This is a genomic window from Streptomyces sp. NPDC057099 (assembly GCF_042671245.1).
Lineage (GTDB): Bacteria > Actinomycetota > Actinomycetes > Streptomycetales > Streptomycetaceae > Streptomyces > Streptomyces purpurascens.
In genome coordinates, this window is the sequence record NZ_JBHUTX010000001.1 from 54,884 (window position 1) to 111,802 (window position 56,919).

Here is a 56,919-nt window from a genome sequence, read left to right on the forward strand (position 1 = left end):
GCCTTCAGCCAGCGCCCGCGTAGCAGCGGCCGCAGGGCGTCCTGGCCGAGCGCCCGGCCCAGGCAGAAGGCGATGCCGGCACCGAGCACCGTGCCCGCCAGGGCCGTGCCGGTGCCCAGCTGGGAACCGAACAGCGCGCCCGCCGCGAGGTTCAGCAGCGGCCTCGGCACGAACGCCACGGTGCACACGCCGTACGCCACCGCGAACACCACCGCCGCCGCGGCTCCGCCGAGCTGCGGTGGCCAGCCCTCCGTCAGCAGCCGCTGCGGCTCGAACAGCAGCACCGCGCAGGCGCCTCCGGCGAGCAGGGCGACGAGCAGGGACAGCCGCGACCAGGGGGAGAGCAGAACTCTCGTGCAGCGAGCGGCGAAACGGGTCGGTGTGACGGGCGAGGCGGTCGTTGCCGGGGAAGCGGCGACGGCGAGCTCCGCGGTGCTGGCCCGGGGAGAGGCCGTGGCGGTGCCCCCAGAGCGGGTGGTGGCATCGAGCATCCGGCGACACTAACCGACATATGTGTGTGATCGCCGTATGGTTCGTCTCACCAGGGTCACAGGCAGTTGAACGCTTTCTTGCGGGCGGCCCCCCGAAAACCATTCGACGTGCGGTAAAGAGTCGGCAAGGATCGACGTCATGTTCCGGCAGGCCTTCACCCTCGCAGCATCCGTGGTCACGGATGCCCCGAAGGCTGCCGTCGTAGCTCCCACAGCCGTTGCAGACGGCGCCCGAAGCTGACCCTCTCCGGTTCGTCCGGTCGGACCCCGCAAGGGGAGGGTCGGGCAGGTCCTCGGGGTCCCACTTCATGACTAGACGCTTCGAGGTACAGCCATGCCCAAGACGGCCTACGTCCGCACGAAACCGCATCTCAACATCGGCACTATGGGTCATGTCGACCACGGCAAGACCACCCTGACCGCCGCCATCACCAAGGTCCTCGCCGACCGCGGCAACGGCGCGTTCGTGCCGTTCGACCGGATCGACCGGGCGCCCGAGGAGGCGGCGCGCGGCATCACCATCAACATCGCGCACGTGGAGTACGAGACCGACACACGGCACTACGCGCATGTCGACATGCCGGGCCATGCCGACTACGTCAAGAACATGGTCACCGGCGCCGCGCAGCTGGACGGAGCGATCCTCGTCGTCTCCGCGCTCGACGGGATCATGCCGCAGACCGCCGAACACGTACTGCTCGCCCGGCAGGTGGGCGTCGACCACATCGTCGTCGCCCTCAACAAGGCCGACGCCGGTGACGAGGAGCTGACCGACCTGGTCGAGCTGGAGGTACGCGACCTGCTCACCGCGCACGGCTACGGCGGTGACTCCGTACCCGTCGTACGCGTCTCCGGTCTGAAGGCGCTGGAGGGCGACCCACGCTGGACGGCGTCCATCGAGGCGCTGCTCGACGCGGTCGACACGTATGTGCCGATGCCGGAGCGGTATCTGGACGCGCCGTTCCTGCTGTCCGTGGAGAACGTGCTGACCATCACCGGGCGAGGGACCGTGGTGACCGGTGCGGTGGAGCGGGGCACGGTGCGGGTCGGGGACCGGGTCGAGGTGCTCGGGGCTTCCGTCGAGACGGTGGTCACCGGGCTGGAGACCTTCGGCAGGCCGATGGAGGAGGCGCAGGCCGGGGACAGTGTGGCGTTGCTGCTGCGGGGGGTGGCGCGGGATGTCGTCCGGCGGGGGCATGTGGTCGCCGCGCCGGGGAGTGTCGTGCCCAGTCGTCGGTTCACCGCGCAGGTGTATGTGCTGTCCGCGCGTGAGGGCGGGCGTACGACCGCGGTGTCCAGTGGGTATCGGCCGCAGTTCTATATCCGTACGGCGGATGTGGTGGGGGATGTCGACCTCGGTGTGGTCGGCGTCGCGCGGCCTGGTGACACGGTTGTCATGACCGTGGAGTTGGGGCGGGAGGTGCCGTTGGAGGCCGGGCTCGGGTTCGCCATTCGTGAAGGTGGCAGGACTGTGGGGGCGGGGACCGTGACCGTGGTGGGTTGAGGTGGTGGGGGACTGCGGGACCGGTTGTGGCTGGTCGCGCAGTTCCCCGCGCCCCTCAGGCTCGTTGCCCAACGGCACAATGGAGGGGTGAACGAAGCCATTCCATTTGCCCGGTCCGTCGATCACGGGTTCGCCAAGCTGATGCCCGACGTCGACCGGGCGAGGGCCTGGTTGCTGACCGTCGACGGGGCGCCTCAGTCGTATGTCGATCTGGACGAGCCGGCGCATCTGGAGTTCGAGTACACACGGCGGCTCGGGCATGTGCTGGACGTCGTGGCGGAGCCGGGGCGGGTGCTGGACGTGGTGCATCTCGGGGGTGGGGCGTTCACGTTGCCCCGGTACGTGGCCGCGACCCGGCCCGGGTCCCGGCAGGACGTCGTCGAGGCGGACAGCGGGCTGCTGGAGCTGGTGGCCGAGCATCTGCCGTTGCCGGAGGGCGCCCGGGTCACGTCGCACGCGGCCGACGCGCGGGAGTGGCTGGAGAAGGCCGCGGCGGACTCGGCCGATGTGATCGTCGCCGATGTGTTCGGAGGTTCGCGGGTGCCGGCGCACCTCACGTCCGTTCCCTATGTCCGTGAGGCCGCGCGGGTGCTGCGCGGCGACGGGGTCTATCTCGCCAACCTTCCCGACGCCGCGCCGTTCGCCTTTCTGCGGTCCCAGCTCGCCACCTTGGCCACGAAGTTCGAGGAGCTCGTGCTGATCGCCGAGCCGGGGGTGCTGCGGGGGCGGCGGTTCGGGAACGCGGTGCTCGCTGCGGGGCATCACCCGCTCGACATCGCCGCCCTGGCGCGGCTCACGGCCGCCGACGCCTTTCCGGCCCGGGTCGAACACGGCGCTTCTCTGCGGCAGTTCATCGGGGGAGCGCCGGCGGTGCGGGACGAGGACGCCGTGCCGTCACCCGAGCCCCCCGACGGGGCGTTCGGTATCGGCTGACGCGTGCTCGATGCCGCCGTGGGCCACCGAGGTGGTCCTCCGTCGGAGGTTACGTACGTCCGGTACGCACAGCGTGGCGGCCGTGACCAGGACGACCAGGCCCGCACAGCCCCACAACGCCGTCGTACGGCCGAACGCCTCCTCCGCCGGGCCCGCCCCGGCCGTGGCGAGCGGTGACAGCGCGACGGAGCCGAACCAGTCGTACGCCGAGACACGGGAGAGCTTGTCCTCGGGGATCTCCTGGTGCAGTGCCGTCATCCAGGAGACGCCGAACACCTCGACGGTCGCGCCCGCCACGAACATCACCGCGAACAGGACCCCGACGGGGACCGGGACGGCGAGTGCGGCCGCGGGCAGGGCCAGCGGGAACACGCACAGGGTGCCCGCGAGGAGCAGGCGGCGGGGTTTCCAGCGGGTCATCAGCAGGGCACCGGCGACCGTGCCCGCCCCGAACGCCGCGAGGGCGAGGCCCCAGGGGCCCGCGCCGCCGAGATGGTCGCGGGCGACGAGCGGGCCGTACACCGCTTCGGCGGCGGCCACCACGGCGTTGGCGATCGAGAACTGCAGGACGACGGCCCACAGCCAGGGCCGGCCGGCGAACTCCCGCCAGCCCTCCCGCAGATCGGCGAGCATCCCGCCGCCCGGTGCGCGCGGCGCGATGTGGCCGACGTCGAGGAAGGCGCGCAGCGCACCGGCGAGCGCGAAGGCCGCGGCGTCCGCCGCGAGCACCCAGCCGGGCCCGATCGCGGCGACCATGGCACCGCCGAGCGCGGCACCGCCGAGGGCCGCGCCCTGCATCGCCATACGAAACACCGCGAACGCGCGGCCCGCCTGCTCTCCGTCGACCGAGGACATCAGCATGCCCTCGGCGGCCGGTCCGAAGAAGGCCTGGCCGGTCCCGCCCAGGGCGGCGAGCAGCATCATCTGCCACAGCAGGGGCTCCCCGGTCAGCACGAGCGCGGCGAAGAGGGCCTGCGAAAGGCAGTTCAGGGCGTTGGCCGCGACCATCACATGGTGCCGGGGCAGCCGGTCCGCGACGGCGCCGCCGATCAGCAGGAACAGCACCAGCGGGAGTGTCCGCGCCGCCGCGACCAGGCCGACGTCACCGCTGTCACCGCCCGTTTCGAGAACGGCGAACGCCGCCGCGACCAGGGCGCCGTGGCTGCCCAGATTGGTGACGACCGCGGCGGCGGTCAGCAGGGAGTAGTTGCGGCCCGCCCAGGCGGGGCGACGAGTGGTGGTGGGCACCCGGTGACTATCGGCGGGGCCCGGTAGCCCTGCCAAGCGATTTATCGCGGCCCCCGCAAGTCACGCCCCCTGGGGGCCCTCCTTGGTCAGGCGCACGGTGCCGAGGATCTTCTGGACGGTCGCCTCGGACAGTTCGTCCTTGACGCCCTTGGCGCCGTACAGGTTCCAGGTGACGAAGTCGCCCGCGCCGTTCTTGAAGGCGAAGGTGATCGCCTTGCCGTCGCTGTCGCACTTGCCGTTCTGGGGGGTGTTCTCCGAGTGCGCCGTGGCGACGCTGCCCTTGATGCCCGACTTGGTGGTGTACGGCTTGGGCTTGGTGAACTTCACGCTCTTCTTGTCCGGCTGGGTGTAGCCGCCGAAGATCCACCACGGCACGCGGGTCTCGGCCGCCTCGTCCGTGTTCTTCGCGCCGTCCTCACCGCGGGTGCCGACGGTGGCCAGGGCGGTCTCGTCCTCGCGGCCGTCCTTGTCGTCGTCGCTCGTGCACCACTTGGACTTCAGATAGGCGGGGGCGGTGACGCTGGTGCGGTCCATCTCCCCGTCCTTCTTCTCCCACTCGAAGCCCACGCTGGTACCGGGAGTCTCGATCTCCCAGTCGGCGGGGACGTCGAACTCGGTGCCGAAGCGCGTGTTGACGACGACCTTCCAGCCGGGGATGGTCGCCTTCTCCTCCTCACCACCGCGCGGGTTGCTCCCGGAAGCGGAGGCGCTCGGCTCGTCGGAGGACTCCTTGGAGGCGGCCGGGGTCGGCTTCTTGTCGGTCTTCCCGTCAGCCGTGTCGTCCTTGTCGCCGCCCAGCACCAGGAAGCCGGTGACGCCGGCCGCCACGACCACCGCCGTGGCCGCGATGATCGCGACCAGCTTCGTCCGGTTGCCGCCGCCACCGCCCTGCGGCGGCTGGGGCGCGCCGGCCGGCGCCGGGGCGCCCCACTGCGGCTGCTGCCCGTAGGCGCCCGGCTGCTGTTGCTGATAGCCCGGCTGCTGGTACGGATTCGGTTGCTGGTACCCCGGCTGCTGGTACGGGTTGTTCGCTTGCGGGTTCTGCTCGCCCCCGGGCGGCTGCTGTCCTGGCCACATGGGCAGTCACCCTAGCCGCGCTCCGGACACGATTCGGTCACTGCCCATGGACGGAGACGTAGCAACCCGGGGACGATGCGGCGCGAACCGGCGCGTGGCGGACCGATGCGGCGGTCGTCACACGGCCTGGTCAGGGCCTGGCCAGGGGTCTCTACTCGTGAGTAACATGCGGGCATGAGCGCAGACCAGATGTCCATCGGCGAGATGCTCGCCGCCACGGTGCCCATGGCCCGGACCCTGAACCTCGAGTTTCTCGAGACCACGCCGGAGCGCGCGGTGGTGTCCTTGCCGGACCAGGGCGACTACCACAACCACGTGGGCGGGCCGCACGCCGGCGCGATGTTCACGCTCGGCGAGTCCGCGAGCGGGGCGATCGTGCTGGCCGCGTTCGGTGACCAGCTCTCGCGTGCCGTGCCGCTCGCCGTCAGTGCCGAGATCGCCTACAAGAAGCTGGCGATGGGCGCGGTCACGGCGACCGCGACCCTCGGCCGTCCGGCCGCCGAGGTCGTCGCCGAACTGGACGCGGGCGGGCGTCCCGAGTTTCCGGTGGCCATCGCCATCCAGCGGGCCGATGGTGCCGTGACCGGTGAGATGACGGTCGTCTGGACGCTGCGTCCCAACGGCTGATTCCGCTGTCGCGTGGCTGAGGCCCCGGTCGAGGGGTGAACCCCGGGCCGGGGCCCTCGCGTTGCCTCAGGCCGCGACGTGCCGGTGTGCGGGGGGTGCCGGGTGTGCGGGGTGGGCGTCGTCCAGCTCCGCGACGAACCCCTTGAGCCAGGCCACGAACTCCGGCCCCAGGTCGGGCCGGTCGCAGGCCAGCCGGACCACCGTGCGCAGGTAGTCGGCCTTGTCCCCGGTGTCGTAGCGCAGGCCCTTGAAGACGACTCCGTGCACCGTGCCGCCCGCGGCCAGCTCCTGGAGGGCGTCGGTCAGCTGGATCTCGCCGCCCCGGCCCGGCGGGGTGCGCTCCAGGACACCGAAGACGGCCGGGTCGAGGATGTAGCGCCCGATGACGGCGTAGCGGCTCGGCGCGTCCTGCCGGGCCGGCTTCTCGACCAGGCCGGTGACCCGGACGACGTCCTCCTCGCCGGTCGGTTCGACGGCGGCGCAGCCGTAGAGGTGGATCTGCTCCGGCGGGACCTCCAGCAGGGCGACCACGCTGCCGAGATGGTGGTCGCGGACATCGAGCATCCGGCTCAGCAGTGTCTCGCGCGGGTCGATCAGGTCGTCGCCGAGAAGAACGGCGAAGGGCTGGTCGCCGACGTGCCGGCGGGCGCACAGCACGGCGTGGCCGAGGCCGAGCGGGTCGCCCTGCCGGATGTGGTGGATGCTCGCCAGCCCGGCCGGGTCGCGCACCGCGTCCAGGCGCACGGTGTCGCCCTTGGCGGCGAGGGCCTGCTCCAGTTCGAAGGCGTGGTCGAAGTGGTCCTCGATGGCTCGCTTGTGCCGGCCGGTGACCATGAGGACGTCGTCGAGTCCCGCCGCTGCCGCTTCCTCGACGACGTACTGGATGGCCGGCTTGTCGACGACCGGCAGCATCTCCTTGGGCGTCGCCTTCGTGGCGGGCAGGAAGCGGGTGCCGAGGCCGGCGGCCGGGACGACCGCCTTGCGGACGGTGCGGGCGGTTCGGGCGGGGGTGACCGGGGTGGAGGGGTGGGGGGCGATCATGCGGCCCATGCTGACCCGCGGAGATGAGAGCGCGCCGAGAGTCACATGGGAGTGCGCTGTGAGTTGGAGATTTCGTGGACCAACCGCCTTTGTGTGCACACAACTTGAGGCTCGTCGCGATGCGATTTTCGAATGCCGGTGCGGATACCGCCGGTAACATATCTGAATTCCCGGCGTTTTGAACTTGGGTCATCCGAACTCCTTGTTACCTGTGAGTCGCATGTGCGAAAGTGAGCCGCCTCACACCCAAGTCCGCGACTGACGCGGCATAGGTATGCACCAATCACGCACCTGCTTTCCGACGGACGCGCAATTCGCATGCCGTCTGCGGCTGGAAGGAAATGGTTCAGTGCAATCCCCGTACCCCCCACGCCCGCCGTACCCGCCGCGCCCCGGAGCGGGGCCCGCGGAGTCCGACCGCAACCTTCTGGCCCGGGTCGGCGAACCCGGTGAAGGTCCGCGCGCCGTCGCGCTGTTGCTGTCGCGGCACTGGCGGGCCGTCCACGAGTACGCCGTGATCTGTCTGGCGTCCTCGGAGGACTCGGCGTCCATGGCGGCCGCGGCCGCCTTCCGCCGGGAACTCGCCGGGCCGGGAGGCGGTGCGCTGCGCCCGCGCCTGCTCGCGGCCGTACGGGACACGGTCCGGGAGTGGGCCGCCGACGACGGCATTTCCATCGTGCTGCCGGAACTCCGCAAACCGGTCGGGGCTCGTGGTCTGCGTGCCGCCCGGCCCACGACACCCGAAAGGCGGCGCCTCGCGGAACGTGCATTCCGGTCCCTTCCGGGGGCTTCCCAATGCCTGCTCTGGCACACGGAGGTCGAGGCCGAGCCCATATCCGTACCGGCCGGTCTGCTGGGGGTGGACCCCCGTACCGCGTCGGGCGCTCTGGAGCAGGCGCGCGAGCAATTCCGGACGGGGTGCGTACGGGCGCACCGGGAACTCGCGCCGACGCAGGAATGCCGGTACTACAACCGCTTGCTGGACGTTCCGATGCGCCGGGGCGGGGCTCTGCTGCCGGATGTGCAACGGCATCTCATGGCCTGCCGCTACTGCCGTCACGCCGCCGAGCAACTCAGCCATTTCGAGGGCGGTCTGGAGGACCTGCTCGTCGAGACCGTGCTCGGCTGGGGCGCCCGCCGCTACCTCGAATCGCGGCCGGGCCGCGACGGGGTGCCGAACGCCCTTCCCGCACACCCGGCCGGTGGCCGCCACCGCCTGCGGGCGCACGCCCTGCCTGCCGGCGGCCGGCTCGGGCCCCCCAGGAAACACACGAAGGCACTGGCCGCCGCGATCGGGCTGACCTCCCTCGTGCTGCTCGCGACCCTGCTCGCCACCCGGGGCTGGTCGGAGGAGGGCGGTAGCGCCGACCCCCAGGCCACCTGGGGAGCGGTCAGTGGACACTCCGTCGACCCGGGCGACGCGGGATCCTCGTCCGCGGAGCCCTCCCCGTCCGGCGTCCCGTCGGCCGCCTCCGCGGACCGTCCCGTCGAGATCGCCCGTGGGCGGCTGCGCAACCTCGACGCCGGACTGTGCCTCGACGTCCGGGGCGGCCGGCTCCGGGCCGACGCCCGTATCGTGCTGACCGCCTGCTCCGACGGGTCCCCGCAGTGGTCGTACCAGGACGACGGCCTGCTGCGCAGTGCCGCCGACCCGACGCTCTGCCTCGGCTCCGACGAGGGGTCGGTCGGTCTGGCCGGGTGTCTCGTGCACGCCGGAGTCGTGCGCTACGACCTGACCGTGCGCGGCGAACTCCTGCCGCGCGGCGGCAAGGGACTGGCCGTCGCGCCCGGAAAGGGTCGGCATGTGATCGTCACCGGGCGGGACGGATCCGAGGCGCAGCGCTGGGCGCTGGAACCGGCGGTCGTTCGCGAGGAGGCGGGGGAGTCCCGGCGGAAACGGCCCCAGGACTCCCGGGTCGTGCCGCCGGAGAAGCACCGGGAGAAGAAGGAGGGGCCGTACGCGGATGCCCCCTCGGCACATCCGCCCCAGCCCCCGAGGGCCAAGTCCGAGCGGCAACTCCCGCCCGACCGGTACGAGCCGCGCATCGCCCAGGTCACCTGCTGCGACGAACCCGACCCGAGCCCGGCCCCCGACACCACGGCCGCGCCCGGCCCCGACGTACTGGGGCGAGCGACCGCCGGCGTGGCAAGGACCGCACTGACGCTGCACGCCGCGACGCTTCCGTAGGGCCGGAGGGCGTCGGCCTGCTCCTGTGGCCGGGGCGTCGGGGGTCCCCGCAGGGGCGGTTGGTCCCTGGCGGGCGGGGCCTCCCGGGGCTCGGCTCCGCCCGGGTTGGGGCTTCCGGTGGGGTGGGGCCCGTGACCGGGGGCCCGTCCCGCTTCTGCGGGCCAGGGTCTTGGAGGCTACTGGCCGGGTCACCGCTGTCCGGCTCCCGTGACCGGGGCTTCGCGGGGCACCCGCGCGGTCGACCCGTCCGCCCTTTGGGCCGGGATCTCCGGGCCACCCGCCGGGTCAGCGCCCAGGGCCCGTTCCCGGTGGCCGGGGCCTCCCTGGTGCCCCGTAGCCCGTTGCCATGGGCAGGTCATGAGTCACCCGGCCGGGTGACCCGGTGTCGGTTCTCGGTGAGAGGTTCACCCGACCTGACCGTGGTGTCCGGCTAAGGGGGAAGGGGGGCCTGGCGCATAGTGCGTTCATGACCGACTCCGTCTCCCGTTTTCCCCGGCGGTCCGCCCTTCGTCTGCTCGGTGGGGCGGTCGCCGTGGTCGCGGCGGCCACCGGCGGGTTCGCCCCGGCGTCCCGTGCGCACGCGCGGGACGGACGCGGCCGGGGCGCCGGCGCACGGGTCGAGGGGCTGCTCGCCCGGCTCACCCTCGACGAGAAGATCTCCCTGCTGCACGGCGCCACCGACCCGCGTCCGCTCGGCCAGGCCGGCTACGTCCCCGGAGTGGCACGGCTCGGCATCCCGCCGCTGCGTCTCGCCGACGGCCCGGCCGGTGTCCGCGTCACCCGGCACGCCACCGCCCTGCCCGCCCCCGTCCTGCTGGCCTCCGCCTTCGACCCCGACCTGGCCAGGCGCTACGGCCAGGTCATCGGACGCGAGGGCCGCGCACTCGGCCAGGACGTGCTGCTGTCCCCGATGGTCAACCTCATCCGCACCCCGTACGCAGGCCGCAACTTCGAGACGTTCAGCGAGGACCCGCTGCTCTCCGCCCAGCTGGTCGCCGCCGAGATCGAGGGCATCCAGGGCGAGGGACTCATCGCGACCGTCAAGCACTTCGCGCTCAACAACCAGGAGCGCGACCGCACCTCCGTCGATGTGCGCGTCGACGAACGGACCCTGCACGAGACCGAGCTGCGCGGCTTCGAAGCGGCCGTGGCAGCCGGCACCGGCGCGGTGATGGGCGCGTACAACAAGGTCAACGGCACCTTCGCCTGCGAGAACGAGGAGTTGCTCACCGGCGTCCTGCGGAAGCGCTGGGGCTTCACCGGCTGGGTGATGACCGACTGGTCCGCCGCGCACAGCACGCGCCAGGCCCTCATGGCCGGCCTCGACATGGAGATGCCCGACGGCACCCACTTCGGCACGCCCCTCACCTCGGCCGTGCGGGACGGCGGCGTGTCCGAGCAGTACGTCGACCGGGCCGTGCGCCGCGTCCTGACCGTCATGGACCGCTTCGGGCTGCTCGGCGACACCGTGCCGCAACGCCCCGACCGCGACGCGAAGGCCGGAGCGGCGGTCGCACGCGAGGTCGCCGAGGCGGGCGCCACCCTGCTGCGCAACGCGGACGGCACCCTGCCCCTGACCTCCCGCGGGAGCGTGGCGGTGATCGGGCCGACCGGCGCCCGGCCCCTGGTCAGCGGCGGTGGCAGCGCCCATGTCGTGCCCGAGCACGCCGACAGCCCTCTGGACGCCATCCGGTCGCGCGCCGCCCGGGTGACCTACGCACTCGGCGAGGACGCCTTCGGCAAGCCCCTCCCGGCGAGCGCGCTCGCCCCCGCCTTCGACACCGAGGGCCGGCGCGTCGACGCCGGCCGGACCTGGACGTACGACGGCACCCTCACGGTGGCCGACGACGAAGCGGGCGAGGACTGGACGTTCGTCCTCCACTACTCCGGCACGCCCCCGCTCCGCCCGAAGGTCCTCCTCGACGACGAGGAACTGTTCCCTCTGGTCCCCGGCTGGGACGAGTACTTCATGGGCGGCCTGCTCACCCACGCGGCCGACGGCCTGTCCGTGCGCCGCAAGACCGTGAAGCCGACCAGGGGGACGCACCGGCTGAAGATCACCGCACCGGGCGGAGACACCGGCCAGCTGTTCCGGCTGCGCCGCATCACCGCCGCGACCCGGGCCCAGGACGTCGCCGAGGCGGTACGGGCCGCCCGCGCCGCCCGGGACGTCGTCCTGTTCGCCTACGAGGACGCCATCGAGGGCCAGGACCGTACGACCATCGCCCTGCCCGGCAACCAGGAACGGCTCATCGAGGCCGTGACGGCGGCCAACCCGCGCACCACCGTCGTCCTCAACACCTCTTCCGCCACCTCGATGCCGTGGCTGGAACGCACCGGCGCCGTGCTCCAGATGTACTACCCGGGCCAGGAGGGCGCGGCCGCCACCGCCGCCGTTCTCTTCGGGGAGCGCGATCCCGGCGGCCGCCTCACCCAGAGCTTCCCCGCCGACGACGACCACCACCCCGTCGCCGGGGACCCCCGCCGCTACCCCGGCGTGGACGGCACCGAGCAGTACAAGGAGGGCGTCCACGTCGGCCACCGCTGGTACGACGCCGAGGACGTGGCGCCGCTGTTCCCCTTCGGCCACGGACTGTCGTACACGTCCTTCGGCTACGAGGACCCGGAGGCGCGCTGGACGGCCGACGGTCTGGACGTCGCCTTCACGGTCCGCAACACCGGCCCGCGTGACGGTGTCGCCGTGCCGCAGGTGTACGCGGGACCGGCCCCGGACCTCCGGCTGGACCAGCCGGTACGCGTCCTGGCCGGATACCGGCGGCTCGCGCTGCGGGCGGGGGAACAGCGGCGCGTCACCGTACGCGTCGAGCCGCGCACCCTGTCCTCCTGGGACCCGAGGGTGCACGACTGGGTGCTCGGCACCGGCCGGCGCACCCTGTGGATCGGGGCGTCGTCACGGGATCCGCGGCTGCGGACGAGCGTACGCGTGGGCGGCTGAAACACGACGGGTCGCGAGCGGCACTCACCGCATGGCCGACAGGCGCCTGGCATCGAACCGGAACAAACTGGTACTCCTCCTGAGGCCGTCGCAGAACTCCCAGGGAGTCACTCATGCCCGAGGCCCCGCGCCAGGACAGCAGGACCGCACCGACCGACGAGGAGCTGCGCAGGCTGGACGCCCACTGGCGGGCCGCCAACTACCTGGCGGCCGGTCAGATCTATCTGCTGGCCAACCCCCTGCTGACCGAGCCGCTCAGGCCCGAGCACATCAAGCCCCGGCTGCTGGGCCACTGGGGCACCTCACCCGGACTCAACCTCGTCCACACGCACCTCAACCGCGTGATCAAGAACCGCGGGCTGGACGCCCTGTGCGTCTGGGGTCCGGGCCACGGCGGGCCCTCGGTGCTGGCCAACTCCTGGCTGGAGGGCAGCTACACCGAGAAGTACCCGGACGCGACGCGGGACGCGCCGGGCATGGAGCTGCTGATGCGGCAGTTCTCGTTCCCCGGCGGCGTGCCCAGCCATGTCGCCCCGGAGGTCCCCGGCTCGATCCACGAGGGCGGCGAACTCGGCTACTCCCTCACCCACGCCTACGGCGCCGCCCTCGACAACCCGGGCCTGCTGGTCGCCTGCGTGATCGGCGACGGCGAGGCGGAGACCGGACCGCTCGCCGGGTCCTGGCACGCCAACAAGTTCCTCGACCCCGTCCACGACGGTGCCGTCCTGCCGGTCCTGCATCTCAACGGCTACAAGATCGCCAACCCGACCGTGCTGTCCCGCATCCCGGAGACGGAACTCGACGCACTCCTGCGCGGCTACGGCCACGAGCCGATCCACGTCAGCGGCGACGACCCGGCCACCGTCCACCGCGCGATGGCCCACGCCCTGGACACCGCCCTCGACCGCATCGCCGAGGCACAGCGCGCCGCCCGCGAGGACGGCGTGACCGAACGCCCGCGGTGGCCGGTGATCGTGCTGCGCACCCCGAAGGGCTGGACCGGCCCGGCCGAGGTGGACGGCGAGCCGGTCGAAGGGACCTGGCGCTCCCACCAGGTGCCGCTGGCCGGTGTCCGCGACAACCCCGAACACCTGCGCCAGCTGGAGGACTGGCTGCGCTCGTACCGGCCCGAGGAGCTGTTCGACGCCGAGGGCCGCCCGGTCGCGGACGTCCTCGACTGCGTCCCCGAGGGCACCAGGCGGCTCGGCGCCACCCCGCACGCCAACGGCGGACTGCTGCTCCGCGATCTGCCGGTCCCGTCCCTGGACGACTTCGCCGTCCCGGTCGACAAGCCGGGCACGACGGCGCACGAGCCCACCCGGGTCCTGGGCGACCTCCTCGCCCGGGTCATGCGGGACACCGCCGACCGTCGTGACTTCCGCCTGGTCGGCCCGGACGAGACCGCCTCCAACCGGCTCCAGGCCGTCTTCGAGGCGAGCGGCAAGGCCTGGCAGGCCGGGACGCTGCCCGTCGACGAGGACCTGGACCGGCACGGCCGGGTGATGGAGATCCTCTCCGAACACCTCTGCCAGGGCTGGCTGGAGGGCTATCTGCTCACCGGCCGGCACGGGCTGTTCTCCTGCTACGAGGCGTTCGTGCACATCGTCGACTCGATGGTCAACCAGCACATCAAGTGGCTGCGCACCTCCCGGCGACTGCCGTGGCGCGCCCCCATCGCCTCCCTCAACTACCTGCTGACCTCACATGTGTGGCGGCAGGACCACAACGGCTTCTCCCACCAGGACCCCGGCTTCGTCGACCACATCCTCAACAAGAGCCCCGAGGTCGTCCGGGTCTACCTCCCGCCGGACGCCAACACCCTGCTGTCCGTCGCGGACCACGTCCTGCGCAGCCGCGACTACGTCAATGTCGTCGTGGCCGGCAAGCAGCCCTGCTTCGACTGGCTGTCGATGGACGAGGCCCGGGTGCACTGCGCCCGCGGCGCCGGCGTCTGGGAGTGGGCGGGCACCGAGGACGGCTCCCGGGAACCCGACGTGGTGCTGGCGTGTGCCGGTGACGTCCCCACCCAGGAGGTCCTGGCCGCCGCGCACCTGCTCCGCCGGCACCTGCCCGACCTGGCGGTCCGCGTGGTGAACGTCGTCGACCTGGCCCGGCTGGCGCCCCGCGAGGAGCATCCGCACGGTATGAGCGACTTCGAGTACGACGGTCTCTTCACCACCGACAAGCCGGTGATCTTCGCCTACCACGGCTACCCGTGGCTGATCCACCGTCTCGCCTACCGCCGCGCCGGGCACCCGCACCTGCACGTGCGCGGCTACAAGGAGTCCGGCACCACGACCACGCCCTTCGACATGGTCGTCCGCAACGACCTCGACCGCTACCGCCTGGTGATGGACGTCATCGACCGCGTCCCGGGCCTCGCGGTGCGCGCTGCGGCGGTACGCCAGCGCATGGCCGACGCCCGTACCCGCCACCACGACTGGATCCGTGAGCACGGCACCGACCTGCCCGAAGTCGCCGAGTGGACGTGGAACGCCTGAGCCGCGGAGCACGTCCTGCAACCCGGTAGGCTTCCCGTGCCCGCAGGGAAGCTCAGGGAAAGGAACCCGCGTTGCACGTCCAGGAGTGGCTCGAAACCGTACCCGCCGTCGCCGTATACGCACTGGTGGGAGTGGTCATCGGCCTGGAAAGCCTGGGCATCCCGCTGCCGGGCGAGATCATCCTGGTCTCCTCCGCGCTGCTCGCCTCCCAGCACGGCGACATCGACCCCGTCGTCCTCGGCGCCTGCGCCACGGCCGGCGCGATCATCGGTGACTCCATCGGCTACGCCATCGGCCGCAAGGGCGGGCGTCCACTGCTGGCCTGGCTGGGCAAGAAGTTCCCCAAGCACTTCAGCGAGGGCCATATCGCCACCGCCGAGCGCTCCTTCGAGAAGTGGGGCATGTGGGCGGTCTTCTTCGGCCGCTTCGTCGCCCTCCTGCGCATCTTCGCGGGCCCGCTGGCCGGTGTGCTCCGGATGCCGTACTGGAAGTTCCTCATCGCCAACGTCCTCGGCGGCATCGTCTGGGCCGGCGGCACGACGGCGGTCATCTACTACGTCGGCATCGTCGCCGAGTCCTGGCTGAAGCGCTTCTCGTGGCTGGGCCTGGTGGCGGCGGTCCTGGTGGGCCTGACGTCCATGCTGGTGATCAAGCGCAAGGCGAAGAAGGCCCAGCCCGTCGCGGCCGCCGCCGAGTAGGACGCCCTTCTCTCGCCTACGCGTGCACCTCGCGGTGCGCCTTGGCCAGCTCGGCGTACATCGTGCCGTTGAGGGTGACCCCCTGCCGCTCCTCCTCGGTCAGCTCCCGGCGGACCTTCGCGGGAACCCCCGCGACCAGGGACCCGGGCGGCACGACCATCCCCTGCGGCACCAGGGCCTGAGCGGCGACCAGGGACCCGGCCCCGATCACGGCCCCGTTCAGCACGGTCGCGCCCATGCCGATCAGACAGTCGTCCTCGACGGTCGCCCCGTGCACCACGGCGTTGTGCCCGACGGACACCCGCTCACCCACCGTCACGGGAAACCCCGGGTCGGCGTGGAGCGTGCAGTTGTCCTGGACGTTGCTGCTGGCGCCGACCGAGATCGACTCGACGTCGCCCCGCACCACGGCCCCGTACCAGACACTCGCCCCCTCACCCAGCGTCACGCCCCCGATGATCGAGGCCGTCGGTGCCACGAACGCCTCCGGATCGACCTGCGGCTCCCTGCCGCCGATCCCCGTGATCATCGCCCGCTGCGCCATGTCCGCCTCCAGAAACGTCGTAGACAACGCGCAAACCGTACGACACCCGGTGGGGCGAAGATCACAGGCCTCCGACGCCACGGGGTGAGCTACCGCTGAGTACGGTGACCTCGTGCCGAAGCGCAAGAACACGTTCTCATCCTGGCGGCGGGGCCTAGTGCAGCGCGCCGTCCACGCGGGCTGGGCCTGGGCGCAGCGCACGGGATCCGTCACGGCCGAGCACCCCGGGCGCTACCGCTTCGGCGCGATGGGAACCGGTACCAGGCTCGCCTTCCCACTCGGCACCGTCTTCGGCGAACCCTGGATCCATCTCGGCTCCCACTGCATCATCGGCGAGCAGGTCACCCTCACGGCGGGCCTGATGCCCGACCTCGATCTCGGCCCCGACCCGATCCTGCGCCTCGGCGACGGCGTCGTCCTGGGCCGCGGCAGCCATGTCATCGCGGACACGACGGTCACCATCGGCAGCGACTGCTACTTCGGTCCGTACGTCTACGTCACGTCCACGAACCATTCCTACGACGATCCGCACGAGCCCATCGGCAAGCAGTGGCCGCGGATGGAGCCGGTGGAGATCGGGCCCGGCTGCTGGATCGGCACGGGCGCGGTGATCCTGCCGGGCGCCCGGATCGGGCGGAACGTGGTGGTGGCCGCGGGCGCGGTCGTCCGGGGCGCGGTGCCCGACCACTCCGTGGTGGCGGGCGCGCCGGCCCGTGTCGTACGGCGCTGGACCCCCGCCGACGGCTGGCAGCCGCCGCTGCGCACCCCGCCGCCGGTGCCGATACCGGAAGGGGTCACGCCCGAGCAGCTGCGGGCGCTCTCCGACCTGGACGAGGAGACGGTGGCAAGGCTGGCCGAGCTGGACGAGGACGCGGCGGCCGGTCTCGCGGAGCTGGAACCGGGGTCCTGACCTCAGCCCGACGCCAGGAGGACCGTCCCCACCAGGGCCAGGCCCGCGCCCGCGGCCTGGATCGCCCGCAGCCGTTCGCGCAGGAGGCCCCGCGCGGCCACGGCGGTCACCACCGGGTAGAGAGAGGCGAGAACGGCGGCGACGGTGACCGGGCCGTGCTGCGCGGCGATCGAGTAGGTGCCGTTCGCGGCGACGTCCGCGAGGCCGACGAAGGCGAGCGCGGGCAGCGAGCGCCAGGGGAAGCCGCCCGCCGGGAGGGCCGACGATCCGCGCCGCACCGACACCAGCAGCGCGAGTCCGCCGGCGGTCACGTTGGTCACCCGCTGCACGAACAGGGCGAGGAAGAGCCCGGTGAGCGTGGTCGACGCCTCGGCGATCAGGGCCATCACCGCGCCGAAGCCGAACGCCGCGAGGAGGGTCAGGGCGATGGCCTGGCGCTGCACGGGCGCGCCGCGGAACTGGGGGCCGCCGGCGAGACAGACACCGGCGACGGCGACCAGGATGCCGACGAACTGCAGCAGGCCGGGCCGCTCGCCCAGCACCAGGCCGACGCCGACCGGCACGGCCACGCCGATCGAACCCAGCGGTGAGACCACGCCCATCGGGCCCAGCGCGAGCGCCTTGTAGAAGGCGAGCATCGCCACCGGCCCGACGAGTCCGGCCGCCACGGCGAACCACAGCTGCGGCCCCGCCTCGCTCCAGCCGCCGGTCGCCACGACGACCGCGCCGAGCACGACCACCGCGATCGACTGCGAGACCACGACCACCGTCAGCGCGGGCGTGCGCCGGGTCAGCAGCCCGCCGCCGAAGTCGGCCAGTCCCCACAGCAGGCTGGTGGCCAGGGCGAAGAGCGCTGTCATGGTGCGGAAGCCTCGCAGTACAGTTCAGTGAACGATCAGGTCAACCACACCATAGTGCAATCGGCTGCACTGTGGAATATAAAATATTGGACGGAATGTGTCGGACCTCGAGCTGCTGACCCAGTCCCTGGCGCGCAGCGTCAAGCACTGGCGCGCGGTGCGCGGCTTCACCCTGGACGTGCTCGCCGCCCGGGCGGGTGTCAGTCGGGGCATGCTCATCCAGATCGAGCAGGCCCGCACCAACCCCAGCCTCGGCACCGTCGTCAAGATCGGTGACGCGCTCGGCATCAGCATCACCACCCTGCTCGACTACGAGAAGGGCCCGAACGTCCACATCGTCCCCGCCGAGCAGACCGTACGGCTCTGGCACACCGACGCCGGCAGCTACAACCGGCTGCTCGCGGGCACCGAGGCGCCCGGCCCACTGGAGATGTGGGACTGGCGGCTCATGCCGGGCGAGAGCAGCCCTTCGGACCCGCACCCCGTCGGCACGACCGAACTGCTCCACATCACGGCGGGGGAGCTGACGCTCACCGTCGACGGCGTCGAGCACCGCGTCCCCGCGGGCGCGAGCGTCCACTTCGAGGCCAACGTCCCGCACACGTACGGCAACACCGGCGAGGTGCCGATGCAGATGGTCATGGCCGTCTCGGTGCCGCCCGTGTCCTGAGACGCCCGGTCGGAGGCGGTCCGCTGTTGTTAGCGTGCGGTCATGCGCGCACCCATCGGACACTTCGACGACGCCCGCCCGGCCCCCTCCTGCCTCGACGAACTCACCGGCGCGGTCGCCGACGCCGTGCGGCACTGGCCGGGCAGCGTCCCCGCCGACCAGATCCTCTACGTCGACACCGACCCGGAGTGGGCCGACACCGCCGTCTTCGTGGAGCACTACGGCCGGGACCTGCTGGAGCGGTCCGCGAACTGCGTGGTGGTGTCGGGCAAGCGCGCCGGCGAGACCACGCTGGCCGCGTGCGTCGTGCTGTCCACGACCCGGGTCGACGTGAACGGCGTCGTGCGCCGTCAACTGGGAGCCCGTAAGGCCTCGTTCGCCAGCATGGACACGGCGACCGGCGAGACCGGCATGGAGTACGGCGGCATCACCCCGCTCGGACTGCCGGAGGCCTGGCCCGTGCTGGTGGACGCGGCCGTCGTCGACCTGCCGTACGTGCTGGTCGGCAGCGGCCGTCGACGCGGCAAGCTGCTGGTCCCGGGCAAGGCGTTCGCGGAACTGCCGGGAGCCGTGGTGCTGGAGGGGCTCGGGGGCTCCTGAGCTACGCCACCGTGTGGTGGGCCAGGGCCAGATGCGGGTCCGCCTCGCCGGGTACCGGCTCCGGGTCGGCGTGGACCAGGGCGGCGGTGAGGCGGGGCACGGCGTGCAGCAGCGCGTGCTCGGCGTCGACGGCGATCCGGTGGGCCTCGCGTACCGTCACGGTGCCGTCGACCACGACCGCGACCTCGGCGCGCAGCCGGTGCCCGATCCAGCGCAGCCGCAGTTCGCCCACCCCGCGCACCCCGGGAACCTCGGTCAGGGCCTTCTCGGCCCGGTCCACCAGGTCCGGGTCGACCGCGTCCATCACCCGGCGGAACACCTCCCGCGCCGCGTCCCGCAGCACCAGCGCGATGGCCGCCGTGATCGCCAACCCCACGATCGGGTCGGCCAGTTGCCAGCCCAGGGCCGAGCCGCCGGCGCCCAGCAGCACGGCCAGTGAGGTGAAGCCGTCGGTGCGGGCGTGCAGTCCGTCGGCGACCAGCGCGGCCGAGCCGATCGCGCGGCCGACCCGGATGCGGTAGCGGGCCACCCACTCGTTGCCCGCGAATCCGACGAGAGCCGCCACGGCGACCGCCGGGACGTGCTGGACCGGGCGCGGGTCGAGGAGGCGGTCGATCGCGGTCCAGCCCGCGAAGGCCGCGGACGCGGCGATCGTCAGCACGATCACGAGACCCGCCAGATCCTCCGCCCGCCCGTAGCCGTAGGTGAAGCGGCGGGTGGCCGCGCGCCGGCCCAGTACGAAGGCGATCCCGAGCGGCACGGCGGTCAGCGCGTCCGCGGCGTTGTGCACGGTGTCCCCGAGCAGTGCCACCGAGCCGGAGACGGCCACCACGAACGCCTGGGCCAGGGCCGTCACGCCGAGCACCGCGAGCGAGACCCAGAGCGCCCGCATCCCGCGGGCCGAGGACTCCAGGGCGGAGTCGACCTTGTCGGCCGTCTCGTGAGAGTGGGGGGTGAGGAGGTGGGACAGCCGGTGGCGCAGGCTGTGCCGGTGGTGGTGAGGGTGGGAGTGCTCGTGCCGGTCGCTCACGTGGGTCCCCTTCCGGTGCGCGGGAGTGGACGTGCACACGCCCACAGGGCCATTATGTGCGTATGAGCGCACGCATGCACCTGTCACCTGCGCACGATGCGCATCCGCGCAGCCCCGGCGAGGAACAGTTGGCGCTCGCCGCCGAACTCCTCGCCCTCCTGGGGGACCGGACCCGGCTCGCCCTGCTGCACGCGCTGACCGGGGGAGAGGCCGATGTCACGACCCTCACGGAGGCGTGCGGGGCGGCACGGCCCGCCGTCAGCCAGCACCTGGCGCGGCTGCGTCTCGCGGGCCTGGTGGACACACGCAAAGAGGGCCGCCGCGTGATCTACTCACTTCGCGACGGCCATCTGCGCCGACTCGTGGACGAGGCGCTGAACGTGGCCGACCACCGTCTCAGCGACCGCCCCCCGCACGACTGAATCAGTACCGCTCGGCCGTCCCCAGGTACCGCTCGGCGAAGGCGGCGGCCGCCACGGGCGACGAGAACAGGCGGCGCAGCCGTGCGATCGAGGTGCCCGCGCGGTACGGGTCGCCCGACGCCGCCCCGTGGAACACCTCGGCCAGCCACTGTGAGAACTCCTGGTAGTCCCACACCCGCCGCAGGCAGGCCTCCGCGTAGCCGCCGAGGCCGCTGTCGTCCCCGTCGGTCAGGCGGTCCGCCAGGGCGTCGCCGAGCAGGAAGGCGTCGTGCAGGGCGAGGTTCATGCCCTTGGCGGCGATGGGGGCGACCAGATGGGCCGCGTCGCCGGCGAGGTACAGCCGGCCGTGCACCATCGGCTCGACCACGTAGTCGTGCATGTCCAGGACGCGCTTCTCGATCAGCCGCCCCTCCGTCAGCGGCGGCACACCGGCCGCCCCGAGCCGCTGCCGCAGCTCCGCCCAGACGCGCTCGTGCGGCCAGTTCTCCGGGTCGTCGCCCGGCGGGCACTGGAGGTAGTAGCGGGTCACCTCCGGGCTGCGGGGCATCTGGCCCGCGAAGCCGTTCCCGTGACAGCCGAACAGCACGCAGTCGGCCGATGGCGGGGCCTCGGCGAGCAGCGCCAGCCAGCCGATGCCGTAGTCGTGCCGGGCGACCCGGACCCGCTCCGGCGGCAGCGAGGCCCGCGTCACTCCGCGCGCCCCGTCGCAGCCGGCCACGAAGTCGCAGTGCACGAGCCGCTGTTCACCCGTCTCCGGGCAGGTGTACGACACGGACGGCCGGTCGGTGTCGATGTCCTGCACCTCGACGTCCCGGACCCCGAAGCGGATCTCCCCGCCGCGCACGTCGGCGTACTCGCGCACCAGGTCCGTCACCAGCAACGGCTGCGGGTAGACGAAGTGATGACTGCCCGTCATCTCGCCGTAGTGGAACCGGTACCGCTCTCCGTCGAAACGGAATTCGCACGAGGTGTGCAGCTCGGCGCGGTCCAGCAGATTCCGGGCGAGGCCCCGCTTCTCCAGGCCCCGTACGGCCCACTCCTCGATGACACCGGCCCGGGGCCGCTGTTCGATGAACTCCCGGGTCTCGGTCTCCAGCACCAGACAGTCCACGGAGGCGGCCCGCAGGATGTTGCCGATGGTCAGTCCGGCGGGACCGGCGCCCACGACGACGACGGGGAAGTGTTGCGGGGCAGCGGAGTTCGCAGGGGAGGAAGCGTGGGTCATGCGCTCGATTATGAAGGCCCGAGCCGGGGGATCTCGATCGCCGGGCAGCGGTCCATCACCATCTCCAGGCCCGCGGCCCGGGTGCGGTCGTACGCCGCCTCGTCGACGACGCCGAGCTGGAACCACACCGCCCCGGCGCCCTTCGCGACGGCCTCGTCCGCGACCGCTCCGGCGAGGTCGCTGTTCACGAACACGTCCACGACGTCCACGTCGAAGGGGATGTCCGCCAGGCTCGCGTACCCCTGCTCGCCGTGCACGGTCTCCGCCTTGGGGTGCACGGGCACGACGCGCTTGCCGTAGCGCTGGAGCACGGCGGCGACGCCGTACGCCGCGCGCTGCCGGTTCGACGACAGGCCCACCACGGCCCAGGTGTCGCCGAGCTCGGTGAGGATCCTGCGGACCGTTGCGTCGTCGCCGTACACCGGCGGCCTCCTCGGGAGTCGTGGAAGAGCTGCTGTCCGGGCAACGACGCAGGGTGCGTCGTGATTCCCCCCGGATCCTCCGTGATAGCTTGCCGAGGCCAGTCGAACCCATGTACGTGGGTCAGGGAATCCGGTGCGAATCCGGAACTGACGCGCAGCGGTGAGGGGGACGGGCGGGGCCGCGGCCACTGAACGGCTCGTATGCCGTACGGGAAGGCGCCCCGCACCGGATGAACCCGAGTCCGAAGACCTGCTGGCGGCCCCCGCGGCCGGCCGGCGGTGGGGGAGCACCGTACGACCGGGCTCCGCGATCGGGCCCTCGACGTCTGAGGACTGGTTTCCTTGCCCCTCGCCCGACCCGCCCGCGCCGCCGTCCTGCTCGCGGCCTGCTCCCTGCTCATGACCGGCTGCGCAGGCTCCGAGGCCCCCAAGGCCAAGGCGTCCGCCACCCTCGACAACTGCGGCCGGAAGGTCCGGGTCGACAAGGCGCCCCGGCACGCCGTCTCCCTCAACCAGGGCACCACCGAGATCCTGCTCTCCCTCGGCCTCGCCGACCGAATAGCCGGCACGGCCACCTGGACCGACCCCGTGATGAAGGGGCTGGAGAAGGCCAACGCGAAGGTGCCGCGCATCGCCGAGAACAACCCCTCCTTCGAACGGGTCCTGGACTCCGAGCCCGATTTCGTCGCCGCGTCCTTCGTCTCCACCCTCGGCAAGGGCGGCGTCGCCACCCGCGACCAGTTCGAGAAGCTCGGCGTGCCCACGTACGTCTCCCCGTCCGACTGCGCCGGCAAGGACAACTCGGGCGGCGGCGACGGCAAGCGCGACAAGGCGCTGGGCATCGACGCCGTCTACGGCGAGGTGCGGGACCTCGCGACCGTGTTCGGAGTGAAGGACCGCGGCGACAAGCTCGTGGCCTCCCTCCAGCAGCGGATGAAGAAGGCCACGCGGGGCGTCGACGCCTCGGACGTCTCCCTTCTGTACTGGTTCGCCAACTCCGAGTCGCCCTACATGGCCGGCTGCTGCGGGGCGCCCGGCATCATGACGCGTGCCCTCGGCGCCGAGAACGCCTTCGACGACACGCACGAGGAATGGCCGCAGGTCAACTGGGAGACGGTCGCCGACCGCAACCCCGACGTCCTGGTCATCGGCGATCTCACGCGCAACTCGGAGACCGCCGAGTCGGCGAAGCGGAAGATCGCCTTCCTGGAGTCCGACCCGGTCACCAAGAACATGGACGCCGTCAAGAACAAGCGGTACGTGCTGCTCAGCGGGCAGGCCATGAACCCGACCATCCGCACCGTCGAGGGCGTGGAGAAGGTCGCGGCCGGACTGCGTGAGTTCGGGCTCGTGAAGTGACCGTCCGCGGACCGGCGCTCGGTGTCGCGGGCGCCTTGCTGCTGGTGGTCTCCGTGGCCCTGGCGATCACCATCGGACCGGCCGACATCCGGGTCGGGGACGTGTGGTCCGTCGTCGCCTCGCACGTCGGGCTCGGCAGCTCCGACCTGACGCCGATCCGGGACGGGATCGTCTGGCAGCTGCGGCTGCCGCGCACCCTGCTCGCGGCCGTGTGCGGGGCGGGACTCGCCGTGTGCGGGGCGGTGATGCAGTCGCTGCTGCGCAACCCGCTCGCCGATCCGTTCGTGCTCGGGGTGTCCTCGGGCGCCTCCACCGGCGCGGTCGTCATCGTCGTGCTGGGCGTGGGCGGCGGAGTCGTCTCGGTGTCCGCGGGGGCGTTCCTCGGCGCCCTGGTCTCCTTCGCGCTGGTGCTGCTGCTCAGCCACACCCTCGGCGACACCACCGACCGGGTCGTCCTCGCGGGCGTCGCCGCCATGCAGCTCTTCTCCGCGCTCACCTCCTTCGTCGTGCTGACCGCCGCCGACGCCGAGACGACCCGGGGCGTGCTGTTCTGGCTCCTCGGCTCGCTCGGCGGGGCCGGGTGGACCGACGTGTGGCTGTGCTTCGCCGTCCTGGCCGTGGCGCTGGTGGTGTGCCTGTCGTACGCCCGCACCCTCGACGCCTTCGCCTTCGGGCAGGACGCTGCGGCCGCGCTCGGGGTGTCCGTGGCCCGCACCCGCCTGGTGCTGCTGTGCGTCACCGCCCTGCTCACGGCCGCGCTGGTCAGCTCCGCCGGGGCGATCGGCTTCGTCGGGCTGGTCCTGCCGCACGCCGCCCGGGCGCTGGCCGGACCCGGGCACGCCCGGCTGCTGCCGATCACCGCCCTCGCCGGTGCGGTGTTCCTGGTCTGGGTGGACACCCTGGCCCGTACGGTCCTGGATCCGCAGGAGGTGCCGGTGGGGGTCGTGACCTCGCTGATCGGGGTGCCGGCGTTCGTGGCGGTGCTCTACCGGACACGGAGGGTGCGATGACCGAGACACCGACCAGTGAGACGCAGACGCAGGTGCGGGCCGGGCTCCGGGCGGACCGGGTCAGCCGCCGTACCGACGGGCGCCTCATCCTCGACGGCGTCGCCCTCGCCCCCGAACCCGGCTCCACCGTCGGCGTCCTCGGCCCCAACGGCTCCGGCAAGTCCACGCTGCTGCGACTGCTGGCCGGGCTGCTCACGCCGACCGCCGGGGTCGTCACCCTCGACGGCACCTCGCTCGGTGACCTGCCCCGGCGCACCATCGCCCGCCGCCTCGCCATGGTCGAGCAACAGGCCGACACACAGGTCGAACTGACGGTTCTGGACGTCGTACGGCTGGGCCGCGTCCCGCACCGCCGCGCCTGGACACCCGCCTCGGCGGACGACGAGCGGGCGATCCACGCCGCCCTGGAGCGCACCGGGCTCGCCGCCCGGGCCGGACAGCCCTGGCACACCCTGTCCGGCGGCGAACGCCAGCGGGTGCAGATCGCCCGCGCGCTCGCGCAGGAACCCCGGGAACTCCTCCTGGACGAGCCCACCAACCACCTCGACATCCACCACCAGCTGGACCTGCTCGCCCTGGTCACCGGCCTCCCGGTCACCACCGTCGTCGCGCTGCACGACCTCAACCTCGCGGCGATGTACTGCGACCGGGTCGTCGTCCTGCGCGGGGGGACGGTCGTGGCGGGCGGTGCTCCGGGTGACGTCCTCACCGAAGAGCTCATCGCGGAGGTGTACGGGGTGCGGGCCGCCGTCAGCCGCGAAGGACCCGAACAGCGGCCCCACGTGCGCTTCCTGGGCACGCTGGCCTGAAGCCTGCCCGGCCCTGGTGCCGGGCACGCCATTGGTGGGGCGCTTCCCGCCACGGTGGCCTGAAAACGCCGAACATGCCTGCGTGTGCGCGCCCACCCGCCTACGCTCGCCTCGTGCTGCGCATCATCGACGCCCGTAGCGGCGAGCCGGTCGACGCCGCCCCGGCCCGCCGGGGCCTGACCCGTGTCGAGGTGCACGCGCCCGACTTCGACACGACGAGCCTGCGGGTGCTGCTCGTCGCCGACCTGCTCGTCCGGGCCCTGGAGCTCGGCGGCACACCCGTGTGGGCCCTGCTGACCGGCGGGCGACGACAGGCGGAGCTGCGCGCCGGCGCCGCGGCGCTCGGCATCCGGCCCTTCGAGGACAGCCCCGACGTGAGTGCCGGGCTGGGCGAGGCGCAGGTCATCCACGTCGCGGTCGAGGGCGGCACGGCGACGGACGGTGTGCGGATCGATGTCGCCCCCGCACAGCCCGACATCCCGGACCCTTCCGCACACCCGGACACGCGGGACGGCGCCGACCCCGGTGTCCTGCGCCTCGCCCTGCTCGCCCGGCACCACAGCGCCCCCGCCCTGCTGGAGGCGGCCGCGCTCGACGAGGCCCGGGACACCCTCGCGCGGTGGCGCGGCGCGGTCGCCCGTTGGGCCAGGCTGCCCTCGCGGCCCGTCCCCGACGAGGTGCGCCGGCGGTTGCGCGACGCCTGGGAGGATGACCTGGACCTGCCCCGGGTACTGGACATCCTGCACGATGTCGAGACCGAGCCGGAGCTGCCCGACGGCGCGCGCTTCGAGACGTACGCGTACGCCGACCGGCTCCTCGGCCTCGACCTCACCCGCGACCTGGGATCCCCGTCATGATCGAGCGTGCCGGAGCCGGCCCACTGCGCCGCCTGGTCGTCCTGCGGCACTCCAAGTCCGCCTGGCCCGTGGGCGTCGCCGACCACGAACGCCCCCTCGCCCCGCGCGGCCGCCGGGACGCCCCCGCGGCCGGACGCGCGCTGGCCGAGGCCGACTGCCTGCCGGACCTCGCGCTGTGCTCCACGGCCGTACGCGCCCGCCGGACCTGGGACCTGGCCGCCGGCCAGTGGGGCACGCCCCCGCCGGTCCGCCACGACCGGAGGCTGTACGCCGCCGGTCCCTCCGGCCTGCTGGCCGTCGCGCAGGAGGTGCCCGCCGAGGTCGAGACGCTGCTGCTGATCGGGCACAACCCCGGCCTGGAGGAACTGGTCGTGGCACTCGCCGCCGACGGGCTCGACGACACCCTGGAGCGGGTCCGTACGAAGTTCCCCACCTCGGCGATCGCCGTCCTGTCCTGGCGCGGCGCGACCTGGCGGTCCCTCGCCCCCGGCACCGCGCTGCTCACGTCCGTGATCGTGCCCCGGGGCCGGAAGGAGAAGTAACGGCGGACCGGTCCGGGCCGCTCCCGGGCGCCCGCATAGGCTGGCCGGATGCAGGACGAATACCGCACGGTCGCACGCGCGGGCGTGCACGAGACCGAGGTCAACCGCTCCCGCTTCCTGTGCGCCCTCGCCCCGGCGGCCACCGAGCAGGAGGCCCAGGCCTTCATCGCCGCGGTCCGCAAGGAGCACGCCGCGGCCAACCACAACTGCTGGGCCTATGTCATCGGCGCCGACGCCTCGGTCCAGAAGGCCAGCGACGACGGCGAGCCCGGCGGCACCGCGGGCGTCCCCATGCTCCAGATGCTGCTGCGCCGCGACATGCGGTACGTCGTCGCCGTCGTCACCCGCTACTTCGGCGGGGTCAAGCTCGGCGCCGGCGGTCTCATCCGGGCCTACGGCGGAGCGGTCGGCGAGGCCCTGGACACCCTCGGCTCGCGCACCCGCCGCAGGTTCCGCCTGGCCACCGTCACCGTCGGCCACCAGCGGGCGGGCAAGCTGGAGAACGACCTGCGCACCACCGGCCGCGAGGTACGGGACGTGCACTACGGCGAGGCGGTCACGATCGAACTCGCCCTCCCGGACGCCGATGTGGACGCCTTCCGTGCCTGGCTCGCCGACACGACCGCCGGGACGGCCGTGTTCGAACCGGGCGGGGAGGCGTACGGCGACGCCTGAGGCGACGTCAGCCACGTACCCGCCGGTCGAGCGGCGGGCCGGCGTGGGGCGGGCGCCGTGGGTGGCGCGCGACGGCCCGCGGAGCACCGTCGGGGCCGTCGCGCACGGGAACGCGCTCCGCCCGCCTCGGCCGGGCCGGCAAGGGGACGGAGCGGTGAAGGCCGGGCCGTCTGCCGCCGATGGCGGCTACCGGTCCGTGCGGCGGACGCGGTCGGCGCCGCTGTCACCGGCGCGCGCGTCGGCGCCCGTCGGATCGTCCGGGTGAACGGCGGGGAGGCCGTCCCGGACCCGGACGCCTTCGGTATCCGCACCCGCCGCGGGTCCCGCGCTCGCGGGAACGCGGCCCAGCCGTACGGCGAGCAGCGCGGTGCCGACGGCGAGTGCCGCGAGGACGTAGGCGGTGAGGTCGAAGGCCTCCGCGAACTCGGCCAGGCCGGTGTCCGGACCCGGCGCTTGTGGATTGGTACCCAGGAAGCCGCGGTACAGGGCCCCGATGACCGCAACGCCGAAGGCCATGCCCGCCTGGGTGACGGTGTTCAGCACACCCGATCCGGCGCCGGCGTCGTCCGGGTGGACCCGGGAGAGGACGGTGTCCACCAGGGGCGCGACGACCAGGCCCTGCCCGAATCCGGAGACCCCCATCACCGCGGCGAGCCCGATCGCCTGGCTGGTGCCGTCCAGGCCGGTGACGGCGGGCACGGCCGCGAGCGAGACCGCCATGACGAGGCCGCCCGCCACCGACACCCCGATGCCGAACCGGGCGGCGAGCCTGCGGCAGGCCGCCGAGGCGGCGATGAAGCCGAGGCCGAGCGGCACGAAGACCATGCTCGCGGCCAGCGGCGTCAGCTTCAGGCCCGACTGGAGGTGGTACGTGAGGACCAGGAACAGCCCGGCGTTGCCGGAGAAGAACAGCAGCACGGTGCCCATGCTCAGCGGGAAGCCCTTGGCCCGCAGCAGCCGGCTCGGCAGCAGCGGGTCGTTGCCCCGGTCCTCCGTCCGGCGCTCCCAGCGCAGGAAGGCCACGGCGCCGGCCGCGCTGAGAGCGAAGCAGCCGTACGTCCACCAGGGCCAGCCGTGCTCACCGCCGAGGATCAGCGGGATGAGCACCAGCGGCAGCAGCACGGCGGTGAAGACGGCGCCGATGATGTCGAGCCGCGGCAGATCGGCGCTGCGGCTCTCGGTAATCGCGGGCACGGCAGCGCACAGGATCGCCGCGCCGATCGGCACGTTGATCAGGAAGATCATGCGCCAGCCCAGACCGGCCACGTCGAGGTCGAGCAGCAGGCCGCCGCCGACGAGGCCGGCGATGACGCCCGCGCCGATGGAGGCACCGTAGGCCCCGACCGCTCGGGCCCGGTCGCGCTCGTGTACGAAGACGGCCCGGATGAGGGAGAGCACCTGCGGTGTCATCACCGCGGCCGACAGGCCCTGGAGGACCCGGGCCGCGATCAGCGTGCCCGGGCTGGGTGCGAGCGCGCACAGCAGGGAGGTCAGGGTGAAGGTGGCCACCCCGTACTGGAAGGTGCGCTTGCGGCCGATCCGGTCGCCGAGCCGGCCGCCGGTTACCATGCCCGCTGCGTAGGCGATCACGTATCCGTCGATGACGAACTGGAGTTGGCCGAACCCGGCGTTCAGGTCCGCCTGGATCCCCGGAGCCGCGACGTTCACGATGAACATGTCGATCTGGCTCATGAACATCGCGAGCAGGACCACGGTGAGTCCCGCCCAGTCCCGCCCGGTGGCTCGGGGAGGGCCGGCCGTGGTGGCGGCCCCGGCCTCTGCCCCGGCCTTCGGACTCGCTTTCCGTGTCTGCGTGCGCATATCACCACTCGGTTTCGACGGTGCGCCGGAGCGCGAATGTTTAGTGCTAAATTCAGATCTAAATGTAGCAGGTCAGTGTGGAGGGTGAGCTCATGAGGGCATCAGAGGAAAGCGATCGCCGGCCGGCGGGAGAAGACCCGGCGGATGCCATCGCGGCTGCCTGGAGCCGTGAGCGGCCCCAGACTCCGGTGGGTTCCATCGGCGTGGTCACGAGGATCTGGCAGCTCGCCAAGCACTTCGGAGACGACCGCCGGCGGGTGCTCGCCGAGGCGGGGGTCGACCCGGCCACCCTGGACCTGCTCAGCGTGCTGCGCCGCAGCGGGAAGCCCTACACCATGAGCACCCGGGACCTCGCCGTGCACTCCCTGGTCACCGCGGGGGCCATCTCGCAGCGGGTCGCGCGCGCCGAGCGCGACGACCTGGTCACCCGCCGCCCCGCGCCCGGTCGCAGCCGCGCGGTCCTGGTCGAACTGACCCCGGCGGGACACGAGCTGGTGGAGCGCACCGTGGACCGGGTGCTCGCCCGCGAGGCACAGCTCCTGGAACGCCTGGGCCCGGAGCGGCGCGAAGCGCTTGCCGAGTTGCTGCGTGAACTGCTCGACGATGTGCAGGATCAACTCAATGTGCAGGGTGTTTCCCATGTGGGGCACGAGGGCCTGGATGGCTGATCCCGGGCGTCCCGGCCGGGAACATCGCCCTGTTCCCGGCCGGGACCGGCTCAGTAGCCGTAGGCGCTCGGTGCGTTCTGGCCGCCGTCCACCGGGATGTTCGCGCCGTTGACGCCCCGCGCCCGGTCCGAGAGCAGGAAGGCGATCACCTCGGCGACATCCCGCGGATCGACCAGACGGCCACCGGGGAACTCCTTCTCGAACGCGCGGTAGGCCCGCGGGTCCTCGTCCCGGAGCCTGGCCCAGCCCTTGCCCTCGATCAGCATCGAGCCGGGCGACACGCAGTTGACCCGGACCCCTCGCGGCCCCAGCTCACGGGCGAGGGACGAGGCCATGTGGATCTGCGCCGCCTTGGCCGCCGCGTACTGGGCGGGCGGTGCGGGCTTCCAGCCGGAGACGGAGGAGACCAGCACGGCGCTGCCCCCCGTCCCGGCCAGGTGGTCGGCGGCCTCGCGCAGGGCGACCGCCGGATGGGTGACGTTCAGCCGGCACGTCAGGTCCCAGTCGGACGGCTCCGTGTCGCGCAGGTCCGTGCCGCGCGCCCCGCCCGCGACGGTCACGAGGCCGTGCACCCGGCCGAGCCGGGCGGCCGACTCCCGTACGAACGCCGCGAGGGCGGAGTCGTCGAGGACGTCCAGCCGCTCCGTGTGGAGGCTGCGACCGTGCCGGGCGCGCACCTCCTCGGCCACCGCCTTCAGCGAGGCTTCGTCGCGGCCGCACACGGCGAGATCGCATCCCTGCGCGGCGAGCCGGAGAGTGGTCTCCCGCCCGAGCCCCCGGCTGCCGCCGGTCACGATCACCGCCCTTCCGGAGGATCCGGGACGGCCCACCTCCCGAGCGCCGCCCGCGACGTCCGTGTCGTCCACGCCGTTCATACTCCTCTCCCTGCGCTGTCGGCCCCCGTCCGTGTGTCCCGTTCGTTCCCGCGACCGGCCCCGCGACAGGTCAGCCCGTCCTCGCCGGGTCCCGCACGATGTACGCCGAGAGGATCTCGTCGATGCGGTCCAGCACAGCCGGTTCCAGGCGCACGCCGGAGGCCGCGGCGTTCTCCTTGACCTGCTCGGGACGGCTCGCGCCGATGATGGCGGCGGAGACGGAGGGGTTCTGGAGGACCCAGGCGACGGCGAGCTGGCTCATCGTCAGTCCGAGGTCAGAGGCGACCGGCCCCAGCTCCTGGACGGCCCGCAGCGCCCCCTCGTCGTTCATCCAGTGGCCGACCAGCATGTCGACGAAGCCCTTGCCGGCCTCGGCGCTCGCCCGGGAACCCGCGGGTGCCGCGGCGCCGGGCAGGTACTTGCCGCTCAGGATGCCCTGGGCCAGCGGCGACCAGACGACCTGGCCGAGCCCCTCCCGCTCGCAGGCGGGCACGACCTGCGACTCGATGACCCGCCACAGCATGGAGTACTGCGGCTGGCTGGCCACCAGCGGGACGCGCAGCTCCCTGGCCAGGCCGGCGGCGCGGCTGATCTGCTCGGCGGTCCACTCGCTCACGCCGATGTAGAGGGCCTTGCCGGAGCGGACCAGGTCCGCGAAGGCCAGCATGGTCTCCTCGAGCGGAACGGCCGGGTCGTAGCGGTGCGCGTAGTAGAGGTCGACGTAGTCGGTGCCGAGCCGCCGCAGCGAGCCCTCGCAGCCCTCGACGACGTGCTTGCGGGACAGACCGCGGTCGTTGGGGCCGGGCCCCACCGGGTGGCACACCTTGGTGGCGAGCACGAGGCCCTCGCGCCGCTGACCGGCGAGCGCCTTGCCGAGCACGGTCTCGGCGCGGGTCTCGGAATACACGTCGGCCGTGTCGAACGTGGTGATGCCCGCGTCGAGCGCGGCGCGCACGCAGGCGTGCGCCGCCTCCTCGTCGATCTGGGCACCGTGGGTGATCCAGTTGCCGTAGGCGATCTCGCTGATCACGAGGCCGCTCTGGCCGAGCCGGCGGAACTCCATGTGCTGTTCCCCTTCTTGGGTCTGGTTCTTCTCTCGGATTCGGATGCCGCCGAGCGCCCCGGCGGCGCGCGTGCGGGCGCGGCGGCGCGCCGCCTCACAGCAGTGCCGCCGTACGGGCCACCACCTCGCCGGCCTGGTGCGGACTCAGCCGCGGGTCGCAGGCCGACTCGTAGCGGGGCAAGGGCGTGGGCGAGGCCAGCTCCGCCGCCGTGTCGACGCACTCGGTGACAGGGCCGTGGGCCGTCTCCAGCATCAGACCGGCCGGACGCAGGCCGTGCGCGTGCAGGCCCGACACGAAGCCCTCGATCTCCGCGACGACGTCGCCCACCACGCGGCTCTTCTGCCCGGCGCCGTTGACCCGGGTGTTGCCGTGCATCGGGTCGCAGATCCAGGCCACGCCTGCGGCCTCGTCACCGAGCGCCCCCAGCAGGGCGGTCAGCTTCGGGACGATGTCGTCCCGGCCCATCCGCACGATCAGGGAGAGCCTGCCGGGACGGCGCGGATCGCCGAGCGTCCGCACCAGCGTGCGGACGTCCTCGGGCGAGGCCTTGGGGCCGATCTTCACCCCGACCGGATTGCTGACCGACGCCGCGAACTGCACGTGCTGGTGGTCGGGCTGACGGGTCCGGTCGCCGATCCACAGGAAGTGGCCGGAGGAGCCGTAGCGGCCCCCGTCCGCGTCGGGGCGCACCAGGGCCTGTTCGTACTCCAGGAGCAGCGCCTCGTGTCCGGCGTACGTGCGCTGGGACGCCGTCCGCCCGGCCAGGCCCATGTCCCGTTCGAGCAGGGTGCTCAGGGTCGTACCGGCGTTGCGGTGGGCCAGCAGCAGCCGGGACGGCAGCGCGGTGCGCGCCGCCGGGGTGGGCTCGGGGGCGTTGACGGCGTCCCCGCGGTAGACGGGCAGCACGGTGCCGTCGGGCAGGGTCTCGGTCGGGCTGGAGCGCGGCTTGGCGTACTGCCCGGCGATCCTCCCCATCCGGACGGCGGGAAGACCGCTCGCCTCGGTGAACTCGTCGGCCAGCCGGTGCAGTTCGTCCGTCTTGGCGAGCACGGTCTCGGGGTTGGCGTCGGCGAACCGCTCGGCGCACTCTCCGGCCTGCAGCACGAAGGCCTCGCCGTGCGCGGCCCGCCCGAGTTCGGCGGTGAGGTCGGCGCAGGCGGTGGCGTCCACCAAGGGCGGTTTGGACTCCAGCGAGAGCAGGACGTCCTTGAGTTCGTCGAGCGAGGCCCATTCGGGCTGCTGAAGGGCACGGGCCGGCAACAACAGGCGCGTGGCGGTCATGGTTGTCCTCCGTGGAAGTGGGCGTCACACCGCCGCGGCGCGAGGCGCGTCCGCGGGGGTGGCGTCGGGGCCCGGGTCGGGGTCGGTGACGGCGAGCGGCAGGAAACGGGCCCGGGCCCGCCCGGCCGCCCGGGTGATCTCCTCGGCGAGCGGACGGTCCCGGTCAAGGGGCGGGAACTCCTCCCGCAGCTCCCGCCACAGCCGTCCCTCCTCACGGTCCTGGTGCCCCGTCAGATGGGCGAGCTGGTTGACCGCGAGGAGCAGCGAGCCGAGGATCCACCAGGCCCGTTCGGTCATCTGCGCGACGGCGTTGGCGCTGTTGAGGGCGAGCGGCACCTGGTCCTGGTTGTGCAGATTGGTCGGTACGGCCGTCAGGGAGGCCGGATGGCCCAGCTGACGCAGCCGGCTCAGATGGGAACTCGCGGCGATCTGCACGCCGGCGAAGCCGCTCCCGGCGCCGGGCCGTGGCGTCAGCAGCGGCGGCAGACCGCCGTTGGCGGCCGGGTCCAGCACCAGGGCGAGCTGCCGCTCCAGCAGGTAGGCCACCTGGTGGACACCGCAGGCGTGCGTCTCGGAGACGAACGCGACGGGCGCGGCGTGGAAGTTGCCGCCGTGCAGCAGGGTGCCGTCGACGAGCACGGGGTTGTCGCTGCACCCCTCGGCCTCGTCGGTCAGGACCGAGCCCTGGAGGTCCAGTTGGTCCAGGACGGCCCCCAGCACCTGCGGGGCGCACCGCAGCGAATAGCGCTCCTGGAGCGGCCGGTCCGGGCCGGGTGCCGTACCGGTCCCGGCGCCGGACGCGGTGCGTTCGGCCCGGATCCACGCTGCGGCCGTGCGCTGCCCGGGCTGGTTGCGCACCCGCTGCAGGGCGTCCTCGTAGGGTTCGCCCGAGGCGCCGAGCAGCGCGGCCGTACGGCCGGTGACCACCGCGGCGGCCCGGGTGAGCGCGCCGAGTTCCCGGTGGGTGTGCAGGGCGCGGGCCAGGCAGGCGCTGCTGCCGTTGACGAAGGCGAGCGCGGACCGGGCCTCCCATACGACGGGCGGCAGGCCCAGCGTGGCCAGCGCGGACGCCGCGTCCGCACGCCGCCACTCGCCCTCAGGGCCCCGGCACCATGCCTGACCCGCGCCGTCCGCTGCGAACGCCAGTGCGGCGTGGGCCAGGGGCACCAGGTCGCCGCTCGCGCTCAGGCTGCCCTCGCTCGGCACCACGGGGACGAAGCCCGCGTTCACCAGGTCGGCGAGGCGCTGCCAAGTCTCCGGCGCGACGGCGGAGTGCCCCAGGGCCATGCCGCGCAGCCGCAGCCAGACCATGGTCCGGGTCACCTCGGGCGGCAGCGGATCCCCCTGCCCGGTGGCCAGGTGGGAGATGAGGCCGGTCCCCTGACGGGCCGGGTCCGGGTCGGCGGGATGGTCCACCAGCGGGCCGAAACCGTGGGTGACGCCGTAGACGTGCCGGGAGCCGTCGAGGCCGGCCAGGGCGCGGCGGGCCGCCGCCATACGGGAGTGCTCGGCGGGCGTCGGTTCCAGTGGGGCGGTGCTGCGGTCCAGCAGGTCACGCACCCGGGTGTCGGGCGATCGGCTGTCGTCGGATGAGCGGGGGAGGGGCATGACTGCCTTCCGTCGTCCTGGTGCGGGCGGATGTGCGAACCCGCCCCTTCAGCTCGGCCGGAAGCCGAGCGGGCCGACCGCCTCCTCCAGCAGCCCGGCCAGCCGGATCAGCAGCGGTTCGTGGTCCCGGCGGGCGATGAGCTGGACGCACAGCGGCGCGCCGCGCTCGTCCCGTGCGACCGGCAGGGTGAGCGCGGGCAGCCCGGCGAAGCTGGCGAGCGGTGTGTAGGCCACCCGCAGGTCGTAGTCGGGGTCCTCGGGGGACGGGATGGTCGACACCCGGGCGTCGGCGGCGGCCAGGTCCGGCGGGGCGGCCGGGTCCAGGGGCAGCAGCCAGGCGTCGACGCCCGCGGCGTCGAAGTCGCCCTCGACCGTGGCGCGGGTGTGCGCCAGGCGCTCCAGGATCCAGGCGTAGCGCTCGTCCGGGACCTTGGCCCCCACCTCCAGGGCGCCCCGGGTGGTCTCGTGCAGGTCGGCGGGCACCCAGGGCCGCCACACCTGGTAGGCGTCCCAGGCCTGCCGCGCGCACAGCTCCCAGGCGGGACCGCGCAGCGCCCACAGGTCGTCGACCCTTACCGGGCCGACCTTCTGACCGCTCGCCTCCAGATGCCCGCAGGCCGTCTCCAGTGCCCCGCGCATGATGGGCCCACAGGTGCCCTCGGGCCCTTCGGCGTTCGCCACGACACCGATCCGGTACGGACCCTCGCCGGCCGGGTGCTGGGCGCCGAGCCGGTCGAGTCCGAGAAGCGGCCACAGGTAGGCGAGGTCCGCCGCGCTCCGGGTGACCCAGCCGAGGGCGTCCATGGGCGGGGAGAGCGGGAAGACCCCCTCCAGCAGGGAGGCGCGCTGCGTCATCCGCAGTCCCACCGTTCCGCACTGCCCGGCGGGCCAGCGCACCGAGCCCAGCACGTCCGTGCCGAGGCCGAGGTCGCAGATGCCGGCGGCCACCGACACGGCCGTACCGGTGCTGGAGCCGCCCGGGTCGATCCGCGGAATATACGGGTTGACGCACTCCGAGCCCACCCCGATGTTGAGCTCGGTGGTGACGACCTTGGCGGTCACGGCCGCGAGTGCGGGCGGCAGGGCGGCGATCGCGGGGTTCGAGAGCCGGGCGTGGTGACGGTGGCCGCGCAGGCCCAGCCGGGTGGGAAAGCCGGCCACGTCCACGGTGTCCTTCACCCCCACGCGCACCGGCGGGGCGTCGGTGCCGAGCGGGGCGCGCTGGACGGTCGCCCGGTAGCGGGCATCGGCCCGGTCCGACCAGTCGGCCTCCGCGGTGCGCCACTCCTCGGCGGTCAGCGTGCCCCGGGAGCGCGCCGCCACCCTCTCCTGCAACGGCAGCGCCATCGGTGCGCCCGGCCGCGGCGCCTCGGGCGCGGCGTTCCAGCGCGCCTTGTGCGCGTAGCCGGTGATCGCGTCCTGCGGTGTGGGGGCTTCAGACATGCTCGGCCTCCTGGGCGGGGCGTGCGGTGGCGGTGAGTTCGGCGGCGAGGACCTTGCCGGTGGCGCTGCGGGGGATACGGGGTACGCGACGCACGGCGCGCGGCGCGGGCAGCCCCGAGGGGAGCCGGCCCAGCCGCCGGCGCAGGTCCGCCGGGTCGACGGTTTCGGGCCCGGCGTAGAACACCTCGTAGTGCTCTCCCCGGACCGGGTCGCTGACGGGCGCGCAGACGAGGTCGAGGCCGGGGCAGGCGGCGCGCGCCAGGTCCTCCACGCGGGCCAGGTCGCAGCGCACCCCGTTCACCTTGACCAGCCGGGACGCCCGCCCCACATGGTGGAAGGTGCGCGGAGTCACCGGCGCGACGAGATCGGGCAACTCCCAGTCGTCCGGGGGCGCTTCGGTGCCACTGCGGCGGGCCAGCCGGGGACTGGTGACCCTCAGGCGCCGGACCGTGCCGTCGCCGTCCGCGATACCGCCCGGCAGCACCTCCACGTCGGGCAGCAGGCGCCAGGGCAGGCCTCCTGTGTGCTCACCGGCGACGGGGCGGTGGGCGACGGCCCCGGTCTCGGTGGAGCCGAGCAGCTCGTACGCCCGGAAGCCGGTGTCCGCGAGGCGTTCGGCGACCTGGTGGGCCGCCGGCGTGGCCGGGCCGGTGCTGTGCAGGGCCGTCACCCGCCCGTGCCGGGCCAGGGCCGCCGTGTGCCGGGCGAGCAGCTGCCAGGTGGAGGGCAGACAGACCAGCAGGGTGGGCACGCCGTCGTCGAGCGGCGGCACGGTGAGCGGCTCGTCCCACAGACCGGTCACCGGGACGTCCTCGAGCCGGGGCAGCTCCCGTCCGTACAGCCGGCCGTAGAGGTGGCCGGGAGGCGCGTACGACACGATGCGGCCGAACCGGGCGGAGCCCAGCACCACGTCGTGCACCAGTGCCGCCTCGGCCTGTAACTGGGCCTCGGTGCGCAGCCAGGTCACGGGCGGGCCGGTGCTGCCGGAGGTGGCGAAGGGGATGTCCGGCACGGTCAGCTCCCGAGCCCGAGGGCCGCCGTGTCCTCCAGGCGCTCGTGGGTGAAGCGCACCATCCGCTCCACGCTGGAGAACCAGAAGCGGACGTCGTCGGCGACGAAGTCCACCTCGATGCCGAACTCGCTCTCGACGGCGGAGATGCACTCCATGGCGGTGAGGCTGTCGTAGCGCTCACCGAGCGCCTGCTGGAGGTCGGCGTCGGAGGGCACGTCGGTGAAGGCGTCGCCGATGCGGGTGGCCAGGACGGTACGGGTCCGGTCGTGGATCGCTTCGGGGGAGGGGATGGTCGTGGTCATGGTCGTACTCCTTGCTGGTGGTACATGGGGTGGTGAGGCGTGGGCGCCGGTGCGGTCAGACGGCGGCGGGCGCGGTGGGACCCACGTCGGTGCCGTCGGCCCGGCGGAGCCCTTCGCCGGCGCCGAGATAGACGTCTGAGGGTGAGGTCGGCCGGAACTCCAGGTAGCAGAAGGGGGTTCGGGCGTCGGCGCCGAGCGCCTCGGTGACGCAACGGGCGAGCCCGTCGCGGAAGGCGTCGTCGCGGTCGGGGCCCACACAGCACGTCACCGACGCGTGGCGCGGGCCGGAGCCGTCCCCGTCGTGCGGCAGGGCCTCGACCGGCATCCCGCCGGAGAAGACGGTGCTCTCCTCGGTGGGTTCGAAGCGCACGACGACATGGCCGGCCTGGACGCCCCGGGCGGTGAGCCAGCGGGTGAGGTGCAGCGCGACGGCGCGACGGCGGGGCACGGGGAGTTCGGGGGTACGGATGGTGATCGTGGGCACGAGGTCTCCCGTTCGGCGGTTCAGGACAGGGCGAGGGCCGGCAACGCGCCGGGGTCCGCGGCCAGGCGCCGGGCCAGCAGGGTGCCGAGACAGTCGGCGAGCGGCCCTCCGCCGCCGGGGGCCAGCGGGCTCCACGCGGTGCCGTCGGCGCCGCGCACCCGGTCGGTGAAGGCGCGGACGTGCCCGGTGTCGAGGGCGAGCCCGGCCCGGTCGGCCGCCAGCACCGCCTCGTAGGTGGACAGCAGGTCGGGCACCCGGTTGCCCTCGCCCGCGTAACCGCCGCCGCGCACGCGATGGCGGGCGAGCAGGACGCCGACGGCCTCGCGGGCCTCGTCGGGCGGGGCGAGGCCGGGGCCGAGGAGCAGCCGGACGCGCTGGGCCTGAAGGGCCGGGCGCAGGCCCGGTTCGGCGCCCGGCACGTTGCCGTGCGCGAACGGCTCGCCCTCGGCGGTGCGGCACGCGTCGACGAAGGCGAGGACGCCGGCGAGGTCGAGGCCGAGCCCGTCCGGTCCGCCGAGCAGGGCCGCCGTCTCCACCGCGGCGGCCGTGGACACCAGGTCGGACCCGCGTCCCTCCCAGTAGCCGAACCCGCCGTCGGCGTTCTGGAGTTCGGCCAGCCAGTCGGCGATCCGGTGCCGGGCCGCCCAGTCCTCGGCGAACGCTCCGGCCGCGAGGGCCCACAGGGTGCAGCGCACCTCGCTGCCCCGGCCCGGCATGTACATCACGCCGCCCTCGTTGGGCAGTTGGCAGCCCTCCAGCCAGCGCACCTCGTCGGGGCGCGGGGCCGCGGGTCCGGCCGAGAGCACGGCGGCGGCCGTGGACAGGGCGTCCGCCGCGACCCCGGGTTCCCGGTAGGTGTAGCCGCCCCCGGGGCAGCCCAGTTCGGCGATACGGGCCGTGACGGCGTCGGCGACGGGGGAGAGGGGAGCGCCGAGCGCCTTGAGCGTGCCCACGGCACAGAAGGAGGCCCACACGTCCTCGACGTCGTACCCGTCCCAGCGGACGAAGGCGCCGGAGGACCCGCGCCGGCGCATGACCCACTCCTGGCAGCCGTCGGGATCACGAGGCGTCCGGCCGAGCGCCGCGAGCGCGCCCACGGCCCGGTACGTGGCCCACAGGCAGGGCACCTCGGCGGCGGGCGCGAACCGGAAGCCGCCCTCCTCGCCCTGGCGGTCGCGCAGCCAGTCGGTGAGCGCCTCCACGTCCCACGGCGGTTCGCCCGAGGCGCCGTCGTCCGTGGCGGCCCGCCAGGCCATCACCCCGTAGTAGCAGGCCCGTACGTCGGCCTTGCCGCGCCGGGCGTCCTCGGGGGACCAGCTCAGTCCGCCCCCGTCGCACTGGAGCCGGCTCAGCCAGTCCAGCAGCCGGGCGCGGTCGGGCACCGGGCCGCCGCACAGCTCGACAGCCGTGCGGGCGGAGAAGTGGGTGGCCCACACGTCCGGGGCCTGCCCCGGGAGCATCGCGTAGGCGTCGCCGGACCAGGTGCGCTCCAGCCAGCGGGCGGTGGCCTCGGTGCCGGGCACCTGGCGGCCCATGTCGCGCAGCGCCTGGGTGCAGTAGAAGGTGGCCCAGGCGTCGGAGAGCATGCCCCGGCTCCAGGCGTAACCGCCGTCGGCGTTGCGCCGCCCGGTCAGATAGGCGGCCGTGCCGTCCGGGTCGGTGACCGTGTCCGTGCGGTCCAGCCAGGCCAGCGTCCGCACGGCGGCATAGGTGCACCACAGGTCGGGTTCGCCGCCGGACACACCCCGGCCCTGGGGCGCGCGGGGGGCGGTCGTCGTCACGGTGGCGGTCATCGCGCGACCTCCACTTCCCGGATGTTGGACCGCTTCCAGCTCTTCTGCGAGGCGCCGCTCTTGGTGTTGGCGGGCAGGGAGTTGACGAACACCACCCCGTCCCAGCGCAGCCCCAGCAGTTCCTCGGACCTGGCCTGGACGCGCCGGCACTCCTCGGGCTCGCCGTCCCGGCCGGCGCCGATGCCGCGCTCCAGGAGCAGCCGGGCGTAGGTGCCCTCGCTGTCCACCTCCAGCAGGTAGCCGGTGGCGTCGGTGACGCCGTAGACGACCTCCTCGACGGCGCGTACCGACAGGGGCGTGCCGCGCACGCGCAGGCCGTCGCTCGAGCGTCCCTGGACGGTGATCGCGGGCGCCGCGCTGCCGCACGGGCAGTCCGCCTCGACGGACACCTCGTCGCCGGTGTCGAGCCGCAGCAGCGGCCTGGCGTGCGCGTTGAGCGGGGTGACGACGAGCCGTCCCCGCTCGTGGCCGCCCCGGTCGTGCAGCGGGACGACGCCCTCGGGGGTGGCCAGCTCGAAGTAGGTGGCGGCAGGCAGCAGGTGCTGGCGGCCGTGCGCGCAGGCGGCGGCCAGCGTGCCGGTCTCCGTGCTGCCGTAACTGGCGTCGTAGACGTCGGCGTTCCACCACCGGCCCAGCCGGGCGCGGAAGGGAGCGGTGTTGACCTCGCCGAGCAGCATCAGCCGCTCGACCGAGGAGTTGAGCTCGTCCAGCTGCCCGCGCTGCGCCAGCAGCCGGGTGAACTGCAGGGCCACGCCCGGGGCGACGAACACCGTGGTGGGGCGGTAGGTCCGCCACATCGACTCCAGCCGGTCCCAGCCGGAGATGCCCGTGGCGAACGGATAGGCCCGGATGTGCGCGTGGTCGAGGTACTCGCAGACCCCGGCGACCAGATCCGCCACCGGCACGATGTCGGACGGCAGCAGGATCACCACGCGCTCGTCGGAGCCGAGCAGCGGGCGCCACGCCTCGGCCACCGAGACGGTGTTCCAGATGGTGTCCTCGGCCCGGCGCGGGGTGGGCGTGGGCTGCCCCGTGGTGCCGGTGGTCTCGTAATACTTCGAGGCCTCGGTCGGCGATACGGCCGCGAAGTCCAGGGGCCGCGCCTTGAGTGACTCACGCGGCGTCACGGGCAGCTCCCGGAAACGGTCGAGGGAGAACTCCCCGATATCGTCACGGCTCTCACCTGCACCGTAGGCCCTTGTTCCGCGCGCGCGTCGCCAGGCCGCGGAGAGCTTTCCCGTGTAGAAGTTCTCGGCCGGGATGCGGCCTTGATTCTCCCTTATCTCGGCCTGTGCCTCACGAAGTATTGTCTGGCGTTTGTCGGTGTGCAGGATCACACGAACCTCGCTCAATTATCGCTTGTCGCTTGCGCACAGCCGGGAAGAAGGAAGGGCTGTACGCGCCCGTGACGTCGGTCTCGACGGGCCGCCCTGCGAGGGTCGGGAAGCCACAGCTCAAGGCGTGGCGCAGGGGTCAGGAGCCCGACCCACAGCGAACGTATAGCACTAAAGGTGAACCGTGCAACCGCCCCCGGTGGGCTCAACTCGCCCTGTGCGACCGAAAATCGACGACCCCGGTGGCGCTGTAAAGTGCCTACTACTCAGTACGTTGCCCGAGTTGGTTTTCCGGCCTAGTCTCGACGAGCGTCGAGGGGAAACCGGCGTCATTTTGAAGCTGCGGTTAATCGAGTCCCAACAGCGGGTTTCGTGCCCTGTTGGAGCGCATATCGCACGCCGTTTTACCCGGCAGTCCGCAACCCTCATCCGAATCCGGTTGGAGCTTTCTCATGTGCGGAATCGCAGGCTGGGCCGACGTAGGACTCGACCTCACACGGGAGGTGGACGGCGTCGAGCGGATGGTGCGGACCATGGCCTGCCGAGGGCCGGACGCCGCCGGAATCCACGTCGGCACGCACGCGGTCCTCGGACATCGCCGGCTGGCGATCATCGACCTGGAAGGCGGCAGGCAGCCCATGGCGGCGCCCGAGCCGGACCGGCCCGCCGGGGACAGGCCGGCCGTGGTGCTCAGTTACAGCGGCGAGGTGTACAACTTCCGCGAACTCCGCGAGGAACTCCGTGGGTTCGGCCACACCTTCCGCACCCGCTCGGACACCGAAGTCGTCCTGCGCGCCTACCTCCAGTGGGGCCAGGACTTCGTCAGGCGCCTCAACGGCATGTTCGCCTTCGCCCTGTGGGACGAGCGCGAGGAGCGTCTCCTCCTGGTGCGCGACCGTCTCGGCATCAAGCCCCTCTACGTCGCACGGCTCGGGGACGGTGTGCTGTTCGGCTCCGAACCGAAGGCGATCCTCGCCCACCCGCGCTTCCGCGCCCGGCTCGACAGCCAGGGACTCGCCGACCTCCTCGGCCTGATGAAGTCGCCGGGCGTCACCCCCTACCGGGACATCGAGGAAGTGCCGCCGGGCTGCGTCGCCGTCCACGACCGCGACGGGCTGCGGACCGAGCGGTACTGGAGTCTGGGGCGGCAGCCGCACGAGGACGACCTCGGCACCGCGGCGGACACCGTGCGGGACCTGCTGGAGGACACCGTGTCCCGCCAGATGGTCACCGACGTCCCGCTGTGCACCCTGCTCTCCGGTGGACTGGACTCCACGGTGCTGACCGCGCTGGCCGCCCGGGTCCAGGCCCGCGCCGGTGAACCGCCCGTGCGGTCCTTCGCGGTGGACTTCACCGGCAGCGAAGCCGACTTCAAGGCCAGCGCCTTCCGGCCGGAGCGCGACTCCCCCTACGCCCTCGAAGCCGCACGCCACATCGGCACCGACCACCGGCTCATCGAACTATCCGCCGACGAGCTCACCCGGGACGCCCACCGCGACGCCGTGCTGCGCGCCCATGACCTGCCGTACACCTTCGGCGACGTGGACACCTCACTGCACCTGCTCTTCCGGGGGATACGCGAGCACTCCACCGTCGCCCTGTCCGGGGAGTCGGCCGACGAGGTCTTCGGCGGCTACGCGTGGTTCCACGACCCGGCCGTCATCGAGGCGGCGGCGTTCCCCTGGCTCAGCCGTATGCAGCTGATCACACCCGAACTGCTCTCCCCGGCCTTCCGGGCGGCCACCCGCTTCGAGCAGTACCGCGCCGACCGCTACCAGGAGGCCCTCGGGGAGGTCGAGCACCTGCCCGGCGACTCCCCGTCGGAACGCCGCACGCGTGAGATAAGCCACCTGCACCTCACCCGCTGGCTGCCCGCGCTGCTCGACCGCAAGGACCGGCTCAGCATGGCCGCCGGTCTGGAGGTGCGTGTGCCCTTCTGCGACCACCGGCTCGTCGAGTACGTGCACAACACGCCCTGGGACCTCAAGACACCGGACGGCGACCCCAAGGGCCTCCTCAAGCGGGCCACCCGGGACATCGTGCCCAGGTCCGTGCTGGAGCGGCGGAAGAGCCCCTACCCGACCACCGCCGACCAGCTCTACGAGAAGGACCTGCGGGCCCGGACCCAGGCGCTCCTCGCCGACCGCTCCTCGCCCGCCTTCGACATCGTCGACGCCGGGCAGCTCGGCCGCATGCTCGACCTCCCCCTGGGCCACTTCGACACACAGCTGCACCGCAACGGGCTGGAGACCGCTCTGTACCTCGACCGGTGGATGCGCGAGTACGACATCGCGCCGGAATGACGGCACGGCGGCATGGATGCGGATATGTCCACTGAATCGCCGTAGAAGGCAGGGGCAGTCCGAGGTTCGTGGTGGAGCAGGGGTCCGCACGCGTTAGCGTGGTGGGTCTGACAGTGAGCCGTCCTGGCTCGCGCTGGTCGTGGAGCGGTGGCGGGGAGAGGCATGCGGGTCGGAGCGGTGTCGTGAGACTGCTGCACACATCCGACTGGCACCTCGGCCGGTCGTTCCACCGGGTGAACATGCTCGGGGCCCAGGCCGATTTCATCGGCCGGCTCGTCGAGGCCGTGCGGGAGCGGTCCGTGGACGCGGTGGTCGTGTCCGGGGACGTCTACGACCGGGCGGTGCCGCCGCTCGCCGCGGTCGAGCTGTTCGACGACGCCCTGCACCGGCTCGCCGACCTCGGCGTGCCGACCGTGATGATCTCCGGGAACCACGACTCGGCCCGCCGTCTGGGGGTCGGCGCGGGCCTGATCGGGCGGGCCGGCATCCATCTGCGGACCGAGCCGTCGGCGGCCGGTACCCCGGTGGTGCTGGCCGACGCCCACGGGGAGGTCGCCTTCTACGGGCTGCCGTATCTCGAACCGGCCCTGGTGAAGGACGAGTTCGGCGTGGAGAAGGCCGGGCACGAGGCCGTGCTCGCCGCCGCCATGGACCGGGTCCGCGCCGACCTCGCCACCCGCGCGCCCGGCACCCGCTCCGTCGTCCTCGCGCACGCCTTCGTCACCGGCGGCGAGCCCAGCGACAGCGAACGGGACATCACCGTCGGCGGCGTCGCCGCCGTACCCGCCGGCGTCTTCGACGGCGTCGACTACGTGGCCCTCGGGCATCTGCACGGCTGCCAGACCCTCACCGACCGCGTCCGCTACTCCGGTTCCCCGCTGCCCTACTCCTTCTCCGAGGCCCGGCACCGCAAGAGCATGTGGCTCGTCGACCTGGACGCCGACGGGTCGGTCGGCGCAGAGCGGGTCGACTGCCCCGTGCCGCGCTCCCTCGCCCGGATCCGGGGCACGCTGGAGGACCTGCTCGCCGACCCGGAGCAGGCACGGCACGAGGAGTCGTGGGTCGAGGCGACACTCACCGACCCGGTCCGCCCGGCCGACCCGATGGCCCGGCTCACCGAGCGCTTCCCGCATACCCTCAGCCTCGTCTTCGATCCCGACCGCACCGAGGACGACCCCGACGTGTCGTACGCCCGGCGCCTCGCCGGCCGCAGCGACCAGCAGATCGCGGAGGACTTCGTCGCCCATGTGCGCGGCGCCGGACCCGACGCCCACGAACAGGGCGTGCTGCGGGACGCGTTCGACGCGGTCCGGGCCGACGAGACCGTACGGGAGGTGGCCCGGTGAGGCTGCACCGGCTCACGGTCACCGCCTTCGGCCCCTTCGGAGGCACCCAGACCGTCGACTTCGACGAGCTGTCCACGGCCGGGCTGTTCCTGCTGCACGGACCGACCGGCGCGGGCAAGACGTCCGTCCTCGACGCCGTGTGCTACGCCCTGTACGGCTCGGTGCCCGGCGCCCGGCAGGGCGGCGGACAGGGCGCGACCCTGCGCAGCGACCACGCCGCAGCCGCGACCCGCACCGAGGTCGCCCTCGAACTCACCGTCGCCGGACGCCGGTTGGAGGTCACCCGCCAGCCGCCCTGGGAGCGCCCCAAGAAGCGCGGCACCGGCACGACACTCGACAAGGCCCAGACCTGGCTCCGCGAGTACGACGCGACGGCCGCGGCCTGGAAGGACCTCAGCCGCTCCCACCAGGAGATCGGCGAGGAGGTCACCCAGCTGCTCGGCATGAGCCGGGAGCAGTTCTGCCAGGTCGTGCTGTTGCCCCAGGGCGACTTCGCCCGGTTCCTGCGCGCCGACGCCGAGGCCCGGGGCAAGCTGCTCGGCCGCCTGTTCGACACCCGGCGCTTCGCCGACGTCGAGAAGCGCCTCGCCGAGCGGCGCCGGGCCACCGAGGCCCAGGTGCGGGACGGGGACGCCGCGCTGCTGGCCGACGCCCACCGCATGCAGCAGGCCGCGGGCGACGCCATGGAGCTGCCGGACCTGGACCCTGGCGAACCCGGGCTGGCCGAGGCCGTGCTGGGCGCCGCCGCCGTCGCCCGTGCCACCGCCCGGGAACAGCTCACCGTCGCCGACTGCACCCTCACCGCCGCCGAGTCCGCGCGGGCCGCCGCCGGCCGCGCCCTCGACGACGTACGCGAACTCTCCCGGCTCCAGCGGCGGTTCGCCGAGGCGCGGGAGCGGATGGCGCGCCTGGAGGAGGGCGCCGAGGCATACCGGGAGGCGCAGGCGCGCATGGAGCGGGCCCGCAAGGCCGAGAGGGTCGCGCCCGCCCTGGATCTGCGGGAGTCCGCCGACGCCGAACACCGGCGGGCCGCCACAGCCGAGGCACGCGCGCGAGCCCTGCTGCCCGAGTGCTTCGCCGACGCGGGCGCGGCCGGACTCGCCACGGCCGCGCGCCGGGCCGCCGAGGAACTGGGCGGGCTGGACTCGGCCCGCCGCGCCGAGCGCCGGCTGGTCGAACTCCTCGACGAACGCTCCGGCCTGGACCGCCAGGAGCGCGCCGACGCGGACGTCCTGCGGGAGGCCGAGGACTGGCTCGACGGCTGGGAGGAGACCCGCGCCGGTCTCCAGGCCCGGGTGGACTCCGCGCAGCAGGCCGCCTCCCTCGCCGAACAGCTCGCCGTACGACGCGAACCCGCGCGGCAGCGGCTGGCGGCGGCCCGGCGGCGCGACCGGCTCACCCAGGACACCGACGAGGCCGTCGTCCGGGCCCGGGACGCACAGGAGCGGATGCTGCGGGCCAAGCAGCACTGGCTCGACCTCAAGGAGCAGCGCCTGACCGGCATCGCCGCCGAACTGGCCGCGCACCTCACCGAAGGCGAGCCCTGCGCCGTCTGCGGGGCCACCGAACACCCCGCCCCCGCCCGCAAGGTCGCCGGGCACGTCGACCGCGAGGCCGAGGAAGACGCCCTGGCCGTCTACCAGCGCGCCGACGAACAGCGCACCGCGGACGAACGGCGGCTGGGCGACGTACGGGAGGCGCTGGCGGCGGCCACCGCCGAGGCCGGTGACACCCCCACCGGGCAACTCTCCGACGAGGCCGATGAGCTGGAGGAGCAGTACGAGCAGGCCCGCCGCGGCGCCGCCGAGCTGCACTCCGCGCGGGAACGGCTGCGGCAGGCCGGGCACGAGCAGGAACGGCGCGTCGCCGCCCGGCAGGAGGCCGCCGTGCGGACCGCCGCCCGGGTCGGACACCGGGAGCGGCTGGACCGGGAACGGGCCGGCCTGGAGGAGGAACTGGACCGGGCGAGGGGCACCTTGGACAGCGTCGCCGCGCGGGCCGCGCAGCTGGAGCGGCGGACCGCGCTGCTCACGGACGCCGCAGACACCGCCCGCGCCGCCGAGGACACCGCCCAGCGGCTCAAGGACGCCGACGCCCGGCTCGCCGACGCCGCCTTTCGCGCCGGCTTCGAGACCCCGCAGTCCGCGGCCGACGCCCTCCTCGACGACGCCGTCCACCGTGAGCTGCAACGGCGGCTGGACGCCTGGCAGACCGAGGAGAGTGCCGCACGCGCCGTCCTCGCCGAGGCCGACACCGCGGCCGCCGCCCGGCAGCAACCCGCCGACCTGGAGAGCGCGGAGCGGGCCGCCTCCGCCGCGGACCGGCGGACCCGCGACGCCGCCTCCGCACAGGACGCCGCCGCCCGGCGGTGCGCCGAACTCGACCGGCTGTCCACCCGGGCGACCGCCTCCGTGCACCGACTGGCACCGCTGCGCGAGGAGTACGAGCGGGTCGCCCGCATGGCCGGTCTCACCGCCGGCACCTCGGCCGACAACGAACGCCGGATGCGCCTGGAGTCGTACGTCCTCGCGGCCCGGCTGGAACAGGTCGCCGCCGCCGCGACCGTACGGCTGCGGCGCATGTCCTCCGGCCGCTACACCCTCGTCCACTCCGACGACCGCACCGGGCGCGGGCGCAGCGGACTCGGACTGCATGTCGTCGACGCCTGGACCGGCCGCGAGCGGGACACGGCGACCCTGTCGGGCGGTGAGACGTTCTTCGCCTCGCTCGCCCTCGCCCTCGGCCTCGCGGACGTCGTCACGGACGAGGCGGGCGGCGTGCGGCTGGACACCCTCTTCATCGACGAGGGCTTCGGCAGCCTCGACGACCAGACCCTCGACGAGGTCCTCGACGTCCTCGACTCCCTGCGCGAACGCGACCGCAGTGTCGGCATCGTCAGCCATGTGGCCGATCTGCGACGGCGGGTCCACGCACAGCTGGAGGTCGTGAAGGGCCGGTCCGGTTCGGTGCTGCGGCAGCGCGGTGTTCAGGGGGGTTTGTGACAAGGCCCTAACCCCCGGCACGGCGTGGCGCGTTGACCTTGTAGGTTCTTGCCTCATGGTGCGATACGCGGAGCCGGGCACGGTGGAGTGGGTGGAGTCGGGCGGCGGACCGCTGATAGCGGTGCCCGAGACGGTTCTGCCGTTCTGGGCGGGTGCGGACGGTGAGGAGACGGCGTCCGACTACGACCGGGCGTGTGAGGTGGACGGACACGTCGGGCTGCTGCCGGTCGGCGACTGTACGGCGCTGGTGCTGGGTGACGAGCCGGCCTCGACCGCCTATCTGCCCGACCAGGGCGTGTTCGTGCGGTGGTGTGCGGGCAACTCCGAGGGCGAGTTGCTGGCGAGTGTTCCGGTGGCTGTCGATTCGGCGGAGTGGGAGCCGGAGGTCAGCTGGGACGTGCCCGGGGCCGTCCTTCTTTTTGACGCGGCCTGGCCTGGGGGCGAGCCTTCGGGGAGCGACCGTGTGCGGGTTGTTCTGGAGCCAGGGCGTTATGCGGTGCGGGCGGCTCGGGTGCAGCCGGGGCCCGAGACGTGGCTGGGTCTGGTGCAGCTTCGGTTGGTGGCGCCGAGGTAGCCGGCGGTTGCCGGCCGTTGGCGTGTGCGGGTTGTCTGTGGCTGGTCGCGCCCACGCGGTCGAGCCGCATATCAGAACAGCCCCGCGCCCCTAAAGGGCGAAAATCGTGTGCGTCGATCGAGAAGCCCGGCCACGATGATCCGTATGCCGCGACTTCCTCATCCCAGTCCCGAAGAACTGCGCCGTGACCCCCTCCCCCTGCGTGGCCGTACGGCCCTTGTGACCGGTGCCAGTCGGCGGGGTGGGATCGGGCATGCCGTGGCCCGGCGGCTCGCCGCCTACGGGGCGAGTGTCTATCTGCATCACCATGTGCCGCACGACGCCGACATGCCCTGGGGCGCCGACCGGACCGAGGACGTGGTGGCGTCCGTGCGCGACGCACTCGGTGATCCCGAGGCGCGGGTCGTCGCCGGGCCCGGTGATCTGGCCGATCCGGCCGTGCCCGCCGAACTGATCGGCAGGGCTGCCGACGCGCTCGGCGGGCGGCTGGACATCCTCGTCGCCAATCACGCGCAGAGCGGATTCGACGGGTCTCTGGACGAGATCGACGCGACGATGCTCGACCGGCACTGGGCGGTCGACACCCGTTCGGTCCTGTTGCTCGTCCAGGCACACGCCCGGCTGCGGCCGGCGGGCCCCGGAGGCCGCGTCGTGATGATGACGTCAGGCCAGGACATTGCGAGCGGTATGCCCGGCGAGATCGCCTACGCCCTCCAGAAGGGCGCCCTCGCCTCGATCACCCGCTCCCTGGCGACGGCACTCGCCGAGCACGCGATCACGGTGAACACCGTCAACCCCGGTCCCGTCGACACCGATTACCTGACCGGTGAGGCGTACGAGGCAGTCGAAGCGTGCTTCCCCGCCGGACGGTGGGGCATGCCCGACGACCCGGCCCGCCTCATCGCGTGGCTCGCCACGGACGAGGCGGAGTGGGTCACCGGGCAGGTCATCGACTCCGAGGGCGGCTTCCGCCGCTAGCGGCGTCTACAGCTGCGACAGCTCGTCGACCAGGTCGTCCAGGCCCAGCGAGCCCTGGGAGAGGGCCGCCATGTGCCACGCCTTCGGGTCGAAGGCGTCGCCGTGCCGGGCGCGGGCGTTCTCCCGGCCCAGCAGCCAGGCCCGCTCGCCGAGCTTGTAGCCGATGGCCTGGCCCGGCATGGACAGATAGCGGGTCAGCTCGCTCTCCACGAAGTCCGCGGGGCGGCTGCTGTGCGAGCCGAAGAACTCCTGCGCCAGCGCGGGCGTCCAGCGCTCCCCGGGGTGGAAGGGCGAGTCGTCCGGGATCGTCAGCTCAAGGTGCATGCCGATGTCGATGATGACGCGCACGGCCCGCATCATCTGCGCGTCCAGGTAGCCCAGCCGGCGCTCCGGGTCCGTCAGGAAGCCCAGTTCGTCCATCAGCCGCTCCGCGTACAGCGCCCAGCCCTCGGCGTTGGCGCTCACCATGCCGACGCTCGCCTGGTAGCGGGAGAGGTCCTGCGCCACGTGCTTCCACTGGGCCAGCTGGAGGTGGTGGCCGGGGACGCCCTCGTGGTACCAGGTCGACACCAGGTCGTAGAGGGGGAAGCGCGTCTCGCCCATGGTCGGCAGCCAGGTGCAGCCCGGCCGCGAGAAGTCGTCCGAGGGCGGCGTGTAGTACGGGGCCGCGGCGCTGCCCGGAGGGGCGATGCGCGACTCCACCCGGCGCACCCGCTCGGCCAGGTCGAAGTGGGTGCCGTCGAGCGCGTCGATCGCCTCGTCCATCAGGGACTGCAGCCAGTCGCGGACCTCGTCGACGCCCTCGACGTGCGTGCCGTTCTCGTCCAGGTGCGCCAGCGCCACCCACGGCGTGGCCGCGCCCGGCAGGATCTTCTCGGCCTCGGCCTTCATCTCGCCGAGGAGGCGGTGGTACTCGGACCAGCCGTAGGCGTACGCCTCGTCCAGGTCGAGATCCGTGCCGTTGAAGTAGCGCACCCAGCGCGCGTACCGCTCCCGGCCCACGACGTCCGGCGCGCCCTCGATCGCCGGTGCGTACACGTCCCGCATCCAGTCGCGCAGCCGCAGGACGGCCTCGGTGGCCGAACGGGCGGCGGTGTCCAGCTCGGACCGCAGGGACTCGGGGCCCGCCGACGCGAACTGCTCGAACCAGCCGTGGCCCGCGCCGTCCGCGTCGGCCCACTCGCCGAGCTGCTCCACGAACGTGGCCGTGGCGCGGGGACCGCCGTACAGCTTCCGCTCCAGGCCGAGCGCCAGCGACTCCCGGTACCCCTCCAGCGCGGCCGGGACCGCGCGCAGCCGCTCCGCGATCGCCGCCCAGTCCTCCTCCGTCTGCGCCGGCGTCACCGTGAACACCTGCCGCACCGCGTGGGCGACGGAGCTCAGGTTACTGACCGACCGCAGGCTCTCCTCGGCGTCGTGCACCGCGAGTTCGGCGTTGAGCCGCTCGCGCAGCAGCCGGCCGCAGCGGCGTTCGATCTCGCTGTCGGCGCCGGGCAGCCGCTCGGCCTCCTCCAGCCGGGCCAGCGTCCGGCGCGCCAGCTCCGCGGACGCCTCCTGGCCCGCGGGCGAGGTGTCGGGCAGCCTGCTCGAACTCTCCTGCACGCCGAGGAACGTGCCGGTGATCGGGTCGAGGGCGACGAGCTCGTCGACGTAGGCGTCGGCGACCTCACGGGGCAGCGGGCTCTTGATCTCAGACATGCGGCCATCCTCGTACGACGAGAAGCGCACGTCATCCCGATTGAGCCGAGGGCGAAGGCGGCAGCAGCGGTCCGCACTCCCACTGCTGGAAGATCAGCCGGGTCTCCACCCGCGCCACCTCCCGCCGCGAGGTGAACTCGTCCAGCACCAGCCGCTGCAGATCGGCCATGTCGGCGACCGCGACATGGACCAGGTAGTCGTCCGGGCCGGTCAGGTGGAACACGGTCCGCGACTCCGGCAGCGCCCGGATCCGCTCCACGAACGGCCCCACCAGCTCGCGCCGGTGCGGCCTGACCTGCACCGACAGCAGCGCCTCCAGGCCTCGCCCCAGCTTGGCCGGATCGAGTTCCAGCCGGTGCCCGAGGATCACGCCCGAGCGGCGCAGCCGGGTCACCCGGTCCAGACAGGTCGACGGTGCCACGCCGACCTGCGCGGCGAGCTCCCGGTACGTCGCCCGGGCGTCGTTCTGCAACAGCCGCAGAAGGTGGAGATCCACCGGGTCCAGTACGACAGATTCGGCCATCGGCCGAACGTAACACGGGCTTCTTCCGCACAGAACCGGTCGCTGTTCACCCTTCCCTCCATGGACCTGGGCATGGACATGAGCACAGCGCCCCTGGGCGCCCGCGACGACATACGCACCGCCCCGCGAGCACTCGCCACCGAGGCCGTGCACGCCGGCCGGGACGACCTCGCCCGGCAGGGGCTGCACGCCCCGCCGATCGACCTGTCCACCACCTATCCGTCGTACGACAGCCGCGGCGAGGCGGCCCGGATCGACGCGTTCGCCGCCACCGGCACGGAGCCGGACGGCCCGCCCGTCTACGGACGGCTGGGCAATCCGACCGTCGGCCGCTTCGAGACCGCGCTGGCCCGCCTGGAGGGCACCGAGGCGGCGGTCGCGTTCGCGAGCGGCATGGCCGCGCTGAGCGCCGTCCTGCTGGTACGCGCCTCGATGGGGCTGCGGCACGTGGTGGCCGTACGTCCCCTCTACGGATGCAGCGACCATCTGCTCACCGCCGGGCTGCTGGGCTCGGAGGTGACCTGGACCGACCCGGCCGGAATCGCCGACGCGCTGCGCCCGGACACCGGCCTGGTCCTGGTGGAGTCCCCGGCCAACCCCACGCTCGCCGAGGTCGACCTGCGGGCCGTCGCGCACGCCTGCGGTTCGGTGCCGCTGCTCGTGGACAACACCTTCGCCACCCCGGTCCTCCAGCGCCCCGCCGAGCAGGGCGCGCGGCTGGTGCTGCACAGCGCCACCAAGTACCTCGGCGGACACGGAGATGTGCTGGCAGGCGTGATCGCCTGCGACGAGGAGTTCGCGGGCAGGCTGCGCCAGGTACGGTTCGCCACCGGCGGAGTGCTGCACCCGCTGGCCGGCTATCTGCTGCTGCGCGGGCTGTCCACCCTCCCCGTACGGGTCCGGGCCGCCTCCGCCACCGCCGCCGAACTCGCCCGCCGCCTGGCCGCCGACCCGCGAGTGGCCCGTGTGCACTACCCGCGCATCGGCGGCGCGATGGTCTCCTTCGAGATACACGGCGATCCCCACGAGGTCATCGCCGGCGTCCGCCTCATCACCCCCGCCGTCAGCCTCGGCAGCGTCGACACCCTCATCCAGCACCCGGCGTCCATCAGCCACCGCATCGTGGACGCGGACGACCGACAGGACGCCGGGGTGAGCGACAGCCTGCTGAGGATGTCGGTGGGCTTGGAGGACGTCGAGGACCTGTGGAGGGATCTGGACAGTGCGCTGACGCGTTCAGGGGCGCGGGGAACTGCGCGACCAGCCACAGCGCACCCGCACCCGTCGACTGACGAAAGCCCCTACGGCGCTGAGGCACTCCCCAACTCACCCGCACGCGCCGCAACCCGCTCACCCAGCCGCGCCGTGATCACCAGCGTCCCCTCCTCGACCTGATAGTCGAGAGGAAGCCCCAGCCCCCGCATCGCCGCGACCATGCCCGTGTTCGACGCCTGCGTCACGGCATACACACTCGCGCACCCGGCATCCACCGCCATCGCCACCAGCCTGCGCAGCAACTCGGCCCCCACACCCCGCCGCTGCCACGCGTCCTCGACGATCAGCGCGACCTCCGTCTCGTCCCCGTCCCACAGCAGATGCCCGAGCCCGACCACCCGCCCGGACGCGGTCTGGACGGCGAGCGTACGGCCGAAGCGGGGGCTGAGCAGGTGGTTGAGATACCGGTCGGCATCGCCGACCGGGCCGTGGTAGCGCAGCCTCAGCGTGCGGTCCGAGCACCGCTCGTGCATGGCCCGGGCCGGCTCCAGATCACGGGTGTCGGCCCGGCGCACGGTGATGTCGGCGCCCTCGGCGAGGGTGAGCACGTCCCGGCCGTGCGGGACGCGCGGGCCGAGCCGGGCGTCCAGTTCCACCAGGGCCCTGGCCCGGGCGAACTCGGTCGGCGTGAACGGCAGGTACGGCCGCTCCACGGTGATCACTCCGCCTTCCGGGGCGCGCAGGCGCAGCACGGTGCCGTCGAGGGCGCCCTCCACCGGCACTCCGCCGGGCACGGGCTCGCCACCGGCCGGTGCGGGCTGGGAGCGGATCGTGCAGCGGCCCAGCAACTGGCGCAGGGCCAGCGGAAGTTCCGCGGCGTCCAGGGCGGTGCGGGCGGCGAGTCCCAGGACTCTGGTCGGCGCGTCCACCAGGTCGTGGGCGTCGGCCCGCTCGATCCAGGTGTCGGTGCCGCCGGCCGTCCGGACGGCTGTGGCGATCCCGGACGCCGGCAGCTCACCCGGGGCCCGCAGCAGGAACTCGTCCACCGTGCCGTCGGCCAGTGGATGCGTCTGCAGGCTCAGGATGTCGACGCGCTGTCCGGCGAGGGCCGTGCACAGCGCCGCCAGTGACCCCGGCTCGTCCTGGACCGTGGTCCGCATCCGCCACAGCGTGCTCGCCCCCGGCACCGGCTCCGGTGCCGGGGACTCGGTATGGTCCGTCGGCGGCGCGTTCTCGTGGCGTCGTGTCCGCCAGGCCCGGAACGCCGTGGTGAACCGTTGCATCGGGGCGGCGGGGCGGCAGTTGTCGTTCGGGTGCGTCGCTTCCGTCATTTTTCGCGTCATGCACCCACTGTGAGGGAACGGTGTTGCGTGATCGCGAACGTCATGTGACTGGCCGGTAAAGGGGACAGTTTGCCCCCTTCGTCGACGCTTCAAACACCTACTGGCCGACCCGGCCCGGCTGGAGCACCTGTGTGAACAGCACGGTGCCGTCCTGCTCGCGCAGACGGACCGTCAGCTCGCCGCTGCCGCCGTCGATGTCGACCTCGCCGAAGAACTGGTAGCCGCCGGCGGGCGAGACGTTGGCGGTCGTCGGCGCCTTGATGAACACACGGTCCGGGCCGAAGGTGCCGTCGAGCGTGTTCGCCGGGAAGGCACCGGCGTTGAGCGGGCCCGACACGAACTCCCAGAACGGCTCGAAGTCGGTGAAGGCGGCCTTCGACGGCAGGTAGTGCTGCGCCGAGGTGTAGTGCACGTCGGCCGTCAGCCACACCGTGCCCGTGATCCGCCGGTGCTTGATGAATCGCAGCAGCTCGGCGATCTGCAGCTCGCGGCCCAGCGGCTTGCCGGGATCACCCTGCGCGACGGCCTCGATGTTCGGCTTGCCGTCGCCGGTGTCCGGGACGACCAGGCCGATCGGCATGTCGGAGGCGATCACCTTCCACACCGCCCGGGAGCGGGACAGTTCGCGCTTGAGCCACTCCAGCTGCTCGCGGCCGAGGATGCCCTGCGCGTCGGCGGGCTGGTCGTCCGTCGAGTTGGCGTTGCGGTAGGTGCGCATGTCCAGGACGAAGACGTCCAGCAGCGGGCCGTGGTGCTGCACGCGGTGGACCCGGCCGCTCGGGCGGCGCAGCGTCGAGATGGGGAAGTACTCCGAGAACGCCTGGCGGGCACGGGAGGCGAGCACGTCCACGTTCTTCTCGGTGTACCGGGTGTCGCCGAGGATCTCGCCCGGGTACCAGTTGTTGGTGACCTCGTGGTCGTCCCACTGGATGACGGACGGGACCCGGGCGTTGAAGGCGCGCAGGTTCTCGTCCAGGAGGTTGTAGCGGAAGTTGCCGCGGAACTCCGCCAGGGTCTCGGCGACCTTCGCCTTCTCCTCCGTGGTGATGTTCCGCCAGGTCCGCCCGTCGGGCAGGGCCACGGTCTCGGTGAGCGGGCCGTCGGCGTAGATGTTGTCGCCGCTGCAGAGGAAGAAGTCCGGGTCCAGGGCGCCCATCGCCTCGTAGATCCGGTAGCCGCCGAGGTCCGGGTTGATGCCCCAGCCCTGTCCGGCCTGGTCACCGGACCAGACGAACCGCACCCCGTCGCGGCGTTTGCCGGACGCGGTACGGAAGCTGCCGGTGACCGGCTCGCCGGTGCGGCGCGGGTCGTCCGGGTCGGTGAGCAGCACGCGGTAGTGGATCTGCTCGCCGGAGGGCAGTCCGCGCAGCGGGGTCGTGCCGGTGAAGTCCGTGCCCGGGCCCAGCAGGGGGCCGTGCCATCTGCGCGGGTTGCGGAACGACTCGGTCGCCGACGTCTCGACGATCATCCGGGCGGGCCGGTCGGAGCGCACCCACACCAGCCCGGAGTCGGAGGTCACGTCCCCCGCCTGTACACCCCACCCCGCCTTCGGACGCCCGGACCGGGCGAAGGCCGGCGCCGCTCCGAGAGCGGTGGGCAGGGACAGGGCCGCCGACGCGGCGAGGGAGCCCCGCAGGACGCTACGGCGCCCGGGGAACGGACGGTGTGACATGGATACGCCTCCAGGGACGGGATCCGGCCAGTGTGCAGAGCCACAACTACTGGCACGCCGCAGCGCGCACACGAACCCCAAGTGAACAACTGACCCCAGGGGCGGGGGAACCGGCGCGCACGGGCGAGCCCGGCGGAATCACCCGGTGGCCGCGTGTGCCATCAGCCGTACGCCCTCGGCGATCCGGGCGGGCGGCACATGGGCGTAGCCCAGGACGAGCCGCACCTTCTTCGTCTCGGCGCTCTCGGTCCCCGGGTGGGCGCAGGACGACAGTGGGCGCACCGCCACCCCGGCCTCCGCCACGCGTGCGAGGAACCGCTCCTCGGGGCCGTACCGCTCCGGCAGCGTGGCGATCACATGCAGGCCCGCGGCGATCCCGGACACCTCAGAACCGGGGAAGTGCTCGGTGAGGGCGGCGACCAGCGCGTCACGCCGCTCGCGGTAGGCGCGCTGGCAGCGGCGCAGTTGGCGGTCGTAGTCGCCGCGTTCCAGGAACCGGGCGAACAGGGCCTGGTCGAGGGCCGGGTGTCCGAGGTCCATGGTGCGCTTGCGTTCGACGATCTCCTCCGCCCAGGACTCGGGCACCAGCAGCCAGCCCAGCCGCAGTCCCGGGGCGAGGGACTTGCTGACGGAGCCCGTGTAGGCGACATGGTCCGGGTCGAGGCCCTGGAGCGCGCCGACGGGGGCGCGGTCGTAGCGGAAGTCGCCGTCGTAGTCGTCCTCCAGGACGATGCCGTCCACCTCCCGCGCCCAGTCCAGCAACCCGGCCCGGCGGTCGGCCGAGTAGGCGATGCCGGTGGGGAACTGGTGGGCCGGAGTCGTCACCACGGCCCGAACGCCCGACGCCCGCAGCGGCTCCAGGGCGATCCCCTCGCCGTCCACGGGCAGCGGCACGGCGGTGACCCCGGCCGAGGCATACAGGGCGTTGTGCTGGGGACTGCCGGGGTCCTCCACCCCGACGGCACGCACCCCGCGCGCGTGCAGCGCGAAACCGAGCAGGGTCGTCGCCTGGGCGACCCCGGACACCACCACGATCCGCTCCGGGTCGGCCACCACGCCCCGCCGCCGGGCGAGCAGTCCGGCCAGCGCGGTCCGCAGCCGGGGCAGCCCGCGCGGATCGGGGTATCCCAGGTCCTGGTGAGGCAGTTCCGCCAGGACATCGCGCTGCGCGGCGGCCCATGCCGAGCGCGGGAACAGCGACAGGTCCGGCGTGCCGGGCACGAAGTCCGCGCGGGCACCGGGGGAGCGCGGGGCGAGGTCGCGCGCCCGCGGCCGGGCGGCCCGTGCGGCCGCGCCCACCCAGGTCCCGGCGCCCCGGCCGCTGCGCAGATAGCCCTCGGCCGTCAGCTGTTCGTACGCCTCCGTGACGAGCCCCCGCGAC

49 protein-coding genes and 1 riboswitch (2 of these 50 only partly in view) are annotated in these 56,919 nt (G+C 73.1%); of the genes, 24 read left to right on the forward strand and 25 right to left on the reverse strand.

Annotated elements, in window-relative coordinates:
- On the reverse strand, positions 1-491 hold the 5' portion of the coding sequence (locus ACFT4A_RS00290; protein WP_382824515.1) for a TVP38/TMEM64 family protein. It extends 301 nt beyond the left edge of the window; 491 of the gene's 792 nt are visible here — the first part of the coding sequence; it begins with the start codon at positions 489-491; its stop codon lies beyond the left edge, outside the window.
- Between the two features lie 334 nt (positions 492-825).
- On the opposite strand from ACFT4A_RS00290, the gene tuf reads away from it, so the two are divergent.
- Positions 826-1,995: an elongation factor Tu gene (gene tuf, locus ACFT4A_RS00295; RefSeq protein ID WP_382824516.1), complete on the forward strand. Its 1,170-nt coding sequence runs from the start codon at positions 826-828 to the stop codon at positions 1,993-1,995.
- 87 nt (positions 1,996-2,082) lie between these two features.
- Positions 2,083-2,928 carry a spermidine synthase gene (locus tag ACFT4A_RS00300; RefSeq protein ID WP_382824518.1) on the forward strand — a complete coding sequence of 282 codons (846 nt, stop codon included), beginning with the start codon at positions 2,083-2,085 and terminating at the stop codon, positions 2,926-2,928.
- Here the strand turns inward: ACFT4A_RS00300 and ACFT4A_RS00305 are convergent.
- Together ACFT4A_RS00305 and ACFT4A_RS00310 are read right to left on the reverse strand one after the other, a co-directional pair.
- A complete protein-coding gene (locus ACFT4A_RS00305) occupies positions 2,890-4,176 on the reverse strand; it encodes an MFS transporter (protein ID WP_382824520.1) in 1,287 nt (428 codons plus the stop codon). The genes ACFT4A_RS00300 and ACFT4A_RS00305 overlap by 39 nt on opposite strands.
- A 60-nt stretch (positions 4,177-4,236) precedes the next feature.
- Positions 4,237-5,253, reverse strand: a complete 1,017-nt coding sequence (locus ACFT4A_RS00310) for a hypothetical protein (protein WP_382824522.1) — start codon at positions 5,251-5,253, stop codon at positions 4,237-4,239.
- A gap of 174 nt (positions 5,254-5,427) precedes the next feature.
- Here ACFT4A_RS00310 and ACFT4A_RS00315 point away from each other — a divergent pair, with 174 nt between their 5' ends.
- Positions 5,428-5,880 (forward strand): DUF4442 domain-containing protein, encoded by a 453-nt coding sequence (locus ACFT4A_RS00315; protein WP_382824523.1) that lies wholly within the window; start codon positions 5,428-5,430, stop codon positions 5,878-5,880.
- A gap of 66 nt (positions 5,881-5,946) precedes the next feature.
- Here ACFT4A_RS00315 and galU read toward each other — a convergent pair whose 3' ends face one another.
- On the reverse strand, positions 5,947-6,921 hold the full coding sequence (gene galU, locus ACFT4A_RS00320; protein WP_382824525.1) for a UTP--glucose-1-phosphate uridylyltransferase GalU: 975 nt from the start codon (positions 6,919-6,921) through the stop codon (positions 5,947-5,949).
- A 349-nt stretch (positions 6,922-7,270) separates the two neighbouring features.
- Here galU and ACFT4A_RS00325 point away from each other — a divergent pair, with 349 nt between their 5' ends.
- From ACFT4A_RS00325 to ACFT4A_RS00340, 4 genes are all read left to right on the forward strand, one after another.
- Entirely contained in the window at positions 7,271-9,109 is a 1,839-nt protein-coding gene (locus tag ACFT4A_RS00325; RefSeq protein ID WP_382824526.1) for a ricin-type beta-trefoil lectin domain protein, read from the forward strand.
- A 466-nt stretch (positions 9,110-9,575) separates the two neighbouring features.
- A complete protein-coding gene (locus ACFT4A_RS00330) occupies positions 9,576-12,065 on the forward strand; it encodes a beta-glucosidase (protein ID WP_382824528.1) in 2,490 nt (829 codons plus the stop codon).
- A 113-nt stretch (positions 12,066-12,178) separates the two neighbouring features.
- Positions 12,179-14,566: a phosphoketolase gene (locus tag ACFT4A_RS00335; RefSeq protein ID WP_382824530.1), complete on the forward strand. Its 2,388-nt coding sequence runs from the start codon at positions 12,179-12,181 to the stop codon at positions 14,564-14,566.
- A 71-nt stretch (positions 14,567-14,637) separates the two neighbouring features.
- Positions 14,638-15,264, forward strand: a complete 627-nt coding sequence (locus ACFT4A_RS00340; protein WP_382824532.1) for a DedA family protein — start codon at positions 14,638-14,640, stop codon at positions 15,262-15,264.
- Positions 15,265-15,280: 16 nt separating this feature from the next.
- Here the strand turns inward: ACFT4A_RS00340 and ACFT4A_RS00345 are convergent, their stop codons facing one another.
- A complete protein-coding gene (locus ACFT4A_RS00345; RefSeq protein WP_382825196.1) occupies positions 15,281-15,808 on the reverse strand; it encodes a gamma carbonic anhydrase family protein in 528 nt (175 codons plus the stop codon).
- Between the two features lie 112 nt (positions 15,809-15,920).
- Between ACFT4A_RS00345 and ACFT4A_RS00350 the strand changes: the two genes are divergently transcribed.
- On the forward strand, positions 15,921-16,718 hold the full coding sequence (locus ACFT4A_RS00350) for an acyltransferase (protein ID WP_382824534.1): 798 nt from the start codon (positions 15,921-15,923) through the stop codon (positions 16,716-16,718).
- A gap of 2 nt (positions 16,719-16,720) precedes the next feature.
- Here ACFT4A_RS00350 and ACFT4A_RS00355 read toward each other — a convergent pair whose 3' ends face one another.
- Complete coding sequence (locus ACFT4A_RS00355) at positions 16,721-17,578, reverse strand: EamA family transporter (protein WP_382824536.1); 858 nt, start codon at positions 17,576-17,578, stop codon at positions 16,721-16,723.
- A 97-nt stretch (positions 17,579-17,675) separates the two neighbouring features.
- Here ACFT4A_RS00355 and ACFT4A_RS00360 point away from each other — a divergent pair, with 97 nt between their 5' ends.
- Positions 17,676-18,248 carry a helix-turn-helix domain-containing protein gene (locus ACFT4A_RS00360; protein WP_382824538.1) on the forward strand — a complete coding sequence of 191 codons (573 nt, stop codon included), beginning with the start codon at positions 17,676-17,678 and terminating at the stop codon, positions 18,246-18,248.
- 42 nt (positions 18,249-18,290) lie between these two features.
- Entirely contained in the window at positions 18,291-18,848 is a 558-nt protein-coding gene (locus tag ACFT4A_RS00365; RefSeq protein WP_382824540.1) for a YbaK/EbsC family protein, read from the forward strand.
- Between the two features lies 1 nt (position 18,849).
- On the opposite strand, the gene ACFT4A_RS00370 is transcribed toward ACFT4A_RS00365, so the two are convergent.
- On the reverse strand, positions 18,850-19,878 hold the full coding sequence (locus tag ACFT4A_RS00370; RefSeq protein ID WP_382824542.1) for a cation diffusion facilitator family transporter: 1,029 nt from the start codon (positions 19,876-19,878) through the stop codon (positions 18,850-18,852).
- A gap of 62 nt (positions 19,879-19,940) precedes the next feature.
- Between ACFT4A_RS00370 and ACFT4A_RS00375 the strand changes: the two genes are divergently transcribed.
- Positions 19,941-20,300 (forward strand): ArsR/SmtB family transcription factor, encoded by a 360-nt coding sequence (locus tag ACFT4A_RS00375; RefSeq protein WP_382824544.1) that lies wholly within the window; start codon positions 19,941-19,943, stop codon positions 20,298-20,300.
- A gap of 1 nt (position 20,301) precedes the next feature.
- Here ACFT4A_RS00375 and ACFT4A_RS00380 read toward each other — a convergent pair whose 3' ends face one another.
- The gene (locus ACFT4A_RS00380; RefSeq protein WP_382824546.1) at positions 20,302-21,525 is read right to left on the reverse strand and encodes a 4-hydroxybenzoate 3-monooxygenase; all 1,224 of its coding nucleotides are present in this window, start codon (positions 21,523-21,525) and stop codon (positions 20,302-20,304) included.
- An 8-nt stretch (positions 21,526-21,533) separates the two neighbouring features.
- Positions 21,534-21,947: a CoA-binding protein gene (locus ACFT4A_RS00385; protein ID WP_382824548.1), complete on the reverse strand. Its 414-nt coding sequence runs from the start codon at positions 21,945-21,947 to the stop codon at positions 21,534-21,536.
- Positions 21,948-22,029: 82 nt separating this feature from the next.
- A riboswitch (cobalamin riboswitch) is annotated at positions 22,030-22,220 on the forward strand.
- Between the two features lie 126 nt (positions 22,221-22,346).
- Here ACFT4A_RS00385 and ACFT4A_RS00390 point away from each other — a divergent pair.
- The 6 genes from ACFT4A_RS00390 to ACFT4A_RS00415 all read left to right on the forward strand — a co-directional run bounded on the left by ACFT4A_RS00390 (position 22,347) and on the right by ACFT4A_RS00415 (position 27,199).
- Positions 22,347-23,306: an ABC transporter substrate-binding protein gene (locus ACFT4A_RS00390; protein ID WP_382825198.1), complete on the forward strand. Its 960-nt coding sequence runs from the start codon at positions 22,347-22,349 to the stop codon at positions 23,304-23,306.
- A complete protein-coding gene (locus ACFT4A_RS00395; protein ID WP_382824550.1) occupies positions 23,303-24,316 on the forward strand; it encodes a FecCD family ABC transporter permease in 1,014 nt (337 codons plus the stop codon). Before ACFT4A_RS00390 ends, ACFT4A_RS00395 begins: the two co-directional genes overlap by 4 nt.
- Positions 24,313-25,125: an ABC transporter ATP-binding protein gene (locus tag ACFT4A_RS00400; protein WP_382824551.1), complete on the forward strand. Its 813-nt coding sequence runs from the start codon at positions 24,313-24,315 to the stop codon at positions 25,123-25,125. The genes ACFT4A_RS00395 and ACFT4A_RS00400 overlap by 4 nt, the downstream gene beginning before the upstream one ends.
- Positions 25,126-25,199: 74 nt before the next feature.
- On the forward strand, positions 25,200-25,982 hold the full coding sequence (locus ACFT4A_RS00405; protein WP_382824553.1) for a hypothetical protein: 783 nt from the start codon (positions 25,200-25,202) through the stop codon (positions 25,980-25,982).
- A complete protein-coding gene (locus tag ACFT4A_RS00410; RefSeq protein WP_382824555.1) occupies positions 25,979-26,524 on the forward strand; it encodes a SixA phosphatase family protein in 546 nt (181 codons plus the stop codon). Before ACFT4A_RS00405 ends, ACFT4A_RS00410 begins: the two co-directional genes overlap by 4 nt.
- Positions 26,525-26,572: 48 nt before the next feature.
- Positions 26,573-27,199, forward strand: coding sequence for a YigZ family protein (locus ACFT4A_RS00415; RefSeq protein ID WP_382824557.1), 627 nt, complete (start codon positions 26,573-26,575; stop codon positions 27,197-27,199).
- A gap of 186 nt (positions 27,200-27,385) precedes the next feature.
- Here ACFT4A_RS00415 and ACFT4A_RS00420 read toward each other — a convergent pair whose 3' ends face one another.
- Positions 27,386-29,020 carry an MFS transporter gene (locus ACFT4A_RS00420; protein ID WP_382824558.1) on the reverse strand — a complete coding sequence of 545 codons (1,635 nt, stop codon included), beginning with the start codon at positions 29,018-29,020 and terminating at the stop codon, positions 27,386-27,388.
- Positions 29,021-29,112: 92 nt separating this feature from the next.
- On the opposite strand from ACFT4A_RS00420, the gene ACFT4A_RS00425 reads away from it, so the two are divergent.
- Entirely contained in the window at positions 29,113-29,688 is a 576-nt protein-coding gene (locus ACFT4A_RS00425; RefSeq protein WP_189724485.1) for a MarR family winged helix-turn-helix transcriptional regulator, read from the forward strand.
- A gap of 50 nt (positions 29,689-29,738) precedes the next feature.
- On the opposite strand, the gene ACFT4A_RS00430 is transcribed toward ACFT4A_RS00425, so the two are convergent.
- From ACFT4A_RS00430 to ACFT4A_RS00475, 10 genes are all read right to left on the reverse strand, one after another.
- Positions 29,739-30,554 (reverse strand): SDR family NAD(P)-dependent oxidoreductase, encoded by an 816-nt coding sequence (locus tag ACFT4A_RS00430; protein ID WP_382824561.1) that lies wholly within the window; start codon positions 30,552-30,554, stop codon positions 29,739-29,741.
- Positions 30,555-30,633: 79 nt separating this feature from the next.
- Positions 30,634-31,626 carry an aldo/keto reductase family protein gene (locus tag ACFT4A_RS00435; protein WP_382824563.1) on the reverse strand — a complete coding sequence of 331 codons (993 nt, stop codon included), beginning with the start codon at positions 31,624-31,626 and terminating at the stop codon, positions 30,634-30,636.
- Positions 31,627-31,720: 94 nt separating this feature from the next.
- A complete protein-coding gene (locus ACFT4A_RS00440; protein ID WP_382824565.1) occupies positions 31,721-32,908 on the reverse strand; it encodes a 3-deoxy-7-phosphoheptulonate synthase in 1,188 nt (395 codons plus the stop codon).
- 24 nt (positions 32,909-32,932) lie between these two features.
- A complete protein-coding gene (locus tag ACFT4A_RS00445) occupies positions 32,933-34,516 on the reverse strand; it encodes an aromatic amino acid lyase (RefSeq protein ID WP_382824567.1) in 1,584 nt (527 codons plus the stop codon).
- A gap of 48 nt (positions 34,517-34,564) precedes the next feature.
- Positions 34,565-35,959, reverse strand: a complete 1,395-nt coding sequence (locus ACFT4A_RS00450; protein WP_382824569.1) for an amidase family protein — start codon at positions 35,957-35,959, stop codon at positions 34,565-34,567.
- Entirely contained in the window at positions 35,952-36,971 is a 1,020-nt protein-coding gene (locus ACFT4A_RS00455; RefSeq protein WP_382824570.1) for an acyl-CoA synthetase, read from the reverse strand. The genes ACFT4A_RS00450 and ACFT4A_RS00455 overlap by 8 nt, the downstream gene beginning before the upstream one ends.
- A 2-nt stretch (positions 36,972-36,973) precedes the next feature.
- Entirely contained in the window at positions 36,974-37,273 is a 300-nt protein-coding gene (locus tag ACFT4A_RS00460) for an acyl carrier protein (protein ID WP_382824572.1), read from the reverse strand.
- Between the two features lie 55 nt (positions 37,274-37,328).
- Positions 37,329-37,757 carry a hypothetical protein gene (locus ACFT4A_RS00465; RefSeq protein WP_382824574.1) on the reverse strand — a complete coding sequence of 143 codons (429 nt, stop codon included), beginning with the start codon at positions 37,755-37,757 and terminating at the stop codon, positions 37,329-37,331.
- Positions 37,758-37,777: 20 nt separating this feature from the next.
- On the reverse strand, positions 37,778-39,550 hold the full coding sequence (locus ACFT4A_RS00470; protein WP_382824576.1) for a prenyltransferase/squalene oxidase repeat-containing protein: 1,773 nt from the start codon (positions 39,548-39,550) through the stop codon (positions 37,778-37,780).
- Positions 39,547-40,902, reverse strand: a complete 1,356-nt coding sequence (locus ACFT4A_RS00475; RefSeq protein ID WP_382824578.1) for a phenylacetate--CoA ligase family protein — start codon at positions 40,900-40,902, stop codon at positions 39,547-39,549. Before ACFT4A_RS00475 ends, ACFT4A_RS00470 begins: the two co-directional genes overlap by 4 nt.
- 434 nt (positions 40,903-41,336) lie before the next feature.
- Between ACFT4A_RS00475 and asnB the strand changes: the two genes are divergently transcribed.
- The 5 genes from asnB to ACFT4A_RS00500 all read left to right on the forward strand — a co-directional run bounded on the left by asnB (position 41,337) and on the right by ACFT4A_RS00500 (position 49,087).
- A complete protein-coding gene (asnB, locus tag ACFT4A_RS00480; RefSeq protein WP_382824579.1) occupies positions 41,337-43,187 on the forward strand; it encodes an asparagine synthase (glutamine-hydrolyzing) in 1,851 nt (616 codons plus the stop codon).
- 182 nt (positions 43,188-43,369) lie between these two features.
- Positions 43,370-44,533, forward strand: coding sequence for an exonuclease SbcCD subunit D (locus tag ACFT4A_RS00485; RefSeq protein ID WP_382824581.1), 1,164 nt, complete (start codon positions 43,370-43,372; stop codon positions 44,531-44,533).
- Positions 44,530-47,535, forward strand: a complete 3,006-nt coding sequence (locus ACFT4A_RS00490) for an AAA family ATPase (RefSeq protein ID WP_382824583.1) — start codon at positions 44,530-44,532, stop codon at positions 47,533-47,535. Before ACFT4A_RS00485 ends, ACFT4A_RS00490 begins: the two co-directional genes overlap by 4 nt.
- A 55-nt stretch (positions 47,536-47,590) precedes the next feature.
- Entirely contained in the window at positions 47,591-48,109 is a 519-nt protein-coding gene (locus ACFT4A_RS00495) for an immunity 21 family protein (RefSeq protein WP_189724473.1), read from the forward strand.
- A 144-nt stretch (positions 48,110-48,253) separates the two neighbouring features.
- Positions 48,254-49,087, forward strand: coding sequence for an SDR family oxidoreductase (locus tag ACFT4A_RS00500; RefSeq protein ID WP_382824585.1), 834 nt, complete (start codon positions 48,254-48,256; stop codon positions 49,085-49,087).
- Positions 49,088-49,093: 6 nt separating this feature from the next.
- Here ACFT4A_RS00500 and ACFT4A_RS00505 read toward each other — a convergent pair whose 3' ends face one another.
- Together ACFT4A_RS00505 and ACFT4A_RS00510 are read right to left on the reverse strand one after the other, a co-directional pair.
- Positions 49,094-50,785: a DUF885 domain-containing protein gene (locus ACFT4A_RS00505; RefSeq protein WP_382824587.1), complete on the reverse strand. Its 1,692-nt coding sequence runs from the start codon at positions 50,783-50,785 to the stop codon at positions 49,094-49,096.
- Positions 50,786-50,816: 31 nt separating this feature from the next.
- Complete coding sequence (locus ACFT4A_RS00510; protein WP_382824589.1) at positions 50,817-51,308, reverse strand: Lrp/AsnC family transcriptional regulator; 492 nt, start codon at positions 51,306-51,308, stop codon at positions 50,817-50,819.
- A gap of 78 nt (positions 51,309-51,386) precedes the next feature.
- Between ACFT4A_RS00510 and ACFT4A_RS00515 the strand changes: the two genes are divergently transcribed.
- Positions 51,387-52,703 (forward strand): trans-sulfuration enzyme family protein, encoded by a 1,317-nt coding sequence (locus ACFT4A_RS00515; RefSeq protein ID WP_382825200.1) that lies wholly within the window; start codon positions 51,387-51,389, stop codon positions 52,701-52,703.
- Here the strand turns inward: ACFT4A_RS00515 and ACFT4A_RS00520 are convergent.
- The 3 genes from ACFT4A_RS00520 to ACFT4A_RS00530 all read right to left on the reverse strand — a co-directional run.
- A complete protein-coding gene (locus tag ACFT4A_RS00520) occupies positions 52,610-53,854 on the reverse strand; it encodes a GNAT family N-acetyltransferase (protein ID WP_382824590.1) in 1,245 nt (414 codons plus the stop codon). The genes ACFT4A_RS00515 and ACFT4A_RS00520 overlap by 94 nt on opposite strands.
- Positions 53,855-53,963: 109 nt before the next feature.
- A complete protein-coding gene (locus ACFT4A_RS00525; RefSeq protein WP_382824592.1) occupies positions 53,964-55,538 on the reverse strand; it encodes an alkaline phosphatase D family protein in 1,575 nt (524 codons plus the stop codon).
- Positions 55,539-55,676: 138 nt separating this feature from the next.
- On the reverse strand, positions 55,677-56,919 hold the 3' portion of the coding sequence (locus ACFT4A_RS00530) for a PLP-dependent aminotransferase family protein (RefSeq protein WP_382824593.1). It continues 197 nt past the right edge of the window; the window shows 1,243 of its 1,440 coding nt (coding positions 198-1,440); its start codon lies beyond the right edge, outside the window; its stop codon occupies positions 55,677-55,679.

Excerpts from the sequence above, each read along its gene's own strand:
- ACFT4A_RS00335 (WP_382824530.1), top strand. The coding sequence starts at position 12,179 with ATGCCCGAGGCCCCGCGCCAGGACAGCAGGACCGCACCGACCGACGAG.
- ACFT4A_RS00345 (WP_382825196.1), bottom strand. The coding sequence starts at position 15,808 with ATGGCGCAGCGGGCGATGATCACGGGGATCGGCGGCAGGGAGCCGCAG.
- ACFT4A_RS00425 (WP_189724485.1), top strand. The coding sequence starts at position 29,113 with ATGAGGGCATCAGAGGAAAGCGATCGCCGGCCGGCGGGAGAAGACCCG.
- ACFT4A_RS00400 (WP_382824551.1), top strand. The coding sequence starts at position 24,313 with ATGACCGAGACACCGACCAGTGAGACGCAGACGCAGGTGCGGGCCGGG.
- ACFT4A_RS00330 (WP_382824528.1), top strand. The coding sequence starts at position 9,576 with ATGACCGACTCCGTCTCCCGTTTTCCCCGGCGGTCCGCCCTTCGTCTG.
- ACFT4A_RS00505 (WP_382824587.1), bottom strand. The coding sequence starts at position 50,785 with ATGTCTGAGATCAAGAGCCCGCTGCCCCGTGAGGTCGCCGACGCCTAC.
- ACFT4A_RS00525 (WP_382824592.1), bottom strand. The coding sequence starts at position 55,538 with ATGTCACACCGTCCGTTCCCCGGGCGCCGTAGCGTCCTGCGGGGCTCC.
- ACFT4A_RS00460 (WP_382824572.1), bottom strand. The coding sequence starts at position 37,273 with ATGACCACGACCATCCCCTCCCCCGAAGCGATCCACGACCGGACCCGT.
- ACFT4A_RS00420 (WP_382824558.1), bottom strand. The coding sequence starts at position 29,020 with ATGCGCACGCAGACACGGAAAGCGAGTCCGAAGGCCGGGGCAGAGGCC.
- ACFT4A_RS00440 (WP_382824565.1), bottom strand. The coding sequence starts at position 32,908 with ATGACCGCCACGCGCCTGTTGTTGCCGGCCCGTGCCCTTCAGCAGCCC.
- ACFT4A_RS00405 (WP_382824553.1), top strand. The coding sequence starts at position 25,200 with ATGCCTGCGTGTGCGCGCCCACCCGCCTACGCTCGCCTCGTGCTGCGC.
- ACFT4A_RS00510 (WP_382824589.1), bottom strand. The coding sequence starts at position 51,308 with ATGGCCGAATCTGTCGTACTGGACCCGGTGGATCTCCACCTTCTGCGG.
- ACFT4A_RS00375 (WP_382824544.1), top strand. The coding sequence starts at position 19,941 with ATGAGCGCACGCATGCACCTGTCACCTGCGCACGATGCGCATCCGCGC.
- ACFT4A_RS00445 (WP_382824567.1), bottom strand. The coding sequence starts at position 34,516 with ATGCCCCTCCCCCGCTCATCCGACGACAGCCGATCGCCCGACACCCGG.
- ACFT4A_RS00500 (WP_382824585.1), top strand. The coding sequence starts at position 48,254 with ATGCCGCGACTTCCTCATCCCAGTCCCGAAGAACTGCGCCGTGACCCC.
- ACFT4A_RS00310 (WP_382824522.1), bottom strand. The coding sequence starts at position 5,253 with ATGTGGCCAGGACAGCAGCCGCCCGGGGGCGAGCAGAACCCGCAAGCG.
- ACFT4A_RS00415 (WP_382824557.1), top strand. The coding sequence starts at position 26,573 with ATGCAGGACGAATACCGCACGGTCGCACGCGCGGGCGTGCACGAGACC.
- ACFT4A_RS00450 (WP_382824569.1), bottom strand. The coding sequence starts at position 35,959 with ATGTCTGAAGCCCCCACACCGCAGGACGCGATCACCGGCTACGCGCAC.
- ACFT4A_RS00355 (WP_382824536.1), bottom strand. The coding sequence starts at position 17,578 with ATGACAGCGCTCTTCGCCCTGGCCACCAGCCTGCTGTGGGGACTGGCC.
- ACFT4A_RS00410 (WP_382824555.1), top strand. The coding sequence starts at position 25,979 with ATGATCGAGCGTGCCGGAGCCGGCCCACTGCGCCGCCTGGTCGTCCTG.
- ACFT4A_RS00515 (WP_382825200.1), top strand. The coding sequence starts at position 51,387 with ATGAGCACAGCGCCCCTGGGCGCCCGCGACGACATACGCACCGCCCCG.
- ACFT4A_RS00435 (WP_382824563.1), bottom strand. The coding sequence starts at position 31,626 with ATGGAGTTCCGCCGGCTCGGCCAGAGCGGCCTCGTGATCAGCGAGATC.
- ACFT4A_RS00520 (WP_382824590.1), bottom strand. The coding sequence starts at position 53,854 with ATGACGGAAGCGACGCACCCGAACGACAACTGCCGCCCCGCCGCCCCG.
- ACFT4A_RS00315 (WP_382824523.1), top strand. The coding sequence starts at position 5,428 with ATGAGCGCAGACCAGATGTCCATCGGCGAGATGCTCGCCGCCACGGTG.
- galU (WP_382824525.1), bottom strand. The coding sequence starts at position 6,921 with ATGATCGCCCCCCACCCCTCCACCCCGGTCACCCCCGCCCGAACCGCC.
- ACFT4A_RS00390 (WP_382825198.1), top strand. The coding sequence starts at position 22,347 with ATGACCGGCTGCGCAGGCTCCGAGGCCCCCAAGGCCAAGGCGTCCGCC.
- ACFT4A_RS00495 (WP_189724473.1), top strand. The coding sequence starts at position 47,591 with ATGGTGCGATACGCGGAGCCGGGCACGGTGGAGTGGGTGGAGTCGGGC.
- ACFT4A_RS00365 (WP_382824540.1), top strand. The coding sequence starts at position 18,291 with ATGCGCGCACCCATCGGACACTTCGACGACGCCCGCCCGGCCCCCTCC.
- asnB (WP_382824579.1), top strand. The coding sequence starts at position 41,337 with ATGTGCGGAATCGCAGGCTGGGCCGACGTAGGACTCGACCTCACACGG.
- tuf (WP_382824516.1), top strand. The coding sequence starts at position 826 with ATGCCCAAGACGGCCTACGTCCGCACGAAACCGCATCTCAACATCGGC.
- ACFT4A_RS00470 (WP_382824576.1), bottom strand. The coding sequence starts at position 39,550 with ATGACCGCCACCGTGACGACGACCGCCCCCCGCGCGCCCCAGGGCCGG.
- ACFT4A_RS00380 (WP_382824546.1), bottom strand. The coding sequence starts at position 21,525 with ATGACCCACGCTTCCTCCCCTGCGAACTCCGCTGCCCCGCAACACTTC.